The organism is Isoptericola haloaureus (assembly GCF_036689775.1).
Taxonomy (GTDB): Bacteria; Actinomycetota; Actinomycetes; order Actinomycetales; family Cellulomonadaceae; genus Isoptericola; species Isoptericola haloaureus.
The window spans coordinates 112,501-168,439 of sequence record NZ_JBAGLP010000117.1 but is presented as its reverse complement, the minus strand read 5'-3'; the positions used below and the strand labels follow the sequence as shown (position 1 = coordinate 168,439).

General features: G+C 72.7%; 51 protein-coding genes (2 of these 51 running past the window's edge). 24 read left to right on the top strand and 27 right to left on the bottom strand.

The window, feature by feature from the left end; genetic code table 11:
• Positions 1-750: the 3' portion of a DUF3159 domain-containing protein gene (locus tag V5O49_RS08970; RefSeq protein ID WP_332901920.1), read on the top strand. Its footprint begins 54 nt before the window's first position; 750 of the gene's 804 nt are visible here — the last part of the coding sequence; its start codon lies beyond the left edge, outside the window; it ends in the stop codon at positions 748-750.
• A gap of 3 nt (positions 751-753) precedes the next feature.
• Here V5O49_RS08970 and V5O49_RS08965 read toward each other — a convergent pair whose 3' ends face one another.
• Together V5O49_RS08965 and V5O49_RS08960 are read right to left on the bottom strand one after the other, a co-directional pair.
• The gene (locus tag V5O49_RS08965; protein ID WP_278234606.1) at positions 754-1,428 is read right to left on the bottom strand and encodes a potassium channel family protein; all 675 of its coding nucleotides are present in this window, start codon (positions 1,426-1,428) and stop codon (positions 754-756) included.
• Positions 1,428-2,084, bottom strand: a complete 657-nt coding sequence (locus V5O49_RS08960) for a potassium channel family protein (protein ID WP_332902143.1) — start codon at positions 2,082-2,084, stop codon at positions 1,428-1,430. The genes V5O49_RS08965 and V5O49_RS08960 overlap by 1 nt, the downstream gene beginning before the upstream one ends.
• Before the next feature lie 91 nt (positions 2,085-2,175).
• On the opposite strand from V5O49_RS08960, the gene V5O49_RS08955 reads away from it, so the two are divergent.
• The 3 genes from V5O49_RS08955 to V5O49_RS08945 are packed head-to-tail and all read left to right on the top strand — an operon-like array spanning position 2,176 to position 5,899.
• Positions 2,176-4,158, top strand: coding sequence for an APC family permease (locus tag V5O49_RS08955; protein WP_332901919.1), 1,983 nt, complete (start codon positions 2,176-2,178; stop codon positions 4,156-4,158).
• 2 nt (positions 4,159-4,160) lie between these two features.
• Positions 4,161-5,462 carry a class I SAM-dependent RNA methyltransferase gene (locus tag V5O49_RS08950; RefSeq protein WP_332901918.1) on the top strand — a complete coding sequence of 434 codons (1,302 nt, stop codon included), beginning with the start codon at positions 4,161-4,163 and terminating at the stop codon, positions 5,460-5,462.
• Entirely contained in the window at positions 5,462-5,899 is a 438-nt protein-coding gene (locus V5O49_RS08945) for a hypothetical protein (RefSeq protein ID WP_332901917.1), read from the top strand. Before V5O49_RS08950 ends, V5O49_RS08945 begins: the two co-directional genes overlap by 1 nt.
• Positions 5,900-5,928: 29 nt before the next feature.
• Here the strand turns inward: V5O49_RS08945 and V5O49_RS08940 are convergent, their stop codons facing one another.
• The 4 genes from V5O49_RS08940 to hpaD form a co-directional block, all read right to left on the bottom strand.
• Positions 5,929-6,729, bottom strand: a complete 801-nt coding sequence (locus V5O49_RS08940; RefSeq protein ID WP_332901916.1) for an aldolase/citrate lyase family protein — start codon at positions 6,727-6,729, stop codon at positions 5,929-5,931.
• Positions 6,714-7,502 carry a 2-keto-4-pentenoate hydratase gene (locus V5O49_RS08935; RefSeq protein ID WP_332901915.1) on the bottom strand — a complete coding sequence of 263 codons (789 nt, stop codon included), beginning with the start codon at positions 7,500-7,502 and terminating at the stop codon, positions 6,714-6,716. Before V5O49_RS08935 ends, V5O49_RS08940 begins: the two co-directional genes overlap by 16 nt.
• Positions 7,499-9,016, bottom strand: a complete 1,518-nt coding sequence (locus tag V5O49_RS08930; protein WP_332901914.1) for a fumarylacetoacetate hydrolase family protein — start codon at positions 9,014-9,016, stop codon at positions 7,499-7,501. Before V5O49_RS08930 ends, V5O49_RS08935 begins: the two co-directional genes overlap by 4 nt.
• Positions 9,017-9,108: 92 nt before the next feature.
• Positions 9,109-10,104: a 3,4-dihydroxyphenylacetate 2,3-dioxygenase gene (gene hpaD, locus V5O49_RS08925; RefSeq protein WP_332901913.1), complete on the bottom strand. Its 996-nt coding sequence runs from the start codon at positions 10,102-10,104 to the stop codon at positions 9,109-9,111.
• A 150-nt stretch (positions 10,105-10,254) separates the two neighbouring features.
• On the opposite strand from hpaD, the gene V5O49_RS08920 reads away from it, so the two are divergent.
• Both V5O49_RS08920 and V5O49_RS08915 read left to right on the top strand, forming a co-directional pair.
• Entirely contained in the window at positions 10,255-11,217 is a 963-nt protein-coding gene (locus V5O49_RS08920; protein WP_332901912.1) for a LysR family transcriptional regulator, read from the top strand.
• 49 nt (positions 11,218-11,266) lie between these two features.
• The gene (locus V5O49_RS08915) at positions 11,267-11,947 is read left to right on the top strand and encodes a GntR family transcriptional regulator (RefSeq protein ID WP_332901911.1); all 681 of its coding nucleotides are present in this window, start codon (positions 11,267-11,269) and stop codon (positions 11,945-11,947) included.
• A 54-nt stretch (positions 11,948-12,001) separates the two neighbouring features.
• On the opposite strand, the gene V5O49_RS08910 is transcribed toward V5O49_RS08915, so the two are convergent.
• From V5O49_RS08910 to V5O49_RS08880, 7 genes are all read right to left on the bottom strand, one after another.
• On the bottom strand, positions 12,002-12,940 hold the full coding sequence (locus tag V5O49_RS08910) for an MBL fold metallo-hydrolase (protein WP_332901910.1): 939 nt from the start codon (positions 12,938-12,940) through the stop codon (positions 12,002-12,004).
• A gap of 277 nt (positions 12,941-13,217) precedes the next feature.
• Positions 13,218-14,588: a DUF3500 domain-containing protein gene (locus tag V5O49_RS08905; RefSeq protein ID WP_332901909.1), complete on the bottom strand. Its 1,371-nt coding sequence runs from the start codon at positions 14,586-14,588 to the stop codon at positions 13,218-13,220.
• Positions 14,536-15,384: an ATP-binding cassette domain-containing protein gene (locus V5O49_RS08900; protein ID WP_332901908.1), complete on the bottom strand. Its 849-nt coding sequence runs from the start codon at positions 15,382-15,384 to the stop codon at positions 14,536-14,538. Before V5O49_RS08900 ends, V5O49_RS08905 begins: the two co-directional genes overlap by 53 nt.
• Before the next feature lie 7 nt (positions 15,385-15,391).
• On the bottom strand, positions 15,392-17,254 hold the full coding sequence (locus V5O49_RS08895) for a dipeptide/oligopeptide/nickel ABC transporter permease/ATP-binding protein (RefSeq protein ID WP_332901907.1): 1,863 nt from the start codon (positions 17,252-17,254) through the stop codon (positions 15,392-15,394).
• Entirely contained in the window at positions 17,251-18,195 is a 945-nt protein-coding gene (locus tag V5O49_RS08890; protein WP_332901906.1) for an ABC transporter permease, read from the bottom strand. The genes V5O49_RS08895 and V5O49_RS08890 overlap by 4 nt, the downstream gene beginning before the upstream one ends.
• Before the next feature lie 30 nt (positions 18,196-18,225).
• The gene (locus V5O49_RS08885) at positions 18,226-19,788 is read right to left on the bottom strand and encodes an ABC transporter substrate-binding protein (protein WP_332901905.1); all 1,563 of its coding nucleotides are present in this window, start codon (positions 19,786-19,788) and stop codon (positions 18,226-18,228) included.
• Positions 19,789-19,877: 89 nt separating this feature from the next.
• Positions 19,878-20,927: an amidohydrolase family protein gene (locus tag V5O49_RS08880; RefSeq protein WP_332901904.1), complete on the bottom strand. Its 1,050-nt coding sequence runs from the start codon at positions 20,925-20,927 to the stop codon at positions 19,878-19,880.
• A 398-nt stretch (positions 20,928-21,325) separates the two neighbouring features.
• Between V5O49_RS08880 and V5O49_RS08875 the strand changes: the two genes are divergently transcribed.
• The 9 genes from V5O49_RS08875 to V5O49_RS08835 all read left to right on the top strand — a co-directional run bounded on the left by V5O49_RS08875 (position 21,326) and on the right by V5O49_RS08835 (position 29,026).
• Positions 21,326-22,072: a dienelactone hydrolase family protein gene (locus V5O49_RS08875; RefSeq protein ID WP_332901903.1), complete on the top strand. Its 747-nt coding sequence runs from the start codon at positions 21,326-21,328 to the stop codon at positions 22,070-22,072.
• Positions 22,073-22,139: 67 nt separating this feature from the next.
• Positions 22,140-23,474 carry an FAD-dependent monooxygenase gene (locus tag V5O49_RS08870; RefSeq protein ID WP_332901902.1) on the top strand — a complete coding sequence of 445 codons (1,335 nt, stop codon included), beginning with the start codon at positions 22,140-22,142 and terminating at the stop codon, positions 23,472-23,474.
• Positions 23,475-23,500: 26 nt separating this feature from the next.
• Positions 23,501-24,283: an SDR family oxidoreductase gene (locus V5O49_RS08865; protein ID WP_332901901.1), complete on the top strand. Its 783-nt coding sequence runs from the start codon at positions 23,501-23,503 to the stop codon at positions 24,281-24,283.
• Positions 24,280-24,741: a nuclear transport factor 2 family protein gene (locus tag V5O49_RS08860; protein WP_332901900.1), complete on the top strand. Its 462-nt coding sequence runs from the start codon at positions 24,280-24,282 to the stop codon at positions 24,739-24,741. Before V5O49_RS08865 ends, V5O49_RS08860 begins: the two co-directional genes overlap by 4 nt.
• Positions 24,738-25,592, top strand: a complete 855-nt coding sequence (locus V5O49_RS08855) for a fumarylacetoacetate hydrolase family protein (RefSeq protein WP_332901899.1) — start codon at positions 24,738-24,740, stop codon at positions 25,590-25,592. The genes V5O49_RS08860 and V5O49_RS08855 overlap by 4 nt, the downstream gene beginning before the upstream one ends.
• The gene (locus V5O49_RS08850) at positions 25,592-26,008 is read left to right on the top strand and encodes a RidA family protein (protein ID WP_332901898.1); all 417 of its coding nucleotides are present in this window, start codon (positions 25,592-25,594) and stop codon (positions 26,006-26,008) included. The genes V5O49_RS08855 and V5O49_RS08850 overlap by 1 nt, the downstream gene beginning before the upstream one ends.
• A complete protein-coding gene (locus V5O49_RS08845) occupies positions 26,005-27,252 on the top strand; it encodes a multidrug effflux MFS transporter (RefSeq protein WP_332901897.1) in 1,248 nt (415 codons plus the stop codon). The genes V5O49_RS08850 and V5O49_RS08845 overlap by 4 nt, the downstream gene beginning before the upstream one ends.
• On the top strand, positions 27,249-28,739 hold the full coding sequence (locus V5O49_RS08840) for an NAD-dependent succinate-semialdehyde dehydrogenase (protein ID WP_332901896.1): 1,491 nt from the start codon (positions 27,249-27,251) through the stop codon (positions 28,737-28,739). Before V5O49_RS08845 ends, V5O49_RS08840 begins: the two co-directional genes overlap by 4 nt.
• Entirely contained in the window at positions 28,736-29,026 is a 291-nt protein-coding gene (locus tag V5O49_RS08835; protein ID WP_332901895.1) for a DUF2218 domain-containing protein, read from the top strand. Before V5O49_RS08840 ends, V5O49_RS08835 begins: the two co-directional genes overlap by 4 nt.
• Positions 29,027-29,050: 24 nt before the next feature.
• Here the strand turns inward: V5O49_RS08835 and V5O49_RS08830 are convergent, their stop codons facing one another.
• The gene (locus V5O49_RS08830) at positions 29,051-29,746 is read right to left on the bottom strand and encodes a DUF5701 family protein (protein ID WP_332901894.1); all 696 of its coding nucleotides are present in this window, start codon (positions 29,744-29,746) and stop codon (positions 29,051-29,053) included.
• Positions 29,747-29,970: 224 nt separating this feature from the next.
• Between V5O49_RS08830 and acnA the strand changes: the two genes are divergently transcribed.
• Positions 29,971-32,736, top strand: coding sequence for an aconitate hydratase AcnA (gene acnA / locus V5O49_RS08825; RefSeq protein WP_278234601.1), 2,766 nt, complete (start codon positions 29,971-29,973; stop codon positions 32,734-32,736).
• Positions 32,737-32,939: 203 nt separating this feature from the next.
• On the opposite strand, the gene V5O49_RS08820 is transcribed toward acnA, so the two are convergent.
• The gene (locus tag V5O49_RS08820) at positions 32,940-33,779 is read right to left on the bottom strand and encodes an alpha/beta hydrolase (protein ID WP_332901893.1); all 840 of its coding nucleotides are present in this window, start codon (positions 33,777-33,779) and stop codon (positions 32,940-32,942) included.
• Between the two features lie 99 nt (positions 33,780-33,878).
• On the opposite strand from V5O49_RS08820, the gene V5O49_RS08815 reads away from it, so the two are divergent.
• Positions 33,879-34,547 carry a TetR/AcrR family transcriptional regulator gene (locus V5O49_RS08815; RefSeq protein WP_332901892.1) on the top strand — a complete coding sequence of 223 codons (669 nt, stop codon included), beginning with the start codon at positions 33,879-33,881 and terminating at the stop codon, positions 34,545-34,547.
• Between the two features lie 24 nt (positions 34,548-34,571).
• Here V5O49_RS08815 and V5O49_RS08810 read toward each other — a convergent pair whose 3' ends face one another.
• The 7 genes from V5O49_RS08810 to guaB1 all read right to left on the bottom strand — a co-directional run bounded on the left by V5O49_RS08810 (position 34,572) and on the right by guaB1 (position 41,353).
• Complete coding sequence (locus tag V5O49_RS08810) at positions 34,572-35,918, bottom strand: permease prefix domain 1-containing protein (RefSeq protein WP_332901891.1); 1,347 nt, start codon at positions 35,916-35,918, stop codon at positions 34,572-34,574.
• Positions 35,915-36,322 (bottom strand): PadR family transcriptional regulator, encoded by a 408-nt coding sequence (locus V5O49_RS08805; RefSeq protein WP_332901890.1) that lies wholly within the window; start codon positions 36,320-36,322, stop codon positions 35,915-35,917. The genes V5O49_RS08810 and V5O49_RS08805 overlap by 4 nt, the downstream gene beginning before the upstream one ends.
• A gap of 68 nt (positions 36,323-36,390) precedes the next feature.
• Positions 36,391-37,761 (bottom strand): hypothetical protein, encoded by a 1,371-nt coding sequence (locus tag V5O49_RS08800; protein WP_332901889.1) that lies wholly within the window; start codon positions 37,759-37,761, stop codon positions 36,391-36,393.
• Positions 37,762-37,837: 76 nt separating this feature from the next.
• The gene (locus V5O49_RS08795; RefSeq protein ID WP_332901888.1) at positions 37,838-38,299 is read right to left on the bottom strand and encodes a DUF1801 domain-containing protein; all 462 of its coding nucleotides are present in this window, start codon (positions 38,297-38,299) and stop codon (positions 37,838-37,840) included.
• 17 nt (positions 38,300-38,316) lie between these two features.
• A complete protein-coding gene (locus V5O49_RS08790; protein WP_332901887.1) occupies positions 38,317-39,204 on the bottom strand; it encodes an aminoglycoside phosphotransferase family protein in 888 nt (295 codons plus the stop codon).
• Positions 39,204-39,902, bottom strand: a complete 699-nt coding sequence (locus V5O49_RS08785) for an NUDIX hydrolase (RefSeq protein WP_332901886.1) — start codon at positions 39,900-39,902, stop codon at positions 39,204-39,206. The genes V5O49_RS08790 and V5O49_RS08785 overlap by 1 nt, the downstream gene beginning before the upstream one ends.
• A 5-nt stretch (positions 39,903-39,907) precedes the next feature.
• Positions 39,908-41,353 (bottom strand): GMP reductase, encoded by a 1,446-nt coding sequence (guaB1, locus tag V5O49_RS08780; protein ID WP_278234592.1) that lies wholly within the window; start codon positions 41,351-41,353, stop codon positions 39,908-39,910.
• Between the two features lie 82 nt (positions 41,354-41,435).
• On the opposite strand from guaB1, the gene dxs reads away from it, so the two are divergent.
• The 5 genes from dxs (at position 41,436) to V5O49_RS08755 (ending at position 47,946) form a co-directional block, all read left to right on the top strand.
• Positions 41,436-43,325 (top strand): 1-deoxy-D-xylulose-5-phosphate synthase, encoded by a 1,890-nt coding sequence (gene dxs, locus V5O49_RS08775; protein ID WP_278234591.1) that lies wholly within the window; start codon positions 41,436-41,438, stop codon positions 43,323-43,325.
• Between the two features lie 208 nt (positions 43,326-43,533).
• On the top strand, positions 43,534-45,795 hold the full coding sequence (pflB, locus tag V5O49_RS08770; RefSeq protein ID WP_332901885.1) for a formate C-acetyltransferase: 2,262 nt from the start codon (positions 43,534-43,536) through the stop codon (positions 45,793-45,795).
• 1 nt (position 45,796) lies between these two features.
• Complete coding sequence (gene pflA, locus V5O49_RS08765) at positions 45,797-46,657, top strand: pyruvate formate-lyase-activating protein (protein ID WP_278234589.1); 861 nt, start codon at positions 45,797-45,799, stop codon at positions 46,655-46,657.
• Positions 46,658-46,690: 33 nt separating this feature from the next.
• On the top strand, positions 46,691-47,191 hold the full coding sequence (locus tag V5O49_RS08760) for an HNH endonuclease (protein WP_332901884.1): 501 nt from the start codon (positions 46,691-46,693) through the stop codon (positions 47,189-47,191).
• Positions 47,192-47,220: 29 nt separating this feature from the next.
• Complete coding sequence (locus V5O49_RS08755; protein WP_332901883.1) at positions 47,221-47,946, top strand: PIG-L deacetylase family protein; 726 nt, start codon at positions 47,221-47,223, stop codon at positions 47,944-47,946.
• A gap of 21 nt (positions 47,947-47,967) precedes the next feature.
• On the opposite strand, the gene V5O49_RS08750 is transcribed toward V5O49_RS08755, so the two are convergent.
• A complete protein-coding gene (locus V5O49_RS08750) occupies positions 47,968-49,071 on the bottom strand; it encodes a carboxylate-amine ligase (protein WP_332901882.1) in 1,104 nt (367 codons plus the stop codon).
• A gap of 130 nt (positions 49,072-49,201) precedes the next feature.
• On the opposite strand from V5O49_RS08750, the gene V5O49_RS08745 reads away from it, so the two are divergent.
• A complete protein-coding gene (locus V5O49_RS08745) occupies positions 49,202-50,062 on the top strand; it encodes an SGNH/GDSL hydrolase family protein (protein WP_332901881.1) in 861 nt (286 codons plus the stop codon).
• A gap of 9 nt (positions 50,063-50,071) precedes the next feature.
• A complete protein-coding gene (locus tag V5O49_RS08740; RefSeq protein ID WP_332901880.1) occupies positions 50,072-50,740 on the top strand; it encodes an HAD family hydrolase in 669 nt (222 codons plus the stop codon).
• Between the two features lie 332 nt (positions 50,741-51,072).
• Here the strand turns inward: V5O49_RS08740 and V5O49_RS08735 are convergent, their stop codons facing one another.
• From V5O49_RS08735 to V5O49_RS08720, 4 genes are all read right to left on the bottom strand, one after another.
• Positions 51,073-53,217, bottom strand: a complete 2,145-nt coding sequence (locus tag V5O49_RS08735) for a 3-hydroxyacyl-CoA dehydrogenase NAD-binding domain-containing protein (RefSeq protein ID WP_332901879.1) — start codon at positions 53,215-53,217, stop codon at positions 51,073-51,075.
• Positions 53,218-53,222: 5 nt separating this feature from the next.
• A complete protein-coding gene (locus tag V5O49_RS08730; protein ID WP_332901878.1) occupies positions 53,223-54,494 on the bottom strand; it encodes a thiolase family protein in 1,272 nt (423 codons plus the stop codon).
• A gap of 193 nt (positions 54,495-54,687) precedes the next feature.
• Positions 54,688-55,914, bottom strand: coding sequence for an HRDC domain-containing protein (locus tag V5O49_RS08725; RefSeq protein WP_332901877.1), 1,227 nt, complete (start codon positions 55,912-55,914; stop codon positions 54,688-54,690).
• Positions 55,911-55,939: the final stretch of a DUF3000 domain-containing protein gene (locus V5O49_RS08720; protein ID WP_278234581.1), read on the bottom strand. Its footprint extends 553 nt past the window's final position; only the last 29 of its 582 coding nucleotides appear in the window; its start codon lies off the right edge, out of view; its stop codon occupies positions 55,911-55,913. Before V5O49_RS08720 ends, V5O49_RS08725 begins: the two co-directional genes overlap by 4 nt.

Below are 55,939 nucleotides of genomic sequence, written 5' to 3'. Positions count from 1 at the left end.
GACGCCGGCGTTCGGCGCGGGATGCGCGCCGTCACCGGTGACTCGTTCTCCCTGGGCGAGGCGATCGGCGGGGTCCGCGGTGTCGTCGAGGCGATCCTGCCCGGACTCGTCTTCGTCGTCGCCTACGTCCTGACCACCGACCTCACCACCGCGCTCGTCGGCTCCGGGGCCGCAGCACTCGTCACCGTCGGCGCACGCCTCGTGCAGCGCACCCCCGTCACCCAGGCGGTCGGCGGCGTGCTGGGCATCGCCGTCGGCGTGATCTGGGCATGGACGTCGGGGGAGGCCGAGGACTTCTACGTCTGGGGCCTGTGGACCAACGCCGCCTACCTGGTGGCCTTCGTCGTCTCGATCGTCGTGCGCTGGCCCCTGGTGGGTCTCTTCGTCGAGGCCGTGCGGGCCGGGTTCGTCGACCAGTCCGCCGCGCAGCGCCCCGCCGAGGACGGGGGAGCGGCGGCGGACGACACCGCGCAGACCGCGAGCCCGTGGGCCCCGCTGGCCGCGTGGCGCGCCGACGCCGACCTGGTGCGGCGCTACACGATCGCCAGCTGGTTCTGGGTCGGCCTGTTCGGCATACGTCTCGCGGTCAAGGTGCCGCTCTACCTCGACGGCGACGTCGGCTGGCTCGGCACGATGCACCTGGCGCTCGGCCTGCCGCTGTGGGGCCTGGTCCTCTGGCTGACCTGGGTCGTGGTGCGCGGTGCGCACCGCGAGGAGCCGGCCGCGGACGCGGCGGACGACCGGGCCTGATCCTCAGCCGAACTCCGGGCCGTCGACGACGAGCTGCTGCAGCACCGCCGGGTCGGCCTCCTGCCCCGTGACGAACATCAGCTCGTCACCGGCCTCCAGGGCGTCGTCGCCCGTGGGGTTGAACGGCTGGATGCCGCGCACGATGCACGCCAGCACCGTGTCCGCCGGCCACCTGACGTCCTGCACCCGCAGGCCGACCAGCGGCGACTCCTCGGGCAGCGTGACCTCGAAGATGTCCGCACCGGACTGGTGGAACGTGAAGATGCGCACCAGGTCGCCGACCGAGACGGCCTCCTCGACCATCGCCGTCATGATCCGCGGCGTGGAGACCGCCACGTCGACGCCCCAGGAGTCGTCGAACATCCACTCGTTGCGGGGGTTGTTCACCCGCGCCACCGTGCGCGGTACCGCGAACTCCGTCTTGGCCAGCAGCGAGAAGACGAGGTTGACCTTGTCGTCGCCCGTGGCGCCGACGACGACGTCCGCCGAGGCGACGTCGGCCCCCGTGAGCGCCTCGGTCTCGCAGGCGTCCGCCAGCAGCCAGTCCGCGTCGGGCACCTGGGCCACGCGCATGGCCGACGGGTTCTTGTCGACCAGGACGACCTCGTGGTCGTTGGTGAGCAGCTCGGCGGCGATGGACCGGCCGACCGACCCGGCCCCGGCGATGACGACGCGCATCAGTCCTCCTCCTCCGGGCCCGGGGTGTGGGTCAGCAGTCGTTCGACGCGCGCGGCGTCGTCGGCGTGCATGAGCACGTGCAGCACGTCGTTCTCCTGCAGCAGGGTGTCCGGCCCGACGATCAGGGCCTCGGCGTACCGGGTGATGAAGGCGACCCGGGCGCCCGTCGTGGCCTCGATCCGCCGCACCGACAGCCCGAGCCAGCCCGGGTGGTGGTCGACCTGGGCCAGGCGGACCGTCCCCGACGGGTCGCGGTACTCGTCCGTCGCGCCCAGGGGCAGCATCCGGCGCAGCACCTGGTCGGCGGTCCAGCGCACGGTCGCCACGGTGGGGATGCCGAGCCGCTGGTAGATCTCGGCGCGGTGCGGGTCGTAGATCCGGGCCACGACGTGCTCGACGCCGTAGGTCTCGCGGGCCACGCGGGCCGCGAGCACGTTGGAGTTGTCACCGTCGGAGACCGCGGCGAACCCGAACGTGTCCTCGATCCCGGCCTGGGTGAGGGTCTCCCGGTCGAAGCCGACGCCGGTGACCTTGTGCCCGGCGAAGTCCGACGGCAGTCGCCGGAACGCGTCGGGGTTCTGGTCGATGACGGCCACGGAGTGGCCGTTGGCCTCGATGGTCTGCGCGAGCGTGGAACCCACACGACCGCAACCCATGATCACGAAGTGCACGCACCAGACGCTATACCCAGGCCACGGCGGACGCCGACCCGGCCTGCGGGGCGTCGGAGGCATAGCATGTGTCATCGTGTCGGACATCGCGGACGCCGCCAAGCGGCTGCTCGTAGGACGCCCGCTGCGCAGCGAGAGCTCCAAGAAGTCTCTCCTGCCCAAGCGGGTCGCCCTGCCCGTGTTCGCCTCGGACGCGCTGTCGTCGATGGCGTACGCCCCGGACGAGATCCTGCTCATGCTGGCCCTCGCCGGCCTGGCCGCCACGGCGCTGTCGCCGTGGGTCGGGCTCGTGGTCGTCGCCGTGCTGCTCGTCGTGGTGGCGTCCTACCGCCAGATCGTGCGCGCCTACCCCTCGGGCGGCGGCGACTACGAGGTCGCCACGACCAACCTCGGGCCGACGGCCGGCATCGGCGTCGCCTCCGCCCTCCTGCTCGACTACGTGCTCACCGTGGCGGTGTCGCTGTCGGCCGCGGCCCAGTACCTCGCGGTCGTGGTGCCGGCGGCGCGCGGCCTGGAGGAGTGGGTGGCCGCCGGGCTCGTCGTCGCGTTGACCGTGGTGAACCTGCGCGGGATCCGGGAGTCCTCCTGGGTGTTCGTCGTCGTCATCTACTGCTTCATGGGGGCGGTCGGGATCCTCGCCGTCGTCGGCGCCGTCCGGCACCTCAGCGGCGCGCTGCCGCAGGCCGCCAGCGCCGAGCTCGAGCTCGTGCCCGGCGCCGGGTTCGAGCAGGGGCTCGTGGGCGTCGCGGGCGCGTTCCTCGTGGCCCGGGCGTTCGCGTCGGGCGCGGTGGCGCTGACCGGCGTCGAGTCGATCACCAGCGGCGTGCCGGCCTTCCGCCGGCCCAAGCGACGCAACGCCGCCTCCACGCTGGCGCTGCTGGGCGGCATCTCCGCCGCGATGCTCATGACCATCCTCTTCCTGGCCCAGGCCACCGGGGTGAAGTTCGTCGAGGACCCCGCCACCCAGCTCACCCGCGGCGGCGAGCTCGTGGGGGAGGAGTACGAGCAGCACCCCGTGCTGGCCCAGCTCGCCGAGACGATCTTCGGCGGGGCCGGGATCGTCGCGATGATCGTCGTCGGCGTCACCGCCCTGGTGCTGCTCCTCGCGGCGAACACGGCGTTCCACGGCTTCCCGGGCCTGGGCTCCATCCTGGCCAAGGACGGCTACCTGCCGCGCCAGCTCCACACCCGCGGCGACCGCATGGCGTTCTCCAACGGCATCGTCACCCTCGCGATCGCGGCCGCGGTGCTCATCGTCGGCTTCGGCGCCGAGGTGACCGCGCTCATCCAGCTCTACATCGTGGGCGTCTTCGTCTCGTTCACCCTGTCCCAGCTCGGGATGCTGCGGCACTGGACCCGCGCGCTGCGCAAGGAGCCCAACCCCCGCGAACGCACCCGCATGAAGTGGTCGCGCGCCGTCAACGGCGTCGGGTTCGTCCTGACCGCCGCGGTGCTGGTCATCGTGCTGGTCACCAAGTTCACCCACGGCGCCTGGATCACGCTCGTCGCGATGGGCGTGCTGTTCGTCCTCATGCGGGCCATCCACCGGCACTACTCGCGCGTGCGCGACGAGCTGGCGCTCGACGACATCTCCGGCGCCCGCGCCCTGCCCAGCCGGGTGCACGCCGTCGTGCTCGTCTCGCGCGTGCACAAGCCGACGATGCGCGCCCTGGCCTACGCCCGGGCCTCGCGCCCCAACGTGCTGGAGGCCGTCACCGTCGGCGTCGACCCGGTGGAGATCGCCGACCTTCGCGACCGCTGGGAGGCGCTGCACCTGCCGGTGCCGCTGCGGGTGCTCGACTCGCCGTACCGGGAGATCACCCGGCCCGTGCTGCAGTACGTGCGCTCGGTGCGGCGCGAGTCCCCGCGCGACCTCGTGGTCGTCTACATCCCCGAGTACGTCGTCGGGCACTGGTGGGAACAGCTGCTGCACAACCAGTCCGCCCTGCGGCTCAAGGGCCGGCTGCTGTTCACCCCGGGCGTCGTGGTCGCGTCCGTGCCGTGGCAGCTCTCCTCCTCCGAGGGACAGACGGGACTCGAGTCCGACCTTCCCGGGTGAGAATGGGGGACGTGCCCCGACCTCGCCGTTCCGCCCCGCGCCCCCGTCCCGTCGACCCTGCCGTCGGTCTCGAGCTCGAGCTCGAGGTCGGACCCGTCGCCCACGGCGGGCACTGCGTCGCCCGCCACGACGGTCGCGTCGTGTTCGTCCGCCACACCCTGCCCGGAGAGCGCGTGCGCGCCCGCGTCACCGAGGGCGGCAAGCGGTTCTGGCGGGCGGACGCCGTCGAGGTGCTCGAGGCCTCGCCCGACCGGGTCGCCCCGGCCTGGCCGGCCGCCGGTCCTGGCGGCGTGGGAGGCGGCGAGCTGTCCCACGTCGCGCTGCCGGCGCAGCGCCGCTGGAAGGCCGACGTGCTGGCCGAGCAGCTGCAGCGCCTGGCCTGGCTCGAGCGCGCGGTCACCGTCGAGGCGGCGCCCGGCGACGACGCCCGCGGCGGCCTCGGCTACCGCACCCGCGTCGAGCTCGTCACCGACCACGCCGGCCGCGCCGGGATGCGGGCCTTCCGCTCCCACGACGTCGTCCCGCTCGAGGCGATGCCGCTGGCGACGCCCGACGTCGCGGCGCTCGCCGACACCGAGGGCGTCTGGGGCGGCGGGTGGCGTCCCGGGCAGCGGCTGGAGCTCGTGGCCCCTGCGTCCGGGTCCCCGCCCGTGCTGCTCGTCGACGGCGTGCCGTGGCGGCGCGGCCGGCCCGACACCCGCCCCAACGCCCGGCGCTCGGTCTCGGAGCACGTGGAGGTGGCCGGCGTCGAGCACCGGTTCCGCGTGACCGCCGACGGGTTCTGGCAGGTGCACCGCGAGGCGCCCGGCGTGCTCGCGAACGCCGTGCTCGACGCGGCCGGCGACCTGGACGGCGCCCGGGTGCTCGACCTGTACTCGGGTGCCGGGCTCTTCACGCTCCCGCTGGCCGCCGCCGTCGGCTCCCGTGGGCGCGTCGTGGCCGTCGAGTCCGACACCCGCGCGGTCAAGGACGCCCGCCGCAACGCCCACGACGCGCCGCAGGTCGAGCTGCACCTCGGGGCCGTCGACGCGGTGCTGCTGGACGGGGACGCGGCGGGCGACGCGGGCGGGGACGCCGACGTCGTGGTGCTCGACCCGCCGCGGGCCGGGGCGGGCCGCGCCGTGGTGCAGGCGATCGCGGACCGCCGTCCGACCCGGGTGGTGTACGTGGCGTGCGACCCGGCGGCGCTGGCCCGCGACGTCGGCTACCTCGCCGAGCACGGGTACGGGCTGACGGGGCTGCGCGCCTTCGACCTGTTCCCGATGACGCACCACGTCGAGGCCGTCGCCGTGCTGGAGCGCTGATGGGGTCCGACGCGGGCCGGGGCGCGCGCCGGTGGCTGCCGCTGCGGCTGGCCGTGATCGCCGCGGTGGTGCTGGTCGGCCTGCTCGTGGCGTTCCTGGTGCGCCAGTCCTCCGACGAGGACCTGGTGCTCACCACGTACGACGGCGTGCCGGCCGGTGTCGAGGAGGACGTCGCCGCCGGCGGCGAGCCGGGCTGGGTGCTGGGCGAGGACGGACGGCTGGCGGTCTACGCCGCCGGGAGCTCGTCGTGCCCGTGGCGCCCGACGTCGGTCACGGTCGACGGCGACCGGGTCACGGTGCGCCTGGAGGTCGACGGGGGACCGGTGTGCACGATGGACTTCGTCTACTCCACCAGCGTCGTGGAGCTGCCCGACGGCGTGGACCCGGACGCGCTCGAGGTCGACCTGGAGCTGGTCCGCGGGCAGAGCGCGCCCTGACCTCGGCAGGTAGCGACACCGGCCGGTCGTCAGTACCCGGCGCGCGCCCGGCCGTCACCCTGGGCGAACCGTGCCGCGAGCTCCTCCGAGCCTCGGGCGAGCAGTGCGACATCGGCACCGACCAGGACGAACGTGGCCCCGGCGGCGAGGTACTCGTCGGCGACGTCCGGGTCGAAGGCGTTGACACCGACGGCCTTCCCGGCGCCGCGCACGGCGTCGAAGGTGCGCAGCACGTTCTCCTTGACGGCGGGGTGCGTCTGCTGGCCGATGAGTCCCATCGAGGCCGAGAGGTCCGACGGCCCGACGAACACCCCGTCGACGCCCTCGACGGCGGCGATCTCGGCGGCAGCCTCGACCGCTGCGACGTCCTCAACCTGGACGAACAGGGCGACGTGGTCGTCGCCGTCGGCCAGGTACCCGTCGACGCGGTTCCACCGGCCGGAGCGCGCGAGCGCCGACCCGATGCCGCGGCGGCCGCCGGGCGGGTAACGCACGGCGGCGACCGCTGCACGGGCCTCGGCGGCGCTGGAGACCATGGGCACCAGCACGTTCTGGGCGCCGAGGTCGAGCACCTGCTTGAGCGTCACCGGGTCGTTCGCGGGCACGCGCACCACCGGGGTCACGGGGTAGGCAGCCACCGCCTGGAGCTGTGTCAGCACGGACTCGAGCCCGTTGGGGGCGTGCTCCATGTCGATCAGGAGCCAGTCGAGGCCGCCGCCGGCGCAGATCTCGGCGACGAGCGGGCTGCCGCTGCAGACCCACATCCCGGACAAGGGCCGGTCGGTGGTCTCCAGGGCGGCGCGGAAGGTCGGGGTCAGTCGAAGCGGCATGTCACCGTTCCCATCGGGCCGTAGTCGCACAGCACGCTGTCCCCGGCGGACACCCACATCGGTCGGGTGAAGGACCCGGCGAGGACGATCTCGCCCGCCTCGAGGCGGTCGCCGTGCTGGTGGAGCTTGTTCGCGAGCCAGGCCACCCCGGTCCCGGGGTGGTTGAGCACGCCGGCGGCGACGCCTGTCTCCTCGATGGTCTCGTTGCGGTAGAGCAGGGCGGAGACCCACCGCAGGTCGACCTCGTGCGGCGGGGTCGGGTTGCCTCCGACCACCATGGCGCCGTACGCGGCGTTGTCGGCGATCGTGTCGACGATCGTGCGCCCCTCGAGCTCGATGTGGGAGTTCAGCACCTCGAGCGCCGGCGTGACGTACTCGGTGGCGCGCAGCACGTCGAACAGGCTGCAGTGCGGTCCCTCGAGCGGCCGGTCGAGCACGAACGCGAGCTCGACCTCGATGCGCACGTTGGAGTACTCGCCGTGGGGGAGCACGGCGCCGTTGCCGACGACGGTGTCGTCGAACATGACCCCGTAGTCGGGTTCGGTGATCCCGGTCGCGGCCTGCATGGCCTTCGACGTCAGGCCGATCTTGCGCCCGACGAGCCGGCGTCCGGAGGCGAGCATACGGTCCCGCCACACGTTCTGGATGGCGTAGGAGTCCTCGATCGTGGCCCCGGGGTAGCGTGCCGTGATCCGGGGGACGACGGCGCGGTCCCGGTGGGCGTCGGCGAGCTCGGCGGCGATCGCCCGGACCGTCTCGGCAGGAAGCGTCATCGTGCGGCCCTCCAGGCGTCGTACTTCTCGCGCCAGGCCCCGGTGGGCGGGAACAGCCCCTCGACCGGGTGTCCGGCGGCCACCTGCTCGGCCACCCAGGCGTCCTCGTCCTCCTTGGCGAGCGCGGCGTCCACGACCTCCTCGACCAGGTCCGGCGGGATGACGAGCACCCCGTCGGCGTCGCCGACGAGGACGTCGCCGGGCTGGACGGTCGTGCCGCCGCAGGCGACCGTGACGTCACCCTCCCACGGCACGTGCTTGCGGCCGAGGACAGCCGGGTGGGCCCCGGCGCAGTACACCGGGATACCGACCTCCGTGACGGCGGTGACGTCGCGGACGCCGCCGTCGGTGACGATGCCGGCCGCACCCCGCTCCCGGGCGCGGATCGCGAGGATGTCGCCGAGCGTGCCCGAACCGGCCTCGCCGCGGGCCTCGATGACGATGACCTCGTCGGGACCGACGGCGTCGAACACCCGCTTCTGGGCGTTGTACCCGCCGCCGTGCGCACGGAACAGGTCCGGGCGGTTCGGGACGAACCGGAGGGTGCGGGCGGTGCCGACGAGCTTCTGCCCGGGGTGCAGCGGGACGACACCGTCGACGGTGACGTCGTCCAGGCCACGCGAGCGCAGCTGTGCGGACAGGGCCGCCACGGGGGCGCGGTGCAGTCTGGTGCGCAGGTCGGGGTCCATGCCGACCACGACGGCGGGCGGGGCACCGTCGTGGTCGGTCCCGGCCGGGCCCTCGGAGCGCACCCCCCACGCCTCGGCCCGCTGCGTGTCGTCGACGGCGGGGACCGCACCGAGCGCCGGGTCGAAGGGGACGTCGCCCTGGGTCACCGTGGTGGTGAGCCGCCCGGTGGACAGGGTGCCCTGAGCCTCGGGCGCGTCGACCTCGACCTCGACGACCTCGCCCGGCACGACCACGCTGGAGCCGGTGGGCGTGCCGGTGAGGATCACGTCTCCGGGCTCGAGGGTGAGGTGCTGGGAGAGGTCGGCGACGAGGAGGGGCAGCGCGAACAGCAGGCCCGCCGTGGTGTCCTCCTGGCGCAGCTCGCCGTCGACCCAGGTCCGGACGCGCAGGGCGGAGGGGTCGAGCGCGCGGGCGTCCAGCAGCCGGGGGCCCAGCGGGGTGAACCCGTCACCGCCCTTGGAGCGCAGGTTGGAGCCCTTGTCGGCGGTGCGCAGGTCGTAGAGGCCGAGGTCGTTCGCCGCGGTGACCCAGGCGACGTGGTCCCATGCCTCGGCAGGGGACACGCGTCGCGCGGTCCGGCCGAGGACGAGGGCGATCTCGCCCTCGAAGGCGAGCAGCTCGGTCCCGGCCGGCCGCTCGACGGTCCGGTCGGTCGCCGCCAGGGAGCTGGACGGCTTGAGGAAGTACGACGGGTGAGCCGGCCGACGGCCCCGTTCGTCGGCGCGGGAGTGGTAGGTGAGGTGGACGGCGACGATCTTGCCGGGGCGCTCGGCGAGCAGGCCGCCCGCGGTGCCGGACAGATCGGTGGGCTGGTCGGTGGTCATGCGCTCCTCGCAGGGCCGAGCGGCACCGGTTGCCGCCGTCGGCCGGTCTCGATCGTATACGATTCCTCGCCGAGCGAGGGGGTCACCACGGCTCAGTGCAGGCCGAGGTACTGCTCGAGGGTCTCCGGCGTCGCGGTCAGGAGCGGCTCGCGGACCTCCTCGGCCGGGAACTCGCTCGCCTCGAAGAACCAACGGTTCGAGGCCGGCATGCCCCACTGCTGGGCGCGCCGTGGGTTGGACACGTCCCACCGGATGGGCTCGGACTCGAGGTCGATGAACTGGTAGTGGGTCGTGAACAGCTCGATGCGGTGCTGGTCGGGGTCGCGCACGTACAGGAACAGCGCGTTCGACAGCCCGTGCCGCCCCGGGCCGCGGTCGATCTCCTGCCCGAACCCCTTGGACCCCGTGACGTCGGCGGCGTGGATGAGCGCCGTGGCGTCGGGGACCGTGTAGGCGAAGTGGTGCAGCCGCGGTCCGCGGCCGTTGGTGAACACGAGGTCGTGGGTGTTGCCCTTGACCTCGAGCCAGGTGCCCCACAGCTCGTCCGTGCCGTCCTTGGCCGTGTACTCCGACATCCGCATCCCCAGCGAGGACCAGAAGTCCGTGGCCCGCTGCACGTCGTACGTGACCACCTGGTAGTGATCCAGGCGCTGCGGTGCTCCGGCACGGAAGTCGTGGAAGTCGGCCATCTTGCGCCGCACCGTCTCCATGGAGGACGTGATCTCCATGTGGGTGCCGACCGGGTCGCGGAACTGCAGCGTGGGGCCCTGATGGTCCTTCTCGACCCGTTGGTGCTCGATGCCGGCCGCCCTGAAGTGGTTCTCGGCCGCGACGACGTCGGCGTCGGTCCGCACCCGCAGCCCGACGCGGTGCGCCGCGGCCTCGTCGCTGCGTTCCAGCACGAGCGAGTGGTGGGCATCCTCCTCCAGGCCGCGCAGGTAGACCACGTCGTCGGTCTCCTCGGTGACCACGAGACCGATCACGTCACGGTAGAAGTCGCGGCTGGCCTCGAGGTCGGTGACGCCGAGCGAGACGTGGCTCGCCCGTGTGATCGTGAACGGGGGGTCGAAGTTCGTCTGCGGAAGCATCGTCGGCTCCTTCTCCAGGGGACTCGTCACCGGTCGGCCCGACCGGTGACAAGCACGGTCGCACCGTCGGAGGGTCCCTGGGAACTACCGATTCGCTGGGACAGATATACAGGGAATGTATAGTGGTACCTCACGGCTTAAGATCTACCTATGGAACTGCGCCATCTGCGCTACTTCGTCGCCGTCGTCGACGCCGGTTCGCTGACGGCGGCCGCCGAGGTGCTCCACCTGTCCCAGCCTCCGCTCAGCGTGGCGATCTCCAAGCTCGAGGGCGAGCTCGGAGTTCGGCTCCTGCACCGCACGCCGCGAGGCGTGGAACCGACGAGCGCGGGCCGCTACCTCCTGGACGCGGCCTCGCGGATCCTCGGGGAGATCGACGACATGGTCGCCGCCCTGGGGCGGTTCGCCGAGGGGACCGCCGGCTCGCTCACCGTCGCCGCCGTCCCCGTGCTGATGTGGCACCGCCTCCCGACCCTGCTGCGCCGGCACGCCGCCGACGCCCCCGACGTCGAGGTCAGGTTGGTCGACCCGCCACCCTGGGAGGCCATCGACATGCTCCAGCAGCGGCGGGTGGACCTCGCGGCGATCGTGGTCGCCGAGCACGAGCGGTTCGTCGCCCGACACCGCGGCAGTCTCGACGTCCACGACTGGGGACCGGTCCCCCTGGTGGCCGTCCTGCCACCCGACTGCCACGACGCGCCCGATCCCGTGCCGCTGTCGGTGCTCGACGGCGCCGACCTGATGCTGCCGCGCCGCACTGCCGCGGTGCCCAGCCTCCCCGAGGCCGTGGAGGAGGTCCTGCGCCGGCACGACGTCCGCCCGCGGTCCGTGCGTACCGTCGAGACCATCCAGGCGGGTCTGCCCCTGGTCGAGGCCGGGGTCGCCCGCGCCCTCCTGCCCGACCCGGACCGGGCGAGCCTGGACCGGTTCCGCGTGACCGTGCGCCGGGTCGACCCCGAGCCGGCACCGATGCGCGCGCTCGTCCTGACCCGCCGGGACTCGACGACCGACCCCCGGCTGGTCCGCCTGCTCGAGCGCATCCGCGACACCGGCCCAATCCTGTGCGATCTCGGATATGATCAGCCCAGCGAACAACGAGGTCCGATGGCGTGACACCACGCCCTGGCTGCGTTCGCACCGACCGACAGAGGAGTCCGACGCCGTGGCAGTCAGTAAAGCCGATCAGTGCTACGAGATCCTGCGCCAGGGGATCATGGAGGGCACGTTCGCGCCCGGACATCGTCTGGTGATCGACAAGCTCGCCCGGGAGTACGGCATCAGCTCCGTGCCGTGGCGAGAGTCCCTGCGTCGGCTCGAGGCGGAGGGCTGGATCGACATCGTCCGCAACGCCGGGGCTGTGGTCAAGACCTTCGACACCGACTCCTGGGAGCAGACGATGCAGCTCCTCGCCCGCCTCGAGGGGTACGCCACCGCGCTCTCCGCCCCCCGGCTGTCCGGCGACGAGCTCGACCACGCCCGCCACCTGAACCACGAGATGCGACGCGCGCTGGAAGGTTTCGACCCCGCGCGGTTCGGTGCGCTGAACCGGCAGTTCCACCAGCTCCTGTGCTCCCGGTGCGACGACCCCCGGCTCTCCTCGCTCGTGACCGACGAGTGGACCCGCCTGGAGATCATCCGCCGGTCGGCCTTCTGGTACGCGCCGGGCCGCGCGCTGGCCTCGCTCGCGGAGCACGACGGGCTCATCGACCTCATCGCGGGCGGCGCCGACCCCGACGTCATCGAGACGGCCGCACGGCGGCACGAGCTCAACACGGTCGTCGCCATCCACGAGCACGAGCGACAGCTGGCCGAGGAGGACGACAGGGCCTCCGCCGAAGCCTGACAGCGGTGGCGGAGGCCCTCGTCGACCCGCAGATCCCGGTGCGCGACAGCGGCGTCAGCTCCGCCCGGGGCGTCCCAGGGTGAAGACGTCGAGGTCGGCGCCCACGGTCACCCGACCGTCGTAGCCGCGCGAGGCCCAGCGCCGCCACTGCTGGGCGTCGAGGTCTCCCTCCGCCGCCAGGTCACCCAGGTGGCTGAGCACGAGGTGCTCGACCTCGGAACGCTGGGCGACACCGCCGACCTCCTGCACCTCCACGTGACCGTCCACGAGGTGGGCCCGCACCGACTCGGGGCCGTTCCATCCCTCCACGTTGATCGCCTCGTGCACGAGGACGTCGGACCCGCGCGCCATCCGCTCCAGGTTCGTGCTGGTCGCCGTGTCACCGGAGAAGGTGACCGAGCCGTGGTCGGTGTCGAACCGGTAGGCGTAGCACGGGTAGGCGTTCCCGTGCGGCACCAGCACGGCGCTCACCCGCACCCTGTCGTCCTCGTGCACCACGAACGCACCCATGTCCGGTGCGACGTCCTCGAAGCTCGACGTCACCGGGGGCGCGAGCTCGTGGACGTCGGCGAGCGACCGCGTCTCGCGGATGCTCGAGTTCCGCATGAAGTAGTTCGAGTGGTAGGCGAAGCCGTCCATGACGCTGTCCGTCAGCGAGAGCAGGCCCGGCGTCGGGTTCTCGGGGCTGGTGGTCGGCACGTCGCCGCCGCGGAACGCCGGCGGCAGGCCCCCGGCCGGGCCGGGTCCGTAGACCGGCGTGCTGTCCGGGAGGGTGTCACCCTGCACCGGACGCTGGTGCCCGCCGAGCAGGAACAGGTTCGCGTAGTCGGCCACGTGGTCGGCGTGCAGGTGCGTCACGAACACCGACGCCAGCGACCCGAAGTCCAGGCCCGCCACGTGGTACTGCGTGGTCGCGTTGCGGCCCAGGTCGACGACGTACACGGCCCCGTCGACCACCAGTGCGCTGGAGATCCCCGACCGGTGCGCGTCCAACGGGGGGCCGCCCTTCGTCCCCAGCAGGACGAGCGAGGTTCCCCTGTCAGGGATCCGTGGTGCTCTGGCGCGGCCGGCGGCCGCGGCCGCGGGGAGTCCACCACCGAGGGCGGCCGTCCCGACCGCCCCGGCGATCCCTCCGAGCAGGAGTCGCCGGGAGACTCCCGCCCTCCGGGTCTCTCCAGCGGTCTCGTCTGCGCAGCATGACTGGTCCATGAAGTGCCTCCTTTGGCATCGTGGGTGGTTCAGCAGACCGGAGAGGTCCACGTGGCAGTGCTCAGGACGGGTCGAGCGCCCGTACGTACGCCCGCCCGTAGTCGTTGCCGTTCGGCATGCGCAGCGTGGTGTGGACGTGGAACCGTGCCGGGAGCTGGTTCGACAACCACACCCCGGCATGATGGTCCAGCTCGGCGAGGACCACGGGACTCTGGATGCGCAGGTAGAACGGCTGCGAGCCGTCCGTGGCCCCGTACCAGGCGAACCAGGTCTCGTGCCGGAACGCGTCGACGTCGCCCATCGTCGCCTCGCGCTGCGGCGCGCTGAGGAGCAGCAGGAAGTCCTCGGCGACCGCGCGCAGCAGCGCCCACTGGTCGTCCGTCAGCTCCGCCGCGCAGATCCCCTCGGCGGGGATCACGCGATTGTCCCGGAACGCCCCCGCGACGTGCCGCTCGTCGGCCGGGTGCAGGCGCCCCTCGGGCATCGCGGGGTCCAGCACCGAGGAGTACACCACGGCCTCCGCGCGCTGTGCGTCGGTCAGCGAGGTGGCGAGCTCGATCGCCAGACGCTCCCGGGCGTCGAACAACGCAGGACGGTCCTCGGACAGCGCCGGCTCGGCACCGAGGAACACCGGGGCGACGACGTGGCGGCCGGCGACCGAGACGAAGTTGACCGCCACGTGGTGGCCGAAGAGCTGCCAGCCCCACGCCCCGGAGGTCGACGGCTTCCCGAACAGCGAGAACCAGTAGCTGCGGTCGTTCATGAGCTCCGGCAGGTCCACCAGGTCCCCCAGATAGCCGTTGAGCTCCATCGCCTCGACGACCCGGTCGTAGCCCTCGGGGCTGAGCGAGGCGCGGACCACCCCGAGCGTCGCCTCGACGATCTCGGGAGACAGTTCCTCGAGGCGCAGCCCGACCTCGTGGATCACGAACTCGGGGTTGCTCCACGCCCGCCACTCGGGGGCGTCGACGGCGTGGAGCACCGCCTCTCGCTGGTCGGCGTCCAGGCGGTCCAGCAGCTCTCGGGCGGCACGCGCCGGGGCCGGATCCGGGTCGGACGGCGGACGTAGCCGGTGCACGTCGCGGACCGTGCCGTCGGTGGTCACGCCGACGAACGGTTCGTCGTAGAGGGCACGCCACTCGGCGAGCAGCTCCTGGACGAAGTCCGGCGACATCTTCCGCCGCGAGAACTCGGCCCAGTCCAGTCCTCGCCACTGGGCGAGGACGGGGTCGTCGTGGTCGTACAGGTGCTCACGGAAGCTGTCGCTGGTGAGCGTGACGTCCTCGTCGCGTGCGGTCACCCGTGCCGCGGAGAAGAAGTCGTCGAGCTGCTCGTCGGTCCCCATCGCACCGTCCCCGGTCGTCGTCGTGGTGCCGCGATCAGGCGGCTGCTGCCGCGCGGCGCTGCTGCCGCAGCGCACGGCGCTCCTCACGGCCCGCAGGGTGCGCGGCCGGGCTGGCCGCGAGCAGGCTGCGGGTGTACTCGTGCTGCGGTGCGTCGAAGATCGCGGCGGTGTCCCCCTGCTCGACGATCTCGCCCTGCTTCAGCACTCCGACCCGGTGGGAGACGTGCCGCACCACGCCCAGGTCGTGGGTGATGAACAGGTAGCTCACCCCGCTCGCCTCCTGCAGGTCGCGCAGCAGGTTGATGATCTGGCTCTGCGTCGACAGGTCGAGCGCGCTGACCGCCTCGTCGCAGACGACGAGCTGCGGGTCGAGGACCAGGGCACGGGCGATCGCGACGCGCTGCAGCTGGCCGCCGGACATCTGGCTCGGGAACCGGCTCAGGTGCTCCGCGGTCAGGCCCACCTGGTCGAAGACGCGGACCGCCTTCTCCCGCGCGTCACGGCCGCGGACGCCGTGCCGCGCAAGCGTCTCGGTGATCGCACGGCCCACGCGGTGGCGAGGGTTGAGCGACGCCGCAGGATCCTGGTAGACGGCCTGGACGGCCCGCCGGTAGCGCAACGGCGTCTTCCTCGGCATGTCGGCGAGGTCTTCGCCGTCGAACCGGACGCTGCCGCCCGTGACCTCGGCCAGGCGCAGGACCGCCCGCCCGGTGGTGCTCTTGCCCGATCCCGACTCGCCGACGAGCCCGTAGGTCTCACCCGGAGCGATGGTGAAGCTGACACCCTTGACGACCGTCAGGGTGCGTCTGCGCCACGAGGCGGCGCCGGCGACGTCGTAGTCGATCCGCAGGTCGTCGACCTCGAGCAGTGGTCGCGTGGTCATCGGTCCCTCACTTCCCGGCCGGGGCGCCGCCGACGACGAGGTCGTCCGCGATCGTGGGCAGCCGGTCGATGTCGTGGTCGGCCGTGGGGTGCGCGGCGAGCAGCGCCGCGGTGTACGCCTCGCCGGGGTGATCGAAGAGGTCCACCACGTCGGCGACCTCGACGAGCTCGCCGGAGCGCATCACGGCCACGCGGTCGCAGGTCTCCGCCGCGACCCCGAGGTCGTGGGTGATGTTGATGATGGACATGTCGAGGCGTTCGCGCAGGTCCAGGACGAGGTCCAGCACCTGGCTCTGGGTCGTCACGTCGAGCGCCGACGTCGCCTCGTCGAGGATCAGCAGGTCCGGCTCGCCGGCGAGCGCGATGGCGATCGCCACCCGCTGCGCCATGCCGCCGGAGAACTGGTACGGGTACTGGTCGAGTCGCCGCTGGACGTCGCCGACGCCCACCAGGTCGAGCAGCTCCGCCGCCCGGGCCCGAGCCTGCGCCCGGGTCATGTCGTGGTGGGCCCGGACGACGTCGACGAGCTGGCGCCCCACGGTGTGCACGGGGGAGAGGTTGGCCTGCGGGTTCTGGAAGACCACGCCGAGGCCGGTCCCGCGGACCGCCCGCAGCTCGGCCGCCGTGCACGTCCCCAGGCTCCGGTCACCCAGGGTGATCCGGCCACCGCTGAGCCGCACGTTCGGGGGCAGCAGGCCGAGGATCGACTTCGCCAGCATCGACTTGCCCGAGCCCGACTCGCCGAGCACGCCGAGGATCTCGCCCTTGCGCACCTGCACGGACACGTCGTGCACCAGCGGCACCGTGGTGCCGTGCGGTGTATCGGCCACGATGCTCACCCCACGGACGTCCAGGAGGACGTCGTCCGACGCCTCGTCCGGGGTCGTCGACGCGGCGGCCGCGCGGACCGAGGCCAGGGTCGGGTCCGCCTCGCCCCTCGCCGGCACGGACCGTCCCAGCAGGGCCGTGCGGCGACGCGCACGACGGCGGCCGGACAGGGCGTCGTTGACGCCGTCCCCGAGCAGGTTGAACGCCAGCACGGTCAGGACGATCGCGAGTCCCGGTGCGATCGCCATCCACGGGCGGTCCGCCTGGTGCTCCGCGGCGACGCCCAGCATGCCGCCCCAGGAGGGCTGGTCCTCGCCGAGGCCGAGACCGAGGAACGACAGCGCCGCCTCGACCTTGATGGCCGACCCGAGGAACACCGCACCCTGCACGGCCAGCGGGCCGGCGAGGTTGGGCAGGATCTGGCCGAAGATGACCTGGCGGTTGGTCAGCCCGGAGACCCGGGCGGACTCGACGTAGAGCTTCTTGCGCTCGCCGAGCGTGATCGCACGGGTCAGCCGGGCGAAGTTCATGCAGAAGATCAGGCCGATCGCCAGGATGAGGACGAGGACCCCGCGTCCCAGCACGGCGATGACGACGAAACCGACCGTCAGTCCGGGCAACGCGTCGGCGATGTCGAGTCCCCGGGACCCGAGCCGGTCGTACCAACCGCCCTTGTACCCGAGCAGGAGGCCCAGCGGGACGCCGATCAGCATGGCGACCAGCACCGACCCGCCCGCGACGAGCAGTGCTGTCCGGGCGCCGTAGACGAGCTGGCTCAGCAGGTCGCGTCCGAGGTCGTCCGTCCCGAGCGGGTGGGCCGCGGTGGGGCCGGACAGGGCGGCACCGAAGTCGGTGGCTTCCGGCGCGTACGGGGCGATGACCGGCGCGAGCACCGCGCAGGCGGCCAGGAGCAGCACGACGACGAGGCCGAAGAGTGCTGCCGGCTGCCGGGTCAGTCGGTGCCAGGCCTGCCCGGCGCTGCGTGCCTGCCGGGGGACCGGGGAGTCGGCTGCCGCGGCGCCGACGGTGGCGGACGTACTCACTGGGGCCTCGCTTGGGGGTTGATCAGGCCGTAGCTGATGTCGAGGAGCAGGTTCACCGCGATGACGAGCACGGCCGTGACCATCACGACACCCTGCACGACGGCGAAGTCCTGGCTGATGACGCTGGTGAGCATGAGCGTGCCCAGCCCGGGGAGGGCGAACACCTTCTCCACGACGAAGCTGACGCCGATGAGGATGGCGAAGGTGACACCCGCGGAGGCCAGCACCGGCACCAGCGCGTTCTTGACGCCGTACCGGGCGACCTGCTTGCGTCGCGAGACCCCGGCGGCGGTGAGGGTGTCCATGAACGGGGAGGCCATGGACGTGACCATCGCCGCACGGGTCTGCCGGGCGATGATCGCCCCGCCCGTGATCCCGAGAGCGATCGAGGGCAGGACGATCCCGACCGCCCAGCCGAGCGGGTCCTCGGTGATCGGCGTCCACGCGATGATCGGGACCCACCCGAGGTGCACGGCGAACACGGTGGTCAGGATGAGCCCGAGCCAGAACTCCGGGATCGACAGGCCGAGCACGGTCCCGCCGGTGACGACCCGGTCGGCCGCGGTGCCGGGGCGGGTACCGGTGAAGACACCGGCACCCACCCCGACCAGGAGCGCGACCAGCATGCCGCCGAACACGATGGACAACGTCGCCGGGATCCGCGCGACGAGCAGGTCGGTCACCGGGGTCCCCGAACGGAACGAGGTCCCCAGGTCACCGGTCAGCAGCGCGCCGAACCACTCGACGAACCGCTCGACCGGTGGCCGGTCGAGGCCGAGCTGGGCCTCGACCTGGGCGATCGACTCCGGCGTCGCCGCCGTACCGAGCATCGCCGCCGCGGGGCTCCCGGGGACCAGGTAGGTCAGGGAGAACACCACGATCGAGATGATGATCAGCTGCGGGACGGCGAACGCCAGGCGGTAGGCGATGAGCTTGCCCATCGGTCACACTCCTTCGTGGTGCGGCACGCGTCAGGAATCGGCAGGACGCAGGTCGCGGTAGTTGACCAGGTTCGTCTCCCAGGCCTCGGGCGGTGCATCGACCCCGGTCACGGTGTCGGCGTTCCAGGCCAGGAACTCCTGACCGGCCATGTGACCGCAGGTCAGCGCCTCGTCGGCGATGATCTTCGTGACCTCGGCCCACAGGGCGTCGGCCTCCTCGGAGAGCCCTGCGGCGATGGCGGCGTCGGCGGCCGCCGCGAGCTCGTCGCTCTCGACACCGGCAGGGTTGCCCGGCGCGTCGGCAGCGAACCAGGACGTGTACCAGTCGTAGGGTGTCAGCTCGTCGTTGCCGCCGAGACCGAAACCGTAGCGTCCGCTGTTCCACTCCGAGAAGTACTGGGGCGGCGGGGCGCTCTGGACCTCGATGCTCATGCCGACCTCACCGATCTGCTCGGCGTAGATCTGGGTCTGGTCCTCGGTGAAGACGGTCGCGAGGGCCTCGACGTCCACCGTCGGGTTGCCGGCGGAGTCGTAGAGCTCCTGGGCCATGTCGAGGTCGTGCTCGTACCCGGTGATCTCGGGGTTGTAGCCCTGCTCACCCTCGGCGAAGTGCTGGGTGCGCTCGACGTAGTCCGGCTGCAGCTCGGCGACCACCGCGGTGTCCAGGGCGTAGCACGCCGCCTGGCGGACCTCGACGTCCTCGAAGGCCCCTCCGGGACCCCGGTCGAAGAACATCGGGTTGTTGCGGATCGCCGGGTAGCCCAGCCGCTCGAGGCTGTCCGAGTCGTCGATCGTCGTGAACTGGTTGGCCTCGGTGTCCGTCAGGTCGATCTCGCCGCCGGCGAGCGCCGCGGTGGCGGCGTTGTCCTCGGGGATCGCGACGATCTGCACGGTCTCGAAGCCGGGGCGCTCACCCCAGTAGTCCTCGTACGGGCCGAAGACCATCCGGGTGCCGGCGATCGAGGCGTCCGGGTCGTACGCCCAGGGGCCGGTCCCGACAGGTTCGGACTCGACGGTGCCGGCCTCGATCGCGGCCGGGCTGGCCATCGGCGCCGCCCGCGTGCTGAGGGTGGTCAGCATGGACGGCGCCGGCCCCGAAAAGGTGAACGTCACGGTGAGCTCGTCGACCGCGTCGATCGACTCGATGACCTGGAACGGCCCGGAGTACGGCCCGGGCGTGCTCTGGATCTTCTCGATGTTGGCCTTGACCGCCTCGGCGTCGAACGGCGTCCCGTCGTGGAAGGTCACCCCCTCGGCGAGGGTGAGCGTCAGGCTCTCGTCGGTCTGCTCCCAGTCGGTGGCGAGGAACGGCAGGACCTCTCCGTCGACGACCTGGGTGAGGTTCTCGTAGGGGACCCGCATGTTGCCGGCCTCCATCTCGGCGCCCGGTGCCCAGTTCTCCGGGAATCCGCCCCAGTTGACCCGGAGCACGGAGCCGGGCACCACGCCCTCACCCTCCGTGGCCGCCTCGGTGGCGGCGCTGTCGGTCTCGGTGGTCTCGGTCTCCTCGCCGCTGTCGCTCGAGCAGGCCCCGACCGCGAGGGCCAGGACGGTCGCGGTCGCCAGGCTTCGCGCGAAGTGTGTTCTCTTCATGGTGTGGGCGCCTCCTTGCGCCGTCATCCATCGGTGGTGGTGGCGGGTGTCCGCCGTCCCCGGTGGACGGCGGACAGGGCTCTGCCGACCTAGATCGGCAGGTTGAACAGCCGCTGGGCGTTGCCGGACAGGACCTGGTCCCGCTCGGCGTCGGTGATCTCGAGCTCGTTCTTGACGAACTCGACGCCCTGGCTCATCCATCCGTAGAACACCGGGAAGGACGAGCCGAAGAGGTAGTGGTCGGCACCGTTGATCTTGATGGCCGCCTCGACCTGGTCCTTGCCCCACGAGTGCGGGTGGGTCATGTCGAAGTAGATGTTGTTCTCGAGGTAGCTCTTGATCTTGTCGCCGCCGGTCGGGTCGAGGCGGTCGATCGCTTCCTTCTTGTTCGAGGCGTGCGGCGTCAGGAGCGCCGTGTTGGCGAACCAGTTGCCGCCCATCATCGTGTGGATGAACCGCAGGCCGGGCATGCGGTCGAACATGCCGCTGAAGAGCTCGCGCCCGACAGCCGTGCCCTGGTCCAGGATCCGTCCGTACTCGCGGCGCAGGTTCGTGTAGTCGATGACGGAGCGCCACTCGACCGGCAGCGGGGTGTGATGCACGACGACGGGGACGTCGAGCTTCTCGATCACCTTGAGGTAGGGCTCGAACACCTCGTCGTCGAGGTAGAGCTGCCCGTAGTGGCAGGCGAGCTGCACACCGACGGCACCGAGCTCGTTGACGCAGCGCTCGAGCTCGTAGATGTTCTCCTTGCCGCCCCACGGGGGGACGCAGGCGGTCGCGAACAGTCGCCCGTTCGACCGCTCGACGATGTCGTGCGCGTTGTCGTTGACCTCCTTGCAGATCTCGAGCGGAAGCCACTCCTGCCACACCGGGACCCGCATGACGCCGTAGTCGACACCGGCGTCGTCCATCGCGGCGAGCTTGGACTCCACCGAGTAGTCGCCGTCGACGTAGTTGAGGTTCTGGTGGCCGGCCGGCTTCTCCAGGATCAGCTGCTGCTTGCCGCCCTCGGTGGTGGCCACCCGGGCGATCTCGCCGAATCCCCGCGGTGCGCTGTCGAGGAACCCGTGGAGGATCTTCTCGTTGGTGAAGAGGTCCTCGGGCAGGTGGTGGATGTTGATGTCGACGACGGTCATGTCGCTTCGCTGCTCCCGTCTTGCGTGCGGTCCCCCGGGCACTGCCGTGTGCCTCCCGCGACGTCGCGGGACCGGACGGGGTTGTCACCCGACCGTGGGATCGTGTTCGAAACCATATGCAGAACCTCACAGAACAAGCAAGTCTCTGCCGCGGCTTCTGCGAGATCTCATCCGTCGTATGGCCGTCGGAGCGTTGATCTATCAACGATCCTCCGCGCGGTGAGGCATCAGGCAGGCTCGCGCGACGGTTGAGATCCTGTTCGCATTTCCTATACGATCCTCGAACGCTTCAACGTCGAGCCCTCTGAACGCGACCAGCACCGGTCGCAGGACGGCGCCCGGGAACGGACCCGTGGTGCCGCACACCAGCCGCTCGGCACCACGACGGAAGGTGGCACATGGACGACGCGGTCCTGCGTGACGTCGAGTACTCCCACGAGGACACCCGGATGGTCGGTGCCGTGGTCGCACCGCCGGGCGCCGAGAACGCCCCGGGGGTGCTGCTGGTCCACGACGCCTTCGGGCTCGGCGACGACATGTTCGCGGTCGCCCGGGGCCTCGTGCGTCTCGGCTACGCCGTCTTCGCCGCGGACGTCTGGGGCGACCGGACCCGGCCGGCCACCCAGGACGAGATCGGACCCCTGATCGGCGCGATGGTCTCCGACCGCACCCGCTGGACCGGGCGCGTCGGCGCGGCTCACGCCGCCGCGTCCGAGCAGCCCGAGCTGGACGGGGCGCGCCTCGTCGGCCTCGGCTACTGCTTCGGCGGCTCGTCGGTGCTCGAGTACCTGCGCACGGGCGGACGCCTCCGCGGCGCCATCAGCATCCACGGCGGCCTCGACCTGCTCGACCCCCAGGCGGACTGGAGCGCCGCCGACCCCTCCGGCCACGTCCTGGTGTGCACCGGGGCCGACGACCCGATGGCCACCGCCGACCAGCGCGCGACCCTCGAGGCGGGACTGCGCCAGGCCCGGGTCGACTGGGAGTTCGACCTGTACAGCGACACCCGGCACGCCTTCACCAGCCCGCAGGCCGACAGCTCCCCGACACCCGACGTCGTGGCCTACAACCCCCGCAGCGCGGCACGTTCCTGGGCCGCGACCCGTCGCCTGCTGGCCGAGATCCTCCATCCGGCAGCCGCCTGACCACCATCACCAGACGCGCGGACCGGTCACGGGAGCCCGCCCCGCGCGACGAGAGAACGAGGACACCATGGACATCGTCATCATCGGCGCCGGCCCCGCCGGCCTCGCCACCGCGCTGCGGCTGCACCAGCAGGGCTTCACCCCCCGCATCTACGAGACCGTCGAGGAGCTCAAGCCCCTGGGCGTCGGCATCGACGTCAAGGTGTACGGGACCAAGGAGCTCATCGAGCTCGACGTCTACGAGGACTTCCGGACGATCTCCGTCGACGCCAGGACCTCGATCTTCTACAACCACCACGGCCAGGAGATCTACGCCGAGCTGTGCGGCGTCCACATGGGCTACGTCCACGAGCAGCGGTTCGTGCACCGCGGCTACCTGCAGATGCTGCTGTTCGAGAAGGTCGTGGAGCGTCTCGGGGCCGACGCCGTCGTACGCGGCGCACGCTTCGTCAGGTACGAGCAGGACGACGCCGGAGTCGACGTCCACCTGCGCCACACCGACGGCCGCGACGAGGTCGTGCGCGCCGACGTGCTGATCGCCGCGGACGGCATCAAGTCCGAGGCGCGCCGGCAGATGCACCCGGAGCAGTCCGAGCCCCACTACTCGGGTATCACGATGTACCGCGGTACCACCCTCATGGAGCCGTACCGCGACGGTCACACCATCCTGCACATCGGCGCACCCCAGATCGCGACCATGATCGTCTACCCGATCGCCGACGACTTCGAGGGCACCGGCAAGACGCTGGTCAACTGGGTCGTCGAGCGCGAGCGGGACGAGACGGTCGAGGACTGGAACCAGACCGGCTCGGTGGACGAGATCCTGCCCCTGTTCGAGACGGTGAAGCTGCCGTTCCTCGACGTGCAGGAGATGCTGCGCAACAACCGCGAGGTCTACCTCTTCCCCCTGATCCGCCACGAGCCGCTGGAGTCGTGGACCGACGGCCGGGTGGCGCTGATCGGGGACGCCGCCCACGCCATGTACCCGCGCGGAGGCAACGGCGCCTGCCAGGCGATCGTCGACGGCGGCGTCGTGGCCCGCAAGCTGGCCGAGATCGACGACGTCCCCAGCGCGCTCAAGGCGTTCGAGGCCGAGCGGATCGACCAGGTCAACGGCATGGTCATGGCGCACCGCGGCGAGGGCTACGAGGTCATCCGCCGGATGGTCGGCGACCGCACGGACTGCCGGCCGTTCGACGACGTCGAGGACGTGCTCCCCCTGACCGAGGCCGACGAGATCTTCAGCAAGTACCACGCGATGGTGGGTCAGCCGCGGCCCGGCTTCGCCGCCGGCGAACCCACCGGGTTCCGCACCTGGGAGGTCACCGAGGAGACGGTCGAGGCCGTCCAGGAGGCGACCGCACGTCGCCGGGCCGCCGGGACCGCCGCGGCGTCCCGCTGACCGTTCCGCGAGAGGAGAGCTCGACCATGGATCTCGGCCTGACCGGCCGCACGGCGTTCGTCGCGGCCTCGTCCCAGGGCCTCGGGTACGCCTGCGCACGCTCCCTGGCCCGCGAGGGCGCGGCCGTCACGCTCAACGGGCGCGACGACGACCGGCTCGCGGCGGCCGCGGACACCCTGCGCGCGGAGCTCGGGGACGTCGTCGTCGACCACGTGGCCGCCGACCTCACGACGGCGGCGGGACGCGCCGCGATCGTGGCGCACCTGCCCGAGGTCGACGTGCTCGTCACCAACAACGCCGGCCCCCGGCCCGGCAGCCTCGACGAGTGGGACGCCGAGGCACTGGTCGGAGCCCTGCAGGCCAACGCGGTCCCCGCCGTCGAGCTGATGCGGGCCTATCTGCCCGGCATGCGGGAACGTGGCTTCGGTCGCGTCGTCAACATCACCTCGGCGATGGTCAAGAGCCCGGCGGCCGACATGGGCCTGTCGACGTCGGCCCGTGCGGCCCTGACCGCCATCTCCAAGTCGATCTCCCTCGACGTGGCGCCCGACGGTGTCACCGTCAACAACCTTCTCCCCGAACGCATCGACACCCCCCGGCAGGAGTTCATGGCACAGAGACTCATGACGACCCACGCCATCGACCGCACCGAGGCGTTCCGTCGCATCACCGCGACGATCCCGGTCGGACGGCTCGGCACGCCCGAGGAGTTCGGCGACGCGTGCGCGTTCCTCTGCTCGGCGCGGGCCGGCTACATCAGCGGACAGAACCTGCAGCTCGACGGCGGCTCCTACCGGGGGCTCGTATGAGCGCCGTGGTCACCGCCGACGCCGTCGCGCGCGCCGAGATCCTCGCCGTCGAGGAGCGCCGCCGCGCGGCACTCCTGGCCCACGACCTGGACGCCCTGGACGAGCTCTTCGACGACACCCTGGTGCACGTCCACGCACCCGGCCTGATCCACAGCAAGGCGCAGCTCCTGGAGCACGTCGCCACCCGGCACGCCTACCTCGACATCACCCGCACCGACCTGGTGGTCCGGCTGGTCGGCGCCGACGTCGCCGTCGTGACCGGCCGCATCCTCAACCGGCTGCGCCGGCCCGACGGCGGCGAGCGCGAGCTCGGCGGCGTGGCCACGCAGGTGCTCGTCCGGACGGACGACGGCTGGCGGTTCGTCAGCTTCCAGATGACCCCCGACGGCGAGCAGGAGTGGGGCAGGCTGCCCTCCGAGATCGCCGCTGAGCACGACGAACAGGACGAGAACCGATGAAGATCGCACGATTCCGCCGCGGTGACGGCCCGGCACGGCTCGGCCGCGTCGACGGCGACACGCTCACCGACATCTCCGACCTTCCCGGGGTGGGCACGTCCCTGCGGGAGATCCTGCCGGAGCTGGACTCCCTGCGCTCCGCGATCGAGGCCGCCGACGGGCCCGTGCACGCTCTGTCCGAGGTCGTCCTCGAGGCCCCCGTCGACGCCCCCCAGAAGTACCTCGGCATCGGGATGAACTATGCCGCCCACGCCGAGGAGGCGCGCCGGGCCGGCATCCCGATCCCCACCAGCCAGATGTGGTTCAACAAGCAGGTCTCCTGCATCGTGGGGCCGCACGCCGACGTCCACAAGCCGCGCGTCTCCGACGAGCTGGACTACGAGGTCGAGCTCGGTGTCGTCATCGGGCAGCGGTGCCGCCACGTGGCCGTCGAGGACGCCCGGTCGGTGATCGCCGGGTATCTCGTGACCAACGACGTGTCCGTGCGCGACTGGCTCGCCAAGCTGTCGCCGACGTTCACCCTCGGCAAGTCGTTCGACACCCACGGTCCGATGGGACCGTGGCTCACCACCGACGACGAGATCGCCGACCCGCTGGCGCTGTCGATGCGTCTGACCGTCAACGGCGAGGTCCGTCAGGACGCCCGCACGGACGACATGATCTACGACGTCTACGAGCAGATCGCCTACCTGTCGCAGGTGATGACCCTCGAGCCGGGCGACGTGCTCGCCACCGGGACGCCGTCGGGGATCGGTGCGCCGACGGGCAGCTTCCTGAAGGTCGGCGACGTCGTGCGCGCCGAGATCGACGGTCTCGGCGCCATCGAGAACACGGTCGTCCCGGAGCCCTGATGACCGACACCCCGGACGCTCGCCCGCGTCGCACCAGCATCGAGCTGGACGCGTTCGGCCACGAGAACCCCGTCCCCGTGGGCAGCCGGATCGGCCCGTTCCTCGCCTCCGGGGTGCTGACCGGCCGCGACCCGCGGACGCGGGAGATGCCCGCAGACCTGTCCACGCAGTGCGCCAACATGTTCGGGCACGTGCGGGCCCTGCTCGCCGCGGCCGGCGGGAGCACCGACGACGTGCTGACCCTCACCGTCCGGCTCGCCGACTTCCGGGACCGCGAGGCGCTGAACCGGGAGTGGCTCGCCATGTTCCCGGACCCGACGAGCCGTCCCGCCCGTCGGGTCGTGGCCGCGGACCTCGACCGCGGGGCGCTCGTCCAGTGCGACCTGTGGGCGGTGCTCGACGGCACGGCACCATGACCGGGCCCGCTGACCGACCGGCACTCGTCGTCAGGGTGCCGCGCCTGCTCCCGCTGCTTGCGGTGCTCACGGCGCTCGGCCCCCTCTCGGTCGACCTGTACACGCCGTCCCTGCCGGCCATGCAGACCGAGCTCGGCGGCTCGGAGGCGCTCACCCAGGCGTCGATCACCACGTTCCTGCTGGGCATCGGCGTCGGTCAGCTCCTGTGGGGGCCGTTGTCGGACCGCGTGGGTCGACGTCCGGTGATCCTGCTCGGTGTCGGCGCCTGGGCGGTGGCGTGCATGCTGGTGGCGGTCGCGGTGTCCGTCGAGATGCTCGTCACCGTGCGGCTCGTCGCGGGGCTGTGCGCGGCGGCGGGGATCGCCGTCGCCCGTGCGGTCGTCCGTGACGTCTCCACCGGACCCGCGGAGACTGCCTCCCGCATAGGTGTGCTGTCCATGGTCACGGCACTGGCACCCGTCCTGGCGCCGGTTGTCGGCGCCGGCATCGCGGCGGTGGCCGGGTGGCGAGCAGACTTCGTGGTGATGGCGGCCGCCGGCGGACTGATCGTGCTCGCGTACGCATGGCTGGTCCCGGAGACCCTGCCGCTGGACCGGCGTGAACCCGGTGGCCTCGGCTCGGTGGCCGGTGCGCTGGTCCGCGGCCTGCGGGACCGCGAGCTCGCCGGCGTCGCGCTGCTCATGGCCGTCCACTCGTTCGGCTTCTACGCGTACATCACCACCTCGGCGTTCGTCGTCGAGCGCGAGCTCGGCCACCCGCCGACGGTGTTCGCCGTGGTGTTCGGCACCAACGCGCTGGCCGTCATCGCCGGGAACCAGGTGTTCCGGCGCGCGGTGCGGCGTCGGCACCCGGCCGCCCCGCTCGGTGCGGGGCTGGTCGTGTGCACCGCCGGGGGAGCCCTGCTCGCGGTCGGTGCCGCCGTCGGCGCGCCGGACCCGCTGCTGTGGGCGGCATCGATGGTGTACGCGCTCGGCCAGGGCCTCGTCCTGCCCGGATCGCACTCCTGGGCGCAGACGACGGCCGTCGCCTCGGGCGCGGCCTCTGCGCTGGTGGGTGCGGCGCAGTTCCTGGGCGGCGTGCTCGGGTCGCCGGTCACCGGCCTGATCGGACCCACGGCGGTGCACCTGGGGATCGTGCTGACGGCGTCGTCCGGCGTCGCCGTCCTGGTCCGGGCCGCCACCCGCGGACGGATCTCGGCGGCGCCCGACGGACCTCACGGATCGATCACGAAGGAGAACTCATGACCACGACGAACGAGGCGGCGTTGCTGGCTGCCGTCCCGGACGGGCTGCTCATCGGCGGGACCTGGCGTCCGGCGTCCGACGGCGCGACGCTCACCGTCGCCGACCCGGCCACGGGAGAACGCGTCAAGGAGATCGCGGACGCCGCCGTCGACGACGGCGCCGCGGCGATGGACGCCGCGAGCGAGGCGTTCCCCGCCTGGGCGGCGACCCCGGCCCGGCAGCGCGCAGAGATCCTGCGGCGGGCCTTCGACCTCGTCCAGGAGCGTGCTGACGACCTCGCGCTGCTGATGACGATCGAGATGGGCAAGCCCGTGGCGGAGGCCCGCGGCGAGGTGGCCTACGGCGGGGAGTTCCTGCGCTGGTTCTCCGAGGAGGCGCCGCGGCTGCAGGGCCGCTACGGGGCGAATCCGGAAGGGACCGGCCGGATGGTCGTGACCCAGCACCCGGTGGGCCCGTGCTTCCTCATCACGCCGTGGAACTTCCCGCTGGCGATGGCGACCCGCAAGATCGCACCGGCGCTGGCGGCGGGCTGCACCGTGGTCGTCAAGCCGGCCGCGCTCACCCCGCTGACCACGTTGTTCTTCGCCCGGATCCTGCAGGACGCCGGCGTCCCGGCGGGCGTGGTCAACGTTCTCACCACCACACGGACCGGTCCGGTATCGGAGGGGATCATCCGCGATCCCCGGCTGCGCAAGCTGTCGTTCACCGGGTCGACGCCGGTGGGTCAGAAGCTGCTGGAGCAGGCGTCCGGCGGAGTGCTGCGCACGTCGATGGAGCTCGGTGGCAACGCGCCGTTCGTCGTGTTCGACGACGCCGACCTCGACAAGGCCGTCGACGGCGCGATCGCCGCCAAGTTCCGCAACATCGGCCAGGCCTGCACGGCCGCGAACCGCTTCGTCGTGCACCGTTCCGTGGCCGCCGAGTTCACCAGGCGGGTCACCGAACGGGTCCGCGCCTTCCGGACCGGGCGGGGCACCGAGCCCGGGGTGACGATCGGCCCGCTCATCGACGACCGTGCCGTGACCAAGACCGCCGCGCTGGTCGCCGACGCCGTCGAACGCGGGGCGGCCCTGCGCCTCGGTGGAGAGCCGGTCGAGGGGCCGGGCTCCTTCTTCGCGGCGACGGTCCTCGCCGACGTCCCCGCCGGGAGCGACATCCTGCGCGAGGAGATCTTCGGGCCGGTCGTCGCCGTCGTCCCGTTCGACGACGAGGACGAGGCCGTCCGGATCGCCAACGACACCGAGTACGGCCTGGTCTCCTACGTGTACACCGAGAACCTGGCGCGCGGGCAGCGCATGGTCGAGCGTCTCGAGACCGGGATGATGGGGCTGAACGTCGGCGTCGTGTCCAACGCCGCAGCCCCGTTCGGTGGATGGAAGCACTCCGGGCTCGGTCGCGAGGGGGGCGCCGAGGGGATCCACGAGTACCTGCAGACCAAGTACACGATGACCGCTGACCCGTTCAGCGATCGAGGAGGCATGCGATGAGCGTCGACGACCCGACCGCCGAGGGCACCTTCGTCACGGACGACGGCGCCCGCTACGTCAAGCAGCTCGCCTCGCACCTGGGGCGCCGCTCGACGGTGGAGACCGACGGTGACGTGACGACGATCCGACTGACCGTGGGGCAGTGCACGCTGACCGTGGCAGAGCGGGAGGTGCGGCTGCACGCCGTCGGCGACGACGACGAGGGCCTGGAGACGGTCCGGCGCGTCGTCGGCGGCCACCTCGAACGCTTCGCCCAGCGCCGGGGGCTGACCGTCGACTGGGCGTGACCGCGGGGCGGGGTTCCGCAGCCCTCAGACGTGGCGGGCGGCGGTCGAGGCGACACCGAGCCAGGTGTGCCGGTTGCGCCACCAGCACCAGCCGATCTTGGTCGCGCCCCTGCGCCCCGCGCCGTCCCGCCCGGTGCCGCCGGAGATCCACAGCGCCGGGGTGCGCGCGTCGTACGCGCCGTCGGGCCGGCGTCGTCGCGAGCCGATCGTCATGAAGCAGCGCCCGGGCTCGAGGACCTCCGGGTCCTGCAGCACCCACTGGGCGCCCTCGGCGAGCGTGAGAGGGGAGCGGCCGCGCTCGGCGATCCGGGCCGCCGCCTCCTGCGGGGAGGCGTTCGCCATCTCGTCGCCGCGCTCCGGGGCGTGCACGAGGTAGACGTCGGCGTCCGGGACCTCGAGGTCGTCGACCGGACCGAACGCGTCGACGTCGGTCATGTCCTCGACCACGAACCCCTCGCGCTCGACGACGCCCGCCCGGGTGCGCACCTCGCGCCGCAGGTGCGGCGCCAGCGCCGACGGCGGCAGACGGCGCGGGTGCACCACGAGCAGCGTGCCGGGCGGTGCGGCGTCGGCCAGGCGCCGGGCGGCCGAGCGGAGCCCGGCGGCGTCGAGACCGTCCGGGGTGCCGTCGGGCGCGGCCGGGGTGCCGCCGTCGGGCACCAGACCCAGCGCGACGAGGTGGTCCGCCTGGGCCTCCAGCGGAGGCAGGGCAGCGGGCACGGGGCTCCTTCCGTCGGATGCCAGGGTCAACGCCGCGCGCGGGGCACGCGTTCCGGGTGAGGCAGGCCTAAGTATCTTGACGTCAAGATATATGGGCTATGCTGGGCGCAGCCCGGCGACCCCTGCGTACGCTGGGACAGCCCCCGCACGAGACGGCGTCGGAACCGCTGCGACCAGCGCAGGTCGGGTCCCGTCCGCCGGAAAGCCCCCGAGAAGGAGCCGCAGTGAGCAGCGTGGACACATTCGGATCGAAGGGAACCCTGGACGTCGGAGGGAACTCCTACGAGATCTTCCGGCTCTCCGCGGTCGAGGGGCTCGAGCGCCTCCCGTACTCGCTGAAGATCCTGGCGGAGAACCTGCTGCGTACCGAGGACGGCGCGAACATCACCGCCGACCACGTGCGCGCCCTGGCCGGCTGGGACCCGGACGCCCAGCCCAGCACCGAGATCCAGTTCACCCCGGCGCGCGTGATCATGCAGGACTTCACCGGCGTGCCCTGCGTGGTGGACCTGGCGACGATGCGCGAGGCGGTCGAGGAGCTCGGTGGCGACCCCACCCGCATCAACCCGCTCGCCCCGGCCGAGATGGTCATCGACCACTCGGTCCAGATCGACGTCGCCGGCACCACCGAGGCCTTCGCGCGCAACGTCGAGTTCGAGTACGAGCGCAACCACGAGCGCTACCAGTTCCTGCGCTGGGGCCAGACGGCGTTCGACGACTTCAAGGTCGTCCCCCCGGGCACCGGCATCGTCCACCAGGTCAACATCGAGTACCTGGCCCGCACCGTCATGACCCGCGAGGTCGAGGTCGACGGCGAGACGGTGCTGCGCGCCTACCCGGACACCTGCGTGGGCACCGACTCGCACACCACGATGGTCAACGGCCTGGGCGTGCTCGGCTGGGGCGTCGGCGGCATCGAGGCCGAGGCCGCCATGCTCGGCCAGCCCGTGTCGATGCTCATCCCGCGCGTCGTCGGCTTCAAGCTCACCGGCGAGATCCCGGCGGCCGTCACCGCGACCGACGTCGTGCTCACGATCACGCAGATGCTGCGCCAGCACGGCGCCGTCGGCAAGTTCGTCGAGTTCTACGGCTCCGGCGTCGGCCAGGTCCCGCTGGCCAACCGCGCCACCATCGGCAACATGTCGCCGGAGTTCGGCTCGACCGCCGCGATCTTCCCGATCGACGACGTCACCATCGACTACCTGCGCCTGACGGGCCGCAGCGAGGACCAGCTGGCCCTCGTCGAGGCCTACGCCAAGGAGCAGGGCATGTGGCTCGACCCGAGCTCGCCCGACTACGTCGAGCCGACGTTCTCGGAGTACATGGAGCTCGACCTGTCGACCGTCGTGCCCTCGATCGCCGGCCCGAAGCGTCCCCAGGACCGCATCGAGCTGTCGCACGCCAAGGCCGCGTTCGCGCGCGACCTGCCGAACTACGCCTCGGACGTCATCGACTCGGTGGACGAGGCCGAGATGGAGTCCTTCCCGGCCTCCGACTCGCCGTCGACCCACGACCACGTGCGCCCGACGGTGCCCGTCACCGACTCCCAGGGCCGCGAGTTCGAGCTGTTCCACGGCGCCGTGGCGATCGCCTCGATCACGTCGTGCACCAACACCTCGAACCCCTCGGTCATGCTCGCCGCGGCGCTGCTGGCCAAGAACGCCGTCGACAAGGGCCTGGTCTCCAAGCCCTGGGTCAAGACCTCGATGGCGCCCGGCTCGCAGGTCGTGACGAACTACTACGAGAAGGCCGGCCTGTGGCCGTACCTGGAGAAGCTCGGCTTCCACCTGGTCGGCTACGGCTGCACCACCTGCATCGGCAACTCCGGCCCGCTGGACGAGAAGGTCTCCGAGGCCGTCCAGGAGAACGACCTCGCCGTCGTCTCCGTCCTGTCCGGCAACCGCAACTTCGAGGGCCGGATCAACCCGGACGTGAAGATGAACTACCTGGCGTCCCCGCCGCTGGTCATCGCCTACGCCCTGGCCGGGACCATGGAGTTCGACTTCGACGCCGACCCGCTGGGCCGCGACGAGGACGGCAACCCGATCTTCCTCAAGGACATCTGGCCCACGCCGGACGAGGTCCAGGCCACGATCGAGTCCTCCATCGACCGCAAGATGTTCGAGAAGGACTACGCCGACGTCTTCACCGGTGACGACCGCTGGCGCGCGCTGGAGACCCCCGAGGGCTCCACGTTCTCCTGGGACACCGAGTCGACCTACGTGCGTCGTCCCCCGTACTTCGAGGGCATGGGCGCCGAGCCGGCGCCGGTCGAGGACATCACGGGTGCCCGCGTGCTGGCCAAGCTCGGCGACTCGGTCACGACCGACCACATCTCGCCGGCCGGTGCCATCAAGCCGGACAGCCCGGCGGGCAAGTACCTGGCCGAGCACGGCATCGCGCGTCGCGACTTCAACTCCTACGGCTCGCGCCGCGGGAACCACGAGGTCATGATCCGCGGCACGTTCGCCAACATCCGCCTGAAGAACCTGCTGCTGGACGGCGTCGAGGGTGGCTTCACCCACAACTTCGTCACCGGCGAGCAGGACACGATCTACGACGCCGCGCAGGACTACGCCGCGCAGGGCACCCCGCTGGTGGTGCTCGGCGGCAAGGAGTACGGCTCCGGCTCCTCGCGCGACTGGGCGGCCAAGGGCACCAAGCTGCTCGGCGTCAAGGCGGTCATCACCGAGTCGTTCGAGCGCATCCACCGCTCGAACCTCATCGGCATGGGCGTGCTCCCGCTGCAGTTCCCGGCCGGCGAGTCCGCCGACTCGCTGGGTCTGGACGGCACCGAGACGTTCGACATCGCGGGCATCACGGCGCTGAACGACGGCGAGACGCCCGAGACGCTGTCCGTCACGGCCACCAAGGACGACGGCTCCACCGTCGAGTTCGACGCGGTGGTCCGCATCGACACCCCGGGTGAGGCGGACTACTACCGCAACGGCGGCATCCTGCAGTACGTGCTGCGTTCGCTGGTCGACTGAGACCGGTTCCGCCCCGCACGACGACGCCCCGTCGCTCCTCGAGAGCGGCGGGGCGTCGTCGTGCCACCACGGGACCCGTCGCGCCGTGCCGTGCCATGCCATGCCGTGCTATGCGTTGTGGGCATGAAATCTGCAGGTCGGACTCGGTCCTGACCTGCAGATTTCATGCCCACAACGAAGGCGGGCGGGCGGGGGAGCGGGGGTCAGGCGGGGACGCGGGTCAGGTGGTCGACGACGGTCTTGACGACCACCTCGTCGTCCAGGACGCCGTTGTGGCCCTGGCCCTCGGTGATCAGCAGCTCGCTGCCCGGGTGGGCGGCGTGCAGCGCCCGCGCCTCCTCGGCGCCGTGCATGCGGTCGTCGGCGTCCTGGACGAACAGCGTCGGCACCGTGTCCGGGACGGTGCGCCGGCGCAGGTCGAAACGGGCGCGGAAGTCGGGCACCTCCGGGAAGAGCGTGCGGGCGATGTCGTTGCAGACCCGGTCGTGCAGGCGCGGGGCGATCCCGACGAGCCGCATGTAGGTCGCGGCCACGGAGTCGAAACTCGTCGGCGCGGCCAGGGACACGAAGCGTTCGGCGCGGAATCCCTCGTGCAGCGCCATCCCGGCGGTGAAGGCGCCCAGGGAGTGCCCGACGACGGCGGTGTAGGCGCCGTGCCTCTCCTGCATCGCCCGCATGGCCGCCATGTGCTCCAGCACGGTGAGCCGGACGCCGGGCGACTCGCCGTGCGCCGGGCCGTCGTAGGACTCCACCGACCACCCGGCGTCGACCAGCGCGCGCACCAGCGCGCCGAAGCGGCTCGCCCGCCGTTGCCAGCCGTGCACCAGCAGCGCGCTCGGTGCCTCCGGGGAGTCGTCGCCCCAGCGGTACGTCGTCACGGGGGAGCCGTCGACGTCCACCGTGCCGCGCCGGGCGCTGTCGTGGACGTCCTGGTCGGCGGGGCGCACCCGGGCCCGCGGGCCGACGGTGGTGAAGAGCCGCGCGGCGATGCCGGTGGCGACGGGGGGAGCGACGACGGACAGCGTGCGGAACGTCGCGCGCATCGGTGCAGGGACCACGGTGTACCTCCAGGAACGACGGGACTCCCTCAGCGTAGCACTATCTGAACGATCGTACGTAAAGATTTCGGGTAGACTGGCGCCATGACCATCCGCGGGGCCGAGCCGGAGACCGCCACCACCGTGCCGTCGTCGGACGGCCGGCGGCGACGCGGCGACCGCACGCGCACCGCGGTGCTCGACCACGCCGTGCAGCGCGCCTCCGTGGACGGGCTCGCCGGACTGACCTTCGGCACGCTCGCCACCGAGGCCCCGGCGACCAAGAGCGCGATCGCGGGACTGTTCGGCAACAAGGAAGGTCTCGAGATCGCGCTCGTCCAGCACGCGCGCGGGATCTTCCTCGCCGCGGTGATCGAGCCCGCCCGCGCGGCGGCGCCCGGGCTCGACCGCGTCTGGGCACTCGTGCAGGGATGGACCGCGTACTCCCGGACCCGCACGTTCGCCGGGGGGTGCTTCTTCCGCGCGGTCGAGACCGAGGTCGACTCGCGGCCCGGCCCGGTGCACGACGCCGTCGTGGCGGTCCGCCGCGAGTGGGACGGATATCTCGAGCACCACGTCGGGCTCGCCGTCGCGGGCGGCGACCTGGCTGCTGACGTCGACCCGGCCCAGGTCGTCTTCGAGCTCGTCGCCCTGCTCGGCACGGCCAACGACCGCTCGTTGCTGCTGGACGACGACGGCGCCTACGACCGGGCGCTGGCCGCCGTGCGCACCGTGCTGGTGGCCCACGGCGCGGACGCCGCCCGGCTCGCCTGACCGACGTCGTCGTCCCGGGGCGTCTCAGGCGAACACGAACGACGGCCCGAACGCGACGACCACGAACGCCGCCCAGGCCGCGTAGACGGGCAGGTAGGCGGTCTGCCACCGCTCCAGGACCCCGAAGGCGCGTCGGTGGCGCAGCAGGCCGAGCAGCAGCCAGGCCGAGCGGGCCAGGTGGACCGCCAGGAGCAGGTTCAGCCCCAGGGCCGCGACCTTGTTGGGGCTCGCGCCGAACTCCGCGATCCGGGTGAGCATCGCGGTCAGCGCGACCGCGTCCACGGTCAGCGCCACCACGACGAGTCCCAGCTGGAGGCCGTCGAACAGGCCGGGCCGGCGCAGCGGGTCCCGGGCCGAGACCGAGTACAGCACCAGCGCCAGGACCAGCAGCAGCACGCCGTCCATGAGGATGAGCAGCTCGCGGTCGACCGTCGTCAGGTCCCCGGCGGTGGCCAGCACGACCAGGCAGGCCAGCAGCATGAGCGTCGTCAGCGGCGTGAACACGCGGGTCAGGACCGGCGCGATGTTCTCCACCACCTCCTGCTTGGCCTCCACGAGCCAGGCCGCCACGAGGAACGCGCCCGGCACGCACAGCGGCAGGATCCACTGCTCCATCGCGGGTTCCAGGTCCAGGCCGGTCAGGCTGAAGAGTCCGGCGGTCAGGCCTACCAGCACGCCGCCGCCGAGGGCGAGCAGCACGTAGTAGACGGCCAGCTCGCCGGTGAACCGCACGAAGTCCATCCGGCGGTCGGGCGAGCGCCACCGGCCGCCGGTGTACGCGACGCCGACGAGCGCCCACAGCACCACCGGGGCGTGCAGCGCGGCCAGCAGCAGGGTCGACCCGGCCGGGTCGAACGGGTAGGTGTTGAGCACGACGCCGAGGACGACGGCGCCGGCCAGCAGCGCCGCCACCGTGCGCCCGGCCAGGCGACGCTTCCAGCCGAGGTAGGCGGCCACGAACGGGGCGACGAGCAGGCCGAGGTTCAGCAGCAGCGCCGCCTCGTCCAGGAACGTCGTGCCGGCCTTGACGGTCAGCCCTGCCCCGACGGCGCAGCCGACGACGACGGCGAGCTCGCGGCGCGCCGGGTCGGCGTCCGGCGCGGGGGAGTCGGGCAGGAGCACGAGCTGCTTCCAGAGGCGTTCGGAGTGGGCGCGGGCGAACTCGGCCGAGACGGCGTCCAGCCGTCCCATGCGCTTGACCGCGACGAGGAAGGCCTCGTCGTCGTCGAGCCCCGCGGCCCGCAGGTCGTCGATGCGCTCGCGCAGGTGGTCGGTCATCTCGTCGACGTCGTCCGGCGCCACGGCGCGATGGCGGCGCACGTAGTCGCGCCACCGGTCGACCTGCACCTCGAGGGCGTCGGGGCCGCTCATGCCGTGCCCCCGGCCGTCGCCGGGCCCGCAGCCGGCCGCGGGGCCGCCGCGCCGGCGGCGTCCGCGGCGCCTGCGGACAGCGTGCGCCAGACCTCGCCCAGGGTCTCTGCGACGACGTCCCACTGCCGGCGCCGTTCGGCCAGGGCCTCGTGCCCGGCCGGGGTGAGGGCGTAGTGCTTGCGGCGACGTCCGGACCCGGACCGGCCCCAGGACGCCTCGACCAGGCCGTGGCGCTCCAGGCGGTGCAGCAGGGGGTAGAGCATGCCGTCCGTCCAGCTCATCCGGCCGCCGGACAGCTCGGCCACCCGCTTGGCGATGGCGTACCCGTACGACTCGCCCTCGGCGAGGATGCCGAGCACGAGCGGTGTCGCGGAGGCCGCGACGAGGTCCTTGTCGATGTGCACAGCGCCTCTATCCCTCGATGTACGAGGTATTAAACCCTCGAGGTGCGAGGTATCGCAAGAGGGGCGCCTCAGACGAAGCCGAAGACCGGCCCGACGGCGACCACCACGACGAAGGCCCAGCCGACGTAGAACGGCAGCACCGCCGCCTGCGACCGGTCCAGCGCGGCGACCCCGTCACGCCGACGCAGCATCGCGACGAGCCGCCACGCCGACCACACCAGGTGCACGGCCAGCAGCACCCCGAGACCCAGGGCGGCGGTCTTGGCGGGGCTCCAGCCGAACTCGGCCGTCCGGGCCGCCATCGCCGTCACGACGACACCGTCGACGGCCGCGGCGGCCAGCACCATCGCCAGCAGCACGCCGTCGAAGAACCCGGGCCGCTGACCGGCCGGGCGGGCCGCCACCGTGTACAGCAGCAGCGCCAGTGCGACGACGAGGACCGAGACCAGGGTGATGAGGAACTCGCGGTCGACGGTCGTCAGGCTGCCCACCGCCCCCAGCACGGCGACGCTGACGAGCAGCGTGACGGTGGTCAGCGGGACGAAGATCTTCGCCAGCACCGGGGCGATGTTCTCCACGACCTCCTGCTTGGCCTCCACGAGCCAGGCGGCGACCAGCAGCGCGGCGGGCACACCCATCGGCACCACCCAGTCCTCGATCACGCTCCGGAACTCCACGCCGGCCAGGGTCAGGAGGCCGATCGTGAGCCCGACGAGCAGGCTGCCGCCCAGGGCGATGAGGGCGTAGTAGACCACCAGCTCGCCGGTGAACCGCAGGTAGCGCAGCCGGCCCGCCGTCGAGCGCCACCGCCCGGCGGCGTAGGCGACGCCGATCAGCCCCCAGAGGACGACGGGCGCGTGCAGCGCGGCGAGGAAGCCCGTCGCCCCGCCGACGTCGAACGGGTAGACGTCGATCGCGACGGCCAGGACGGCCGTGGCGAGCAGGAGCACGGCCGCGGTGCGCCACGACACCCGTCGCTTCCAGGCGAAGTAGGCGCCGAGGAACGGCGCCACGAGCAGGGCGACGTTGTGCCCGAACGCCGTGCTGTCGAGCTCGGCGACCCCCAGCTTGACGCTGACGCCGGCACCGAGGGCCAGCAGCGCCACGACACCGACCTCCCGCCAGTCGACCGCGGTGTCGCCCTCGGGGGCGGGTGCCCGGTCGAACCGCCGCCAGAACACCGCCGCCTGCTCGCGGGCGACGTCGCGCGCGACCGGGTCGTCCCGGTCCTGGCGCATCATCGCGACGAGGAACGCCTCGTCGGTGTCGAGGCCCGCCTCCTGCAGCGTGGCCATCCGGGCCCGGAGGCGCTCGGTGCGTCCCTCGACGTCGTCGGCCTCGTGCCGCCGCAGCGCCTCCCGCCAGCTCTCGAGACGGGCCTCCGCCGACTGCTCGGAACCCGCCGGCCGCGTCGTCCCGCGATCCCGGTCGCTGCTCATGGCTCTGCCGCTCCTCGCTCTGCTTCCATTGAAACGCCGGCCGGGGCGCCTCACCACAGCGGGGGCGGTGCGGTGCCTACCGGTCAGGGGAACCGTCACGGGCGCGGAGCCCGTAGGTGCCGGACGTCAGCCTGGCGTAGGCGTCGGCGACGATCTTCCCGAGCACCGCGAGGTCGACCTTCTCCAGGTTCGTCAGGTACAGGCAGCCGACGCCGGTCCGGTGCGGGCCCAGCCGAGCGAGGTTCTCGGCATGGGCGTCGACACCGTCCATGAGGTAGACGACGCTGTGCGCCGCGCGCGGTGCGAACGCCGCGGCGGGGGCGTCGCCGGACCGTCCCGAGGCGTACTCGTAGCGGTAGCGCCCGAACCCGACGATCGTGCCGTGCAGCACCGGGGGCTCGCCGGTGACCCGGGCCATCAGCTCCAGCAGGGTCCGGGCGTCCCGACGTCGGGCCGGGCGGGCGACGGCCTCGACGAACGCCGCCACGTCGGCGGGGAGGTCGGCGGGGACGTCGGCAGGGGGTTCTGGTGCGCTCACGGCACCAGTCTGGTCGGTCAGGAGTCGGCGAGCACCTGGGTCAGCGCCGCGGCGCCGAGCGGCGGCAGCCAGTCGTGCTCGGCCGAGGAGTCGACGACCATCGCGGTCGCCATCGCCACCGCCCAGCCGCGAGCCCGGACCCACACCGGGTCGCCGGCGGGGTAGCGGTGCGCGAGGCCGGCCCGGAACGCCTCCCGGCCGGCGGTGTCGAAGGTCAGCCAGGCCGTGGCCAGGTCCGTGGCCGGGTCCCCGGCCGTGACGTCCCCGAAGTCGACGACGGCGGCCAGCCCGGCATCGTCGTCGACGACGAGGTTGCCGGGGTGCGGGTCGCCGTGCAGCCAGAGCGCGTGCCCGTCGTGGACGGGGGCGGCCAGGGCGGCCTGCCACACGCGCTCGAGCCGGTCGGCCTGCCGGACCCGCGGGTCGGCGAGCCGGCGTCGGACGGCCTCGTCGCGGGTGGTCAGCGGCACGCCCCGGACCGGGTTGACGGGGGCGTCCTCGGCCGGGCGGTGCAGGGCCTCGAGGAACGCCGCCAGCGGTCCGGCGAGCCGACGGCGCCGCCACCGCGGGACGGCGGCCGCGCGGTGGCCGGCGAACCAGGGCACCACGGACCACGACCAGGGGTAGGGCGGGTCGGTGCTCGGGCTCCCGCGGCGCACCGGGGCGGGGACGGGGACCGGCAGCCGCTCGACCAGCCGGGGCAGCACCTGCTGCTCGTGCTCGATCAGCGGGGCCGCGGCCTCCCGGCGTGGCAGCCGCACGGCGAGGTCGTCGCCGAGGAGCACCAGGACGTTGTCCCAGCCCTCGGCGGCGACGCGCAGCGGGCGGTCGGCCAGGTCCGGGTGCTGGGCGGCGAGCAGCGCCCGCACCAGCGCGACGTCGATCTCGACCTCGGCGGCGACCATCAGGGGTCGATCTCCAGCTCGCGCCCGCGGTCCCAGGGCTCGGTCCAGCCCAGGTGGTCGAAGAGCGCGTCCAGGACGCCCGCGGTGAACCCCCACACGAGGTGCTGCGTGCCGCCGTCGTGCACCTGGAACGCCGGACCGCGCCAGACCTGGCCGCCGCGGCGCAGCACGGTGGTGACGCGGCGCTCGGGGTCGAGCAGGTCGGCCACCGGCGCGCGGAACACGTGCGCGGACTCGGCCGGGTCGACCACGCCGACGGGGGACTGGCGGGTCCACCAGGCCAGGACCGGCGTGACGACGTGGTTGCTCACCGGCATCGGCAGCGCCGCCAGCGTGCCGAGCACGTCGACGCCGTCGGGGTCGACGCCCGTCTCCTCGCGGGCCTCGCGCAGGGCCGCCGAGACGGCGTCCTCGTCCGCGTCCGCGCGACCGCCCGGGAAGGCGACCTGGCCCGCGTGCGAGCTCAGGGTCGCTGCCCGGGCGAGCAGCAGCACGTCGAGGTCGTGCGAGACGGCCTGCGCCTGGGCGTGGTGGTCCGCCGGCAGGCCGTCCAGCACGCCGAACAGCACCAGCACCGACGCCGGCCGGGCGACCTGCGGGTCGAGGTCGCCCCGGGCGTGCGGCCACGGACCGGTGAAGGCGTCGTCGCGCACCAGCGCCGCGAGCTGGTCGCGCGCCGAGGCGGGGGAGCCGGGCACGCCCGTCACCAGGAGGTGGCCACCGGCATGCCCTCGGCGAACCCGGCGGCCGACTGGATCCCCACGGTGGCGCGCTCGGCGAACTCGGCCAGGGTCCGCGCCCCGGCGTAGGTGCAGCTCGAGCGCAGGCCCGAGGTGATCTCGTCGAGCAGGTCCTCCACGCCCGGGCGGCGCGGGTCCAGGTACATCTTGCCCGTCGAGATGCCCTCCTCGTACAGCGCCTTGCGTGCGCGGTCGAACGCCGACCCACCCGCGGTGCGGGCGGCCACGGCGCGGGCCGAGGCCATGCCGAACGAGTCCTTGTAGAGGCGTCCGGACCCGTCCTCGTGCAGGTCGCCGGGCGACTCGTACGTCCCGGCGAACCAGGAGCCGACCATCACCTGCGAGGCGCCGGCCGCCAGCGCGAGGGCGACGTCGCGCGGGTGGCGCACGCCGCCGTCGGCCCAGACGTGCTTGCCGAGCTCGCGGGCCGCGGCGGCGCACTCCAGGACGGCCGAGAACTGGGGGCGTCCGACGGCGGTCTGCATGCGGGTGGTGCACATGGCGCCCGGGCCGACGCCCACCTTGAGGATGTCGGCGCCGGCCGCGGCGAGGTCGCGCACTCCCTGGGCGGTGACCACGTTGCCGGCCACGACCGGGACCTGCGGGTCGACCGACCGCACGGCCTCCAGGGCGGCGATCATCTTGTCCTGGTGACCGTGCGCGGTGTCGACGACGAGCACGTCGATCCCGGCGTCGAGCAGGTCGCGGGTCTTGGCGGCCACGTCGCCGTTGATCCCGACCGCCGCCCCCACGCGCAGCCGGCCCTCGGCGTCGAGCGCGGGGGAGTAGACGGTCGAGCGCACGGCACCCTTGCGGGTCAGCACCCCGGCCAGGACGCCGTCGCGCACCACGGGGGCGAGCTGGACCTTGGCGGCGTGCAGCTGCTCGAAGGTGGCTGCCAGGCCGTCGTCCTCGATCCGCTGGGCGTCCAGGGTCACCAGGTCGGTGGACATGACGGCCTCGACGCGGGCGAACCGGTCCACGGCGGTGCAGTCGGCCTCGGTGACCACGCCGACGGGGCGGCCGGAGTCGACCACGACGGCCGCGCCGTGGGACCGCTTGCCCAGCAGGGACAGCACGTCGGCGACGGTGTCCGCGGGGGTCACCACGACGGGCGTCTCGACGACGGGGTCCTTGGACTTCACGTCCGCCACGACGTCGGCCACGACGTCGACGGGGATGTCCTGCGGCAGGATCGCGATCCCGCCGCGGCGGGCCACGGTCTCGGACATGCGGCGGCCCGCGACGGCGGTCATGTTGGCGACCACGATCGGCGTCGTGGTGCCCGTGCCGTCGTCGCTGGAGAGGTCGACGTCGAAGCGGCTGGTGACGTCCGAGCGGGACGGCACCATGAAGACGTCGCCGTAGGTCAGGTCGGTGGTGGGCTGCTGGCCCGGCAGGAAACGCACCCTTCGAATCTACCGCGCATCCGCTGCACCAGGACGTCACGAACAGCACTTAGAGTTGTCGGATGATCCGCAGGAGGAACGTATGGGGCTGTTGAGCACGATCACCGCGCCCGAGGACGTGCGCAGGCTCGGACCGGCCCAGACGCGCCGGCTGGCCGCCGAGATCCGCGACTTCCTCGTGCACAACGTGTCGCGCACCGGCGGGCACCTGGGGCCGAACCTGGGTGTCGTGGAGCTGACGATCGCGCTGCACCGCGTCTACGACTCGCCGCGGGACTCCATGGTCTTCGACACGGGCCACCAGTCCTACGTGCACAAGCTGCTCACGGGTCGCCAGGACTTCTCCGACCTGCGCAAGCGCGGCGGGCTGTCCGGGTACCCCAGCCGGGCCGAGTCCGAGCACGACGTTGTGGAGAACTCCCACGCCTCGACGGCGCTGTCCTGGGCGGACGGCATCGCCAAGGCGAACACGGTGGGCCGCCACGACGACCGGCACGTCGTGGCCGTCATCGGCGACGGCGCGATGACCGGCGGCATGGCCTGGGAGGCGATCAACAACATCGCCGCCGGCCCGGACCGGCGGCTGGTCATCGTCGTCAACGACAACGGCCGCTCGTACTCGCCGACCATCGGCGGACTGGCCAACCACCTGGACACGCTGCGCACCACCCGCGGGTACGAGGCGTTCCTGCAGTGGGGCAAGCGCACGCTGCACCGCACCGGCCCGCCCGGACGGTTCGCCTACGACTGGCTGCACGGGCTCAAGAAGGGCCTCAAGGACGTCGTCGCCCCCCAGGGCATGTTCGAGGACCTCGGGCTGAAGTACATCGGTCCGGTCGACGGCCACGACGTGTCCGCGATGGAGCACGCCCTGCGCCGCGCCAAGACGTTCGGCGGGCCGGTCATCGTGCACGCCATCACCGAGAAGGGCCGCGGCTACATCCCCGCCGAGGAGGACGTCGCCGACCGGTTCCACGCGGTGGGCACCATCCATCCCGAGACCGGCCTGCCGGTGGCACCCTCGCGGTTCGGCTGGACCCAGGTCTTCGCCGAGGAGATCGTCGAGATCGGCCGCCGCCGGCCCGACGTCGTCGCGATCACCGCGGCGATGCTGCACCCGGTGGGGCTGGCCCCCTTCGCCGAGGAGTTCCCCGAGCGCACCTTCGACGTCGGGATCGCCGAGCAGCACGCCGCGACGTCGGCCGCCGGCATGGCGTTCGCCGGGCTGCACCCCGTGGTCGCCGTGTACGCGACCTTCCTCAACCGCGCCTTCGACCAGCTGCTCATGGACGTCGCCCTGCACAAGGCCGGGGTGACGTTCGTGCTCGACCGTGCCGGCATCACCGGCGCCGACGGCGCGAGCCACAACGGCATGTGGGACATGGCGATGCTGCGCATCGTGCCGGGGCTGCGGCTGGCCGCCCCGCGCGACGAGGCGACCCTGCGCGACGCCCTGCGCACCGCCGTCGACGTCGACGACGCACCCACCGTCGTGCGCTACCCCAAGGGCGCGCTCGACGAGCCGATCGAGGCGCTCGAGACGCTCGAGGGCGTCGACGTCGTGGCCCGGCGCGCGCCGGATCCGGAGGCCGCCACCGGGGCGAGCGTGCTCGTCGTGGGCGTGGGGGCGATGGCCGCCACGGCGATCGCGGCCGGGGAGTCGCTCGCCGCGCACGGCCTGGCCGTCGAGGTCGTGGCGCCCACGTGGGTGCTGCCGGTGCCCGAGAACCTGGTGAAGATGACCGGGGACCACGACCTCGTGGTGACGCTGGAGGACGGCGTCGTCGACGGCGGCGTGGGGGCGATGCTCGCCCAGCGCGCGGCCGAGCGCGGCGTGCGCACCCCGTTCGTGCACACCGGTCTGCCGGTGGAGTTCCTCGACCACGCCAGCCGCGAGCAGATCATGACCGCACAGCGCATGCAGGCCGAGGACGCGGTGCGCGACGCGCTCGCCGAGCTCGCCCAGGACTGACGCCCGGCCCGCGACCCGACCCGCGGTCCGGCCGCAGCGTGCCTCCGCCCGTACCGTCCTGACGGTCCGGGCGGAGGTGTCGTGACCTGCGTGACGGCCGGCGGCGTCTGTGATCGACGTTACGGCCGGACATGTGGTCAGACCATTGCTTGTGAAGGTTTTCACGATATCGTGGAAGCATCACCAGCGAGCGTGAAGGAGCGGGGCGATGACCGTCCAGGAAGAACGTACGACCGCCACGAGTGCCGCATGGGAAGGTTTCGTCCCCGGACCGTGGTGCGACACCGTCGACGTCCGAGACTTCATCCAGCGCAACTACACCCCCTACACCGGGGACGGGACGTTCCTCGCCGGCCCGACCGAGCGCACCACCGCGCTGTGGGCACGGCTGAGCGCGATGTTCCCCGCCGAGCGCGAGAAGGGCGTCTACGACGTCTCCTACGACGTGCCGGCCGGCATCACCGCCCACGAGCCCGGCTACATCGACTCCGCGAGCGAGATCATCGTCGGCCTGCAGACGGACGCGCCGCTCAAGCGCGCGATCATGCCGAACGGCGGCTGGCGGATGGTCGAAGGGGCGCTGGACACCTACGGCTACCCGGTCGACCAGGACCTGAAGAAGGTCTTCACCGAGTACCGCAAGACCCACAACCAGGGCGTGTTCGACGTCTACCCGCCGAACGTCCGGGCCGCACGCAGCTCGCACGTCGTGACCGGCCTGCCGGACGCCTACGGCCGCGGCCGCATCATCGGCGACTACCGCCGCGTGGCGCTGTACGGCGTCGACGAGCTGATCGCCGCCAAGAAGATCGACAAGCTCACCCTCGACGTCGAGCCCTTCAGCGAGTCCGTGGTCCGGGCCCGCGAGGAGCACGCCGAGCAGATTCGCGCCCTGGGCGAGCTCAAGGAGATGGCCGCCTCCTACGGCGTCGACATCTCCGGCCCGGCGCGCACCGCCACCGAGGCCGTGCAGTGGCTGTACTTCGGCTTCCTCGGCGCGGTCAAGGAGCAGAACGGCGCCGCGATGTCGCTCGGACGCACCTCGACCTTCCTCGACGTGTTCATCGAGCGCGACCTCGCCGCCGGCCGCCTGACCGAGGCCCAGGCCCAGGAGGTCATGGACGACTTCGTCATCAAGCTGCGGATCGTCCGGTTCCTGCGCACCCCCGAGTACGACGCCCTGTTCTCCGGCGACCCCACCTGGGTCACCGAGACCATCGGCGGCATGGGCACCGACGGCCGGACGCTCGTGACGAAGAACTCGTTCCGGATGCTGCAGACCCTGTACAACCTGGGCCCGGCGCCCGAGCCGAACATGACCGTGTTCTGGACGGCCGACCTGCCCCAGGGCTTCAAGGACTTCTGCTCGCAGGTCTCGATCGACACCTCCGCCGTGCAGTACGAGTCGGACGACGAGATCCGCGCCGCCTGGGGCGACGACGCCGGCATCGCCTGCTGCGTCTCGCCCATGGCGATCGGCAAGCAGATGCAGTTCTTCGGCGCCCGCGTCAACCTCGCCAAGACGCTGCTCTACGCGATCAACGGCGGACGCGACGAGGTCAGCGGCAAGCAGGTCTCCCCGGCCGTGGCCCCGGTGCCCGAGGGGCAGCCGCTGGACTACGACGACGTGCGGGCCCGGTTCGACAAGACGATGGACTGGCTGGCCGCGACCTACGTCGAGGCGCTGAACTGCATCCACTGGTCGCACGACAAGTACGCCTACGAGCGGCTCGAGATGGCGCTGCACGACAAGGAGGTGCTGCGGACCATGGCCTGCGGCATCGCCGGCCTGTCCGTGGCCACCGACTCGCTGTCGGCCATCCGTTACGCGACCGTCATGCCGGTCTTCGACGACCGCGGCGTCGTCGTCGACTACGTCACCGAGGGCGACTACCCGGCCTACGGCAACGACGACGACCGTGCCGACGAGATCGCCGTGGAGCTGGTCGAGTCGTTCATGGCCAAGGTGCGCACCCACAAGATGTACCGGGACGCGCTGCCCACCCAGTCGGTGCTGACGATCACCTCGAACGTCGTGTACGGCAAGGCCACGGGCAACACGCCCGACGGGCGCCGCGCCGGCGAGCCGTTCTCCCCGGGCGCGAACCCGATGAACGGCCGCGACACGCACGGCATGCTGGCCTCGGCCCTGTCGGTGGCCAAGCTGCCGTACGCCGACGCCCAGGACGGGATCTCCCTGACGAACACCATCGTGCCCTCCGGGCTCGGGCGGACGCGCCAGGAGCAGATCACCAACCTCTCCGGCCTGCTCGACGCCTCCTTCGGCTCCGGCGGCTACCACATGAACGTCAACGTGCTGGTGCGCGAGACGCTCGAGGACGCCATGGAGCACCCGGAGAACTACCCGCAGCTGACCATCCGGGTCTCGGGGTACGCCGTGAACTTCGTGCGGCTGACCCGCGAGCAGCAGCTCGACGTGCTGGCCCGGACCTTCCACGGAGCGATCTGAGATGACGACCTGCCCGGTGCCCCTGGACGCCCCCACCGTGCGCCGGGCAGGTGCCGGCCTGCGAGGGCTGGCGACCACCGACGTCGAGCGGTCCGAGCGCCTGGACCTCATGCGCTCGGGCGCGCTCGGCTCGGTGCACTCGTGGGAGCTGGTCACCGCGGTGGACGGCCCGGGGACCCGCATGACGGTGTTCCTGTCGGGCTGCCCGCTGCGGTGCGTGTACTGCCACAACCCCGACACGCTGGCCATGAAGGACGGCGGCCCGGTGCTGGCCGACGACCTGCTGGCCCGCATCGAGCGGTACCGCGGCATCTTCGGCGCCACCGGGGGCGGGATCACGCTCTCGGGCGGCGAGGTGCTCATGCAGCCGGCGTTCGCCGCACGGATCCTGCGCGGGGCCAAGGAGCGCGGCGTGCACACCTGCCTGGACACCTCCGGGTTCCTCGGGGCCAACGCCACCGACGAGATGCTCGACGACACCGACCTCGTGCTGCTGGACATCAAGTCCGGCGACGAGGAGACCTACCAGCACGTGACCGGTCGGCCACTGGCCCCCACCCTGGCCTTCGGCCGGCGGCTCGCCGAGCGCGGCGTGCCGGTCTGGATCCGGTTCGTGCTGGTGCCGGGCCTGACCGACGACCCGCGCAACGTCGAGCTGGTGGCCGAGCACGCCGCCGCGATCGAGGCCGTCCGGCCCGGCACGGTGCAGCGTGTCGAGGTGCTGCCGTTCCACCAGATGGCCCGCGACAAGTGGGCCGAGCTCGGGCGGACCTACGAGCTGGAGGGCACCGAGCCGCCGACGGCGGAGGCCACCGAGGCCGTGCGCGAGGTGTTCCGGTCCCACGGCCTGACGACCTACTAGCAGCGAGGCACGGACGGGGTAGATTGCCCCGTCATGGGAGGGTTCCTGACGGAGGTCGGCCCGGTGACGAACGGAGTCGTGGACGACGTCGCGGGGCAGCTCCTGGACGTCTGGACCGGCTGGATCGCCGCGAACCCGCTGCTCGCCGCAGCCGTCGGTGTCGCGGTCGCGCTGGCGTGGCTCACTCCGTTCGTGGCCCGATGGCTGGCCCCGCGCCGGGATCCGGTCCGTCGCTTCTCGGCGTCCCAGCGGCGTGCGATCTTCGACCGTGCCGGGTCGCGGTGCGAGCACAAGCCTCTCCTGGGACCGCGATGCGCCGAGGTCCCCACGCACGGTGACCACGTCTACCCCTGGTCCCGAGGCGGCGCGACGGTGCTGTCCAACGCCCAGGCGCTGTGCGCCCGGCACAACCGGCGCAAGGGCGCGCGTGTCCCGGGGGCGTGGTACCTGCGCCGTCTCCAGCGCCGACGTCGTGACTACTTCCCGCCCGGGGAAGACCCCGAGGTCGTTTGGCGGCGTGCCGGCGACGCGTGAGCCCACGGCGCGCGGACTAGGGTCGCCGTATGGATGCTGAGCTCGCACCGCTGGCCGAGGACTGGGACACCGCGCTGGTCGTGGTCGCCCACCCCGACGACATGGAGTTCGGGGGAGCGGCGGCGATCGCCCGCTGGACCGCCCAGGGCAAGCGGATCGGCTACGTCATGGTCACCAGCGGCGAGGCCGGCATCGACGGCATGCACCCCGACGAGTCGCGCCGGGTTCGCGAGGCCGAGCAGGTGGACTCCGCGCGCCTCGTCGGCGTGGACGACGTCGAGTTCCTCGGCTTCCCCGACGGCGTGATCGAGTACGGCCTGCCGCTGCGGGCGGCGATCGCCCACGCCATCCGGCGGCACCGCCCCGAGATCGTCATCACCCTGAACTTCCGCGAGGAGTTCCCCGGCGGCGTCCTCAACCAGGCCGACCACGTCGCCGTCGGGCGGGCCGTCGTCGACGCCGTGCGCGACGCCGGCAACCGCTGGGTGTTCACCGACCAGCTCACCGACGGGCTCGAGCGGTGGGACGGGGTCCGCGAGGTCTGGGTGGCGGCCTCGCCCCGGGCCGAGCACGCCGCCGACGTCACCGACACCTTCGACGACGGCGTCGCCTCGCTGCGTGCGCACGCCGCCTACATCGACGGCCTCGGCTGGGAGGACTTCGACCCGGCCGAGTTCCTCGGCCGCATCACGCGCGGCAACGGCGAGGCGTTCGGCACCGAGCACGCCACCGCCTTCGAGGTGCTGAGCATGTGAGTCGGCCGCGCGCCGCGGCGCTCAGGAGTGGGTGACCTCGACGGCCCGCTCGGCGACGTGGTGCAGGTCCCCTCCGGACTCGACGAACCACGCGCGCTGCAGCGCCGCGCCGCCGCCGGTGGACCACAGCCGTCCCAGCAGCTCGGTGACGGCCTCCAGGTCGCCCGCGTCGATCAGCGCCTCGCGCACGTGCGCCACGAGCTGGCCCACGACGTCGTGCGCCGCCGCCGGACGCCACGTCAGCGGCGAGACGAGGTCGCCGGACAGGCCGGACCGTCCGGCCCGCCACGCGGCCGTCCGCAGCAGCTCGGGATAGGTGCGGGTCATCTCCGATCCCTCGCGGGCCTCCCGCGCCGCGGTCTCCACGAGCCCCCTGCTCAGGGCGGCCTGCAGCGTGGCAGTGTCCGGGTGCAGGCAGACGTCGGCGACCCGGATCTCCACGGTCGGGTACTTCGGCGACAGGCGGGCGTCGAAGTGCACCATGCCGCGGTCCAGCACGGTGTCGGTGGCCACGATGGCGTCCACGGCCGCGTGGTACGCCTCGGGGGTGCCGAACCGCCGCGTCGGTCCCGCCGTCGGCCACCGCGCCCACACCTGGGAGCGGAAGCTCGCGTAGTCGGTGTCCTCGCCCTGCCAGAACGGCGAGTTGGTGCTCAGGGCGAGCAGGGTGGGCAGCCACGGGCCGATCCGGTCCAGGACGTCCACGCCCTCGGCCTCGTCGGCGACCGCGACGTGGACGTGGCAGCCGCTGGTGAGCTGTTCGCGCGCCGTCAGGCCGAAGGCCCGACGCGCCTCCTGGTAGCGCACCCCGGGCATCGTGGTGCCGGTGAACCGCACGGGCGAGGTGGCCAGGGCGACCGCGCGGGCGTCGACGCGGTCGGCGGCGTCCTGCGCCCGGGCACGGCCCGCGCGGATCTCGGCCGACAGGTCCTCCAGCGCGGAGCGCGGATGCGTCGCCGTCTCCAGCTGCTCCTCCATGAACTCCGGCTCCAGCGCGCCGGTGCCCCCGCCCTTGGTCGAGTGCCCCGAGGCCTCCAGCGCCTCGGCGGCCTTGGCCACCGGCGAGCCGTCCGGCCCGACGAGCAGGAACTCCTCCTCGACACCCATGGTGCGTGGTTCCGTCATGTCGGCATCATGGGGCCCGAGCGCCCGGAGCGCGCGCCGAGTCGCGCCGAGTCGCGCGCACGGACACGCGCCACCGACACGTCAGCCGTGCGTCACCCGCCGTTCAGCGGAGTCTGGTTGAACGGCAGTCATGGGTCGCACACGCACCACGCTCTCCGCGCTCGCGGTCTCGCTGCTCGCCTCGGTGGCGGCCGCGGTCACCGTCGAGATGCTGCGCCGGCAGGCGGCGATCGCCCGCCGGCGGATCGGCAAGGCGCTCGGCGAGGCGGCTCCGGACGCCGACCGCGTCTGGCGCGGCAAGTACGGTGGCGATCCCCTGGACCTGCTCGTGCTCGGCGACTCCATCGCGGCCGGGCTCGGCGCGGACCGGCGCAAGGACACCCTCGGGGCCCGCATCGCCCGCGGGGTCGGCAAGAAGCTCCAGCGCCCCGTGCGCCTGCGCTGCGCCGCCGTCGTCGGCTCGGAGTCCTCCGCGCTGGCCGCCCAGCTCGACGGGCTCGACGACGACTACCGGCCCGACGTGACCGTCGTCGTGGTCGGCGGCAACGACGTGACCCACCGGGTACCGGTGGCGGTCTCCGTGCGGTACCTCGTCGAGACGATCGAGCGGCTGCAGGAGCGCGGGAGCGCCGTCGTGGTCGGCACCTGCCCGGATCTCGGGGCGCTGCGGCCGGTCCCGCAGCCGCTGCGCACCCTGGGGTCGCGCGCCTCGCGCCAGCTCGCCGCCGCGCAGTCGGTGGCCGCCCGGCGCGCCGGGGCGCACGCCGTGTCCCTGGCGGTCGTCGTCGGGCCGTTCTTCATCTCCTCCCCGGACGAGGCGTTCAGCCTCGACCGGTTCCACCCCAGCGCCGTCGGCTACCGCCGCACCGCCAAGGAGCTGGTGCCGTCGGTGCTGGTCGCGCTGGGGGAGCGGGACGACCTGCCGCCCGGGCACCGCCCGCCCGATCCGCTGGCCGGGACGCGGCGGCTGCCGTGGCGCCGGTCCGCGTAGCCTGCGCGCATGATCTGGCTCCTGGACCTGGACAACACGCTCGTCTCCCGCGACGCCGCGTTCGCCGCCTGGGCGGACTCCGCGGTGACGGCCGACGGCGGCACGGCGGCCGACCTGGCGGCGATCGTGGCGGCGGACGACGGCGGGTTCTCGCCCAAGGCCGACGTCGCCCGCGAGCTCATCGCCCGGTTGGGCTGGGTCGACGACGTCCCCGCGGCGATCGACCGGTTCCGGGCCGGCATCCGCGAGCACGTGCGGGCCTACGACGGCGTGCTGGCCGACCTCGACGCGCTGCGGGCCGCCGGGGACCAGGTGGCCGTGGTGACCAACGGCGTCTCCCACCAGCAGCGCGGCAAGATCGCGGCCTGCGGCGTCGAGGCGTCCGTCGACGCGGTCGTCGTCTCCGGCGAGGAGGGCGTGGAGAAGCCCGACCCGGCCATCGTCGAGATCGCGCTCGAGCGGCTCGGGGCGTCCGCCGTGGACCGCGACCAGGTCTGGATGGTCGGCGACGCCGGGCACGCCGACGTCGCCGTGGGCCGGGCTGCCGGGGTGCGCACCGGGTGGGTGTCGCACGGTCGCGCCTGGGACGACGTCCACGGTGCGGCGCCCGACGTCGTGGGCGCGACCACGCGGGACGTGCTGGCGCTCGCGACGGCCGGCGAGCACGCCGCGTCCTGACCAGACGGTCTCGGTCCCCGAGGTACCGGTTCGTCTCGGTGCTCGAGGTACCGGTTCGTCGCCGAGATACCGGTGCGTCGCCGCCCGAGACGACGATGCACCGGTATCTCGGCGATCGGTCGGTATCTCAGCGACCGGTCGGTACCTCAGCGACCGGTCGGTACCTCGGCGACCGGTCGGTACCTCGCGACGGGTGGCGTGGCCCCGGGCCCGGACGCACCGGAGGCCCGGACGCACCGGAGGCCCGGACGCACCGGAGGCCCGGTCCCGACGTCGGGACCGGGCCTCCGGTGCGTCTCACCCCGGGGAGGGCAGTGTCAGGTGACCTCGGCTCAGGCGGAGCCCCCGGGGACGTTGGCGACGCCGTCCGGCAGCAGACGCCGGCCCAGCACCTTCTCGCTGTAGCCGGTCCGGTCCAGGTACGGCGTGATGCCGCCGGTGTGGAAGCCCCACCCGGCGCCCAGGATCATGCACAGGTCGATCTGCGAGGGGTCGGCCACGACGTTCTCGTCGAGCATGTGCCCGATCTCCACGGTCAGGGCCGTGAGCACCGAGTCCAGCACGCCGTCGGCGTCGAGCACCGGCGTGCCGGCGCGTCCCTCGGTGCCGGCGGGCAGCGCCTCGCCGAAGACGCCCTGGATCGCCGGGTCGACGGGCTTGGGCAGCCCGCGGCCCGGGGCGTCGAGCACCACGCGCGTGCCGTCGGCGACGATCTTCTCCAGGCCGGCCGAGCGGGGGAACCGCTCGCCCAGGTCCTCACGCAGCGAGGTGAGCACGTGCAGCCCGACGGCGGGACCGACCAGGTCGAAGAGCTCGAAGGTCGGCATCGGGAACCCGAGGGGCGACAGGGCGGTGTCGGCGACCTCAACCGAGGTGCCGTTCTCCACGGCCTCGACGACCTTGCCCATGACCAGCACGAGGAGCCGGTTGACCACGAAGCCCGGACGGTCGGCGACGAGCACGGCCGTCTTGCGCAGCTTCTTGGTGACGGCGAACGCCGTGGCCAGGGCCTCGTCGGAGGTGTGCTCGGCGTTGACGACCTCGACCAGCGGCATCTGGGCCACCGGGTTGAAGAAGTGGATGCCGACCACGCGCTCGGGGTGGCGCAGGTCGGAGGCCATCTCGGTGATCGACAGCGCGGAGGTGTTCGTCGCGAGGACGGTGTCCTCGCTCACGATCTCCTCGAGCTCGGCGAAGACCTTCTTCTTCAGGCCCATGACCTCGGTGACGGCCTCGACGACGACGTCGCACGAGGCGAACTCGTCGATCTCGGTGGTGCCGGTGATGCTGGCGACGACGCGGTCGCCGACCTCCGGCTTCATCCGGCCGCGGCCGACGAGCTTCTCGACGGTGGAGCGCACGTAGCCGAGGCCCTTCTCGACGCGCTCGGTGTCCAGGTCGCGCATGACGACCGGCACGCCCAGGCGCTGCGAGACGAGCAGGGCGATCTGGGCGGCCATGAGACCGGCACCGACGATGCCGACACGGGTGACCGGCTTCGCGAGGGACTTGTCGGGCGCGCCCTTCGGCTTCTTGCCCGAGGAGGTGAGCTGGAACGCGTACACGCTCGAGCGCATCTCGTCGGTCATGATGAGGTCGGCCAGCGCCTGGTCCTCGGCGGCGAAGGCCTCCTCGCGCGAGGCGTTCCGCGCTCCGGCCAGCAGGTCCAGCGCCCGGTACGGCGCGGGTCGCGACCCGTGGATCGTGGCGTCGAGGCGCTCGCGGGTCGCCTGCACGACGGCGTCCCAGACGGGCTGCGGGTCGAGCTCGCGTCGCGCGGGGACGACGTCGCCCCGCAGCACCTCGGTGGCCCAGTAGATCGACCGCTCGAGGAAGTCGGCCGCCTCGAAGACCTCGTCGACCAGGCCGATCTCGTGGGCCTCGGCGGGCTTGAAGGGCTTGTTCGCCGCCGGCCGGGTGAGGATGACGTCCACGGCCTTCTCGATCCCGACCAGGCGGGGCACGAGGTACGCGCCGCCCCAGCCCGGCACCAGGCCGAGGCCGGTCTCCGGCAGGCCCAGCGCCGCGGCGTCGGAGGCGACGGTGCGGTAGTCGCAGTTCAGGGCCACCTCGAGGCCGCCGCCGAGGGCGAGGCCGTTGACGAAGGCGAAGGTCGGCACGCCCATGGTGTGCAGCAGCTCGTAGGCGGTGTGCCCGGCACGACCGAGCTCGAGGGCCTGCTCGTGGGAGGTCACGGTGCTCACGCCGAGCAGGTCGGCGCCGGCGGCCAGGAAGTACGGCTTGCCGGTGACGGCCACGGCGACGATCTCGCCGTCGGCCGCGCGCCGCTGCTGCGCACGCAGGGCGGCGGTCAGCTCGGCCAGCCCCTCGGGGCCGAGGGTGCTGGGCTTGGTGTGGTCCAGGCCGTTGTCGAGCGTGACGAGCGCCAGGGTGCCCTGGCCGCCGGGGAGCTCGACGTCCCGGACGAGGGAGTGGGTGACGCGCTCGGCGCGAGGTTCGGTGGTGCTCTGGCTCATCGTGGTCAGTCCTCCGTGGTCGACGGGACGTGGCCGGAGTAGTCGGCGTGGTGGGGGTTCTCCCAGATGACGGTGCCGCCCTGGCCCAGGCCGACGCACATGGTCGTCATGCCGTAGCGGACCTCGGGGTGCTGGGCGAACTGGCGCGCGAGCTGGGTCATCAGCCGCACACCGGAGCCGGCCAGCGGGTGGCCGACGGCGATGGCTCCGCCGTAGGCGTTGACGCGCTCGTCGTCGTCGGCGATGCCGTAGTGGTCCAGGAAGCTGAGGACCTGGACGGCGAAGGCCTCGTTGATCTCGAACAGGCCGATGTCGTCGATGGTCAGCCCCGCCTTGGCGAGCGCCTTGTCGGTGGCCGGGACCGGGCCGTAGCCCATGATCTCGGCCGGGACTCCGGCGAAGGCGTAGGAGACCAGGCGCATCGCGGCGGGCAGGCCGAGCTCGTCGGCCGTGTCGCCGGCGGCGAGAAGCGAGACGGTGGCGCCGTCGGTGAGCGGGGACGCGTTGCCGGCGGTGACGCGGCCGCCGGGGCGGAACGGCGTCTTGAGGTCGGCGATGCCCTCGACCGTGGTGCCGGGGCGGGGGAGCTCGTCGGTGGTGGCCAGCCCCCAGCCCTTCTCGGTCGAGCGGACGGCGACGGGCACGATCTCGGGGCCGATGTCGCCGTTGGCCAGGGCCTTGGCGTACTTGGCCTGGGTGTTGACGGCGTAGGCGTCCGCCCGCTCCTTGGTCAGGTGGGGGAACTTGTCGTGCAGGTTCTCGGCGGTGACCCCCATGTTGAGCGCCTCGGGGTCCACGAGCTTCTCGGCGAGGAACCGCGGGTTGGGGTCGGCGTCCAGTCCCATGGGGTGGCGGCCCATGTGCTCCACGCCGCCGGCGACGACGACGTCGGAGGCGCCCACGGCGATGCTCGAGGCGGTGGTCGTCACGGCGGTCATGGCACCGGCGCACATGCGGTCGATCGCGTAGCCGGGGACCGACGTCGGCAGGCCGGCCAGGAGCGCGGCGGTGCGCCCGAGCGTCAGACCCTGGTCGCCCTGCTGCGTGGTCGCGGCGACGGCGACCTCGTCGATGCGGTCGAGCGGCAGCTCGGGGTGACGGCGCAGCAGCTCGCGCAGCGCCTTGACCACGAGGTCGTCGGCGCGGGTCTCGGCGAGGAGGCCGTCGGCCTTCGCCTTGCCGAAGGGGGTGCGCACGCCCTCGACGAAGACGACGTCGCGCAGCGCGCGCCGGGCCGGGTCTCGGGTGGTGCCGGGGGCCTGAGGGGCCACGGTCATGGCAGCTCCGTCCGTTGCGGTGGTCGGGTCCGACGGTGCTGGGGGAGCATCGTCGCTCGCGTGCGACGGCGGATCACGCCGGGCACAGGTACACGCTACCGCGAGTACCACGAACAGCATAGACCACCTGAGACGGCGTATCAGCGATGTGGCGTCGACGCGGCCCCGGCGTGCGCGACGGGCGCGGGCGGGCTCAGACGTCGGCGAAGGCGCGGGCGAACCGGTCCGCCACCAGGTCGACCTGCCACTCCCGGGCGCGACGTCCTCGCAGGAAGTCGGCGATGTCCTCGGGCCCGGCGGGCGCCGGCGGCGACCAGCACAGCCGGCGCATCGCGTCGGGCTGCAGCAGGTTCTCCGCGGGCACGGCGTGGGTCTCGGACAGCTCGGCGATGATCTCGCGGGCCGCCTGCAGGCGACGCGCTGCGACCGGGTCTCGGTCACCCCAGGTGCGCGGCTGCGGCGGGCCGTCGGTCCGCGGACCACGGACCGGGGGCAGCTCGACCTCGGGCAGGGCGAGCGCGGCGTCGATCGCGCGCTGCCAGGCCGTGATCCGTCGTCGGGCACCCTTGGTCGCGAACTCCGGCACCGCCGCGAGCTGACCGGCGGTGCGCGGCAGGGCCTTGGCCGCCGCCACGATCGCGCGGTCCGGCAGCACCCGACCCGGCGAGACGTCGCGCTCGCGGGCGTTGCGCTCGCGGGCCTCCCAGAGCGAGCGCACGACCGCCAGCCCGCGACGGTTCTTCACCGTGTGCGTGCCCGACGTCCGGCGCCACGGGTCCGGCCGCGGGGCCGGCGGCGGCAGCGTGCGCACGTGCTCGAACTCCTGGGCGGCCCACTCGGCCTTGCCCGCCTCCTCGAGCCGCGCGGCCAGCACGTCGCGCACCTCGACCAGCACCTCGACGTCCAGCGCGGCGTACCGCAGCCAGTCCGTCGGCAGCGGACGCGTGGACCAGTCGACGGCCGAGTGCTCCTTGGCCAGGCCCAGGCCGAGCGTCTCGGCGACCACGGCCGCCAGGCCGACGCGCGGCAGGTTCAGCAGCCGGGCGGCCAGCTCGGTGTCGAAGACGCGCGGCGGGAGCAGGCCGTGCTCGGCCAGGCCCGGCAGGTCCTGCGAGGCGGCGTGCAGGACCCACTCCGCGGGGCCCACCGCGTCGGCGAGCCGCGACATGTCCGGCAGCCCGATGGGGTCCAGCAGCGCCGTCCCGGCTCCGGCGCGACGGAGCTGGACCAGGTAGGTGGACTGCCCGTAGCGGTACCCGGAGGCGCGCTCGGCGTCGGCCGCCACCGGGCCCGACCCGGCGCCGAACGCGTCGACGACACGGGCGAACGCCTGCGGGGTGGAGACGACGTCACCGACACCGTCGGCGGGTTCGGTCAGGGGGACGACGTCGGGGTCGACCTGGGTCACGCCGGAGCTCATGGCTCCACGGTACGGCGTCGCACGT

Bases quoted from the DNA above. Each gene is read 5' to 3' on its own strand.
- V5O49_RS08950 (WP_332901918.1), top strand. From the start codon at position 4,161: ATGGGGGACGTGCCCCGACCTCGCCGTTCCGCCCCGCGCCCCCGTCCC.
- V5O49_RS08890 (WP_332901906.1), bottom strand. From the start codon at position 18,195: ATGGGCAAGCTCATCGCCTACCGCCTGGCGTTCGCCGTCCCGCAGCTG.
- V5O49_RS08755 (WP_332901883.1), top strand. From the start codon at position 47,221: ATGGATGCTGAGCTCGCACCGCTGGCCGAGGACTGGGACACCGCGCTG.
- V5O49_RS08945 (WP_332901917.1), top strand. From the start codon at position 5,462: ATGGGGTCCGACGCGGGCCGGGGCGCGCGCCGGTGGCTGCCGCTGCGG.
- V5O49_RS08835 (WP_332901895.1), top strand. From the start codon at position 28,736: ATGAGCGTCGACGACCCGACCGCCGAGGGCACCTTCGTCACGGACGAC.
- V5O49_RS08960 (WP_332902143.1), bottom strand. From the start codon at position 2,084: ATGGGTTGCGGTCGTGTGGGTTCCACGCTCGCGCAGACCATCGAGGCC.
- V5O49_RS08815 (WP_332901892.1), top strand. From the start codon at position 33,879: ATGACCATCCGCGGGGCCGAGCCGGAGACCGCCACCACCGTGCCGTCG.
- V5O49_RS08880 (WP_332901904.1), bottom strand. From the start codon at position 20,927: ATGACCGTCGTCGACATCAACATCCACCACCTGCCCGAGGACCTCTTC.
- V5O49_RS08725 (WP_332901877.1), bottom strand. From the start codon at position 55,914: ATGAGCTCCGGCGTGACCCAGGTCGACCCCGACGTCGTCCCCCTGACC.
- V5O49_RS08820 (WP_332901893.1), bottom strand. From the start codon at position 33,779: ATGCGCGCGACGTTCCGCACGCTGTCCGTCGTCGCTCCCCCCGTCGCC.
- V5O49_RS08930 (WP_332901914.1), bottom strand. From the start codon at position 9,016: ATGACCACCGACCAGCCCACCGATCTGTCCGGCACCGCGGGCGGCCTG.
- V5O49_RS08900 (WP_332901908.1), bottom strand. From the start codon at position 15,384: ATGACCACGCGACCACTGCTCGAGGTCGACGACCTGCGGATCGACTAC.
- V5O49_RS08865 (WP_332901901.1), top strand. From the start codon at position 23,501: ATGGATCTCGGCCTGACCGGCCGCACGGCGTTCGTCGCGGCCTCGTCC.
- V5O49_RS08920 (WP_332901912.1), top strand. From the start codon at position 10,255: ATGGAACTGCGCCATCTGCGCTACTTCGTCGCCGTCGTCGACGCCGGT.
- pflB (WP_332901885.1), top strand. From the start codon at position 43,534: ATGACCGTCCAGGAAGAACGTACGACCGCCACGAGTGCCGCATGGGAA.
- V5O49_RS08860 (WP_332901900.1), top strand. From the start codon at position 24,280: ATGAGCGCCGTGGTCACCGCCGACGCCGTCGCGCGCGCCGAGATCCTC.
- hpaD (WP_332901913.1), bottom strand. From the start codon at position 10,104: ATGCTTCCGCAGACGAACTTCGACCCCCCGTTCACGATCACACGGGCG.
- V5O49_RS08885 (WP_332901905.1), bottom strand. From the start codon at position 19,788: ATGAAGAGAACACACTTCGCGCGAAGCCTGGCGACCGCGACCGTCCTG.
- V5O49_RS08870 (WP_332901902.1), top strand. From the start codon at position 22,140: ATGGACATCGTCATCATCGGCGCCGGCCCCGCCGGCCTCGCCACCGCG.
- V5O49_RS08750 (WP_332901882.1), bottom strand. From the start codon at position 49,071: ATGACGGAACCACGCACCATGGGTGTCGAGGAGGAGTTCCTGCTCGTC.
- V5O49_RS08735 (WP_332901879.1), bottom strand. From the start codon at position 53,217: ATGAGCCAGAGCACCACCGAACCTCGCGCCGAGCGCGTCACCCACTCC.
- V5O49_RS08840 (WP_332901896.1), top strand. From the start codon at position 27,249: ATGACCACGACGAACGAGGCGGCGTTGCTGGCTGCCGTCCCGGACGGG.
- V5O49_RS08730 (WP_332901878.1), bottom strand. From the start codon at position 54,494: ATGACCGTGGCCCCTCAGGCCCCCGGCACCACCCGAGACCCGGCCCGG.
- V5O49_RS08800 (WP_332901889.1), bottom strand. From the start codon at position 37,761: ATGAGCAGCGACCGGGATCGCGGGACGACGCGGCCGGCGGGTTCCGAG.
- V5O49_RS08745 (WP_332901881.1), top strand. From the start codon at position 49,202: ATGGGTCGCACACGCACCACGCTCTCCGCGCTCGCGGTCTCGCTGCTC.
- V5O49_RS08740 (WP_332901880.1), top strand. From the start codon at position 50,072: ATGATCTGGCTCCTGGACCTGGACAACACGCTCGTCTCCCGCGACGCC.
- V5O49_RS08940 (WP_332901916.1), bottom strand. From the start codon at position 6,729: ATGCCGCTTCGACTGACCCCGACCTTCCGCGCCGCCCTGGAGACCACC.
- dxs (WP_278234591.1), top strand. From the start codon at position 41,436: ATGGGGCTGTTGAGCACGATCACCGCGCCCGAGGACGTGCGCAGGCTC.
- V5O49_RS08850 (WP_332901898.1), top strand. From the start codon at position 25,592: ATGACCGACACCCCGGACGCTCGCCCGCGTCGCACCAGCATCGAGCTG.
- V5O49_RS08935 (WP_332901915.1), bottom strand. From the start codon at position 7,502: ATGACGCTTCCTGCCGAGACGGTCCGGGCGATCGCCGCCGAGCTCGCC.
- V5O49_RS08855 (WP_332901899.1), top strand. From the start codon at position 24,738: ATGAAGATCGCACGATTCCGCCGCGGTGACGGCCCGGCACGGCTCGGC.
- V5O49_RS08875 (WP_332901903.1), top strand. From the start codon at position 21,326: ATGGACGACGCGGTCCTGCGTGACGTCGAGTACTCCCACGAGGACACC.
- V5O49_RS08965 (WP_278234606.1), bottom strand. From the start codon at position 1,428: ATGCGCGTCGTCATCGCCGGGGCCGGGTCGGTCGGCCGGTCCATCGCC.
- pflA (WP_278234589.1), top strand. From the start codon at position 45,797: ATGACGACCTGCCCGGTGCCCCTGGACGCCCCCACCGTGCGCCGGGCA.
- V5O49_RS08760 (WP_332901884.1), top strand. From the start codon at position 46,691: ATGGGAGGGTTCCTGACGGAGGTCGGCCCGGTGACGAACGGAGTCGTG.
- V5O49_RS08790 (WP_332901887.1), bottom strand. From the start codon at position 39,204: ATGGTCGCCGCCGAGGTCGAGATCGACGTCGCGCTGGTGCGGGCGCTG.
- V5O49_RS08810 (WP_332901891.1), bottom strand. From the start codon at position 35,918: ATGAGCGGCCCCGACGCCCTCGAGGTGCAGGTCGACCGGTGGCGCGAC.
- V5O49_RS08845 (WP_332901897.1), top strand. From the start codon at position 26,005: ATGACCGGGCCCGCTGACCGACCGGCACTCGTCGTCAGGGTGCCGCGC.